We start from the raw sequence: 57671 nt of genomic DNA, 5'->3' as shown, positions 1-57671 counted from the left end.
CGCGGAAATGCCTTCGCTGGAGATGGTGTTCGTCGGGCGTCGGGCCGATGCGGAACGCGCAGGCAGATGGACCTTGCCGGAGATCCTTGCGCACGATGTGCTGACCTTCCAGCGCAGCTCGCAGCCGCACGTTGCGCTGCTCGAGCTGATCCGGCGCGCGGGCCTCGAGGGCGGGCGCATCCATACGATTTCGTCGATCTCGGCGCTGGTGCGCATGGTGGAGGGCGGTTTCGGCTTCGCGACGCTGCCGTTGGCGACAATGCCGACCGTCGCCAGGGGGGCTGATGTCGCGGTGCTGGATGCCGAGCCCCGGCTCGAGCCCTTGCCGATCCACGCGTCTTTCTGGGCCTACCCGTCGGCGCCGCAAATGGAGGCCGCGGTACAGGAGGCGATCGCGTTCGTGCGGCGGTTTCCGGTCGACGGCGTGGAGGCGTCCGACGCGCCCGGGGAGGTTCGGAAAAAGCGCGCAGACCATCGAAAAAATCGATGAACTCACAAAGAAATTTTGCGTTTGTGTAGCCTCCGAGCGCCACCGATACTTTCCTTACGACGCGATCACAGCGTCGGCTAAAGGACGAGGAGACATTCGGTGGAAAACAATCGAGACGGCGCGTTCGCGTCCGCTGCGGAGCTTACGACCGGGATCGCGGCGCGCAAGGCGATCCGTGCGGGGCAGTGGACTTCGCATACCAGCGGCCTCGCGCCGGGCCATGTGCAGGGCAACGTGGTGATCCTGCGCGCGGCCGATGCCGACGACTTCCTGCGCTTCTGCCTGCGCAATCCCAAGCCCTGTCCGCTGCTGGCGGTGTCCGAACCGGGCGAACCGCTGCTGCCCACACTTGGTGCGGACGTCGATATCCGCTTCGACGTGCCGCGCTACCGCGTGTGGCGCAAGGGCGAACTCGTCGCCGAGCCGACGGCGATCGACGGGCTGTGGCAGCCGGATTTCGTGACCTTCGTGATTGGCTGCTCGTTTTCCTTTGAGCAGGCGCTGCTCGACGCGGGCATCCCGCTGCGCCATGTGGCCAACGGCCGCAATGTCGCGATGTACCGTACGAATATCGCGACCACGCCGGCGGGCAGGTTCCACGGCCCGCTGGTCGTGTCGATGCGGCCGATGACGGCGGCCAACGCTATTCGCGCGATCCAGGTCACGTCGCGCCTGCCCAACGTGCATGGCGCGCCGGTGCATTTCGGCGATCCGGCCGAGATCGGCATCGCGGATCTCGCGAAGCCGGATTTCGGCGACCCGGTGGAGATCCTGCCGGGCGAAGTGCCCGTCTATTGGGCCTGCGGCGTCACGCCCCAGGCCGCGGTGATGGAGGCCAGGCCCGAGCTGTGCATCACGCACGCGCCGGGATCGATGCTGGTCACCGACCTGCTCAATCACCAGCTCGCCTTTTCCTGAACAGAGCCTGTTTTCGTCGCACCCCGGCACAGACCGGGGGGACGTGTGTCGAACACCAAGAGGAGACTCACCATGTGGCTTCGTGAAACCACCCAGAACGAACGCAAGACCCTGACCGCGGCGTTTGCCGGGTATGGCGTCGATGCGTTCGATTACATGATCTATACGTTCCTGATCCCGACGTTGATGGCGGCGTGGGCAATGAGCAAGGTCGAGGCCGGCTACATCGCAACCGGCGCGTTGGTCACCTCCGCGATCGGCGGCTGGGCGGCCGGTGTGCTCGCCGACAAGTATGGGCGCGTGCGCGTGCTGCAGTGGACCGTCATCTGGTTCACGCTATTCACCTTCCTGTCGGGCTTCACGAACTCGTTCGAGCAGCTGTTCTTCACGCGGGCGATGCAGGGCTTCGGCTTTGGCGGCGAATGGTCGGTCGGTGCGGTGCTGATTGCCGAGATGGTCCAGGCGAAGAACCGCGGCAAGGCGGTCGGCCTCGTGCAGAGCAGCTGGGCGGTGGGCTGGGGTGCGGCGGCGATCGCCTTCTGGGCGGTGTATGCGATGCTGCCTGCCGAGCAGGCATGGCGCGTGCTGTTCTGGATGGGCATCCTGCCGGCGGTGCTGATCTTCTACATCCGCCGCAACATCCACGACCCGGAAGTCTTCCACATCGCCCGTGCGAAGGTGAAGGCCGAAGGCGGCGGCAACTTCCTGCAGATCTTCTCGCCGCGCCTCTTGCCGACGACGATCTTCGCCAGCCTGCTGTCGACCGGCATGATGGGAGCCTACTACGCGGTCACGACCTGGCTGCCGACCTTCCTCAAGCTCGAGCGCGGGCTGTCCGTGCTGGGCACGAGCGGCTACCTGCTGGTGCTGATCGTCGGCTCCTTCGTGGGCTACCTGACGAGTGCCTGGCTGTCGGACCACCTCGGCCGCCGCCGCTGCTTCATGCTCTTCGCGACCTGCGCCGGCGCCTTGGTCTATAGCTACACGCTGCTGCCGATCACGGACACGGTGATGCTCTTCCTCGGCTTCCCGCTCGGCTTCTTCCTGTCGGGCATATTCTCCGGGATGGGCGCCTTCCTTGCGGAGCTCTTCCCGAACGAGCTGCGCGGCTCCGGCCAGGGCTTCTGCTACAACTTCGGCCGCGCGGTCGGCGCGACCTTCCCGGCGCTGGTCGGTTACCTCAGCACCAGCATGCCGCTCGGCGAAGTGATCGGCATGCTCGCGGCCGGCGGATACCTGCTCGTGATCCTCGCCTGCCTGCCGCTGCCGGAAACGCGCGGTCGGGACCTCGTCCTGCAGAACTGAGCAAGCCGTTCTTTAGGCCGCAAGGCTGCCAGCGCCGTCCTGCACGGCACGACGCGGGCAGCCACGCATCCAAGTTATTGGGCGCTCGCCCTCCCCAGCGGAATAATCCCGCCATGACTACTGACCTTGCACACCCGCCGGCGCGTCTGCTGAGCGTAGGCGACGCCGCCTGGACCGTCGAGTTCGGCAATGGCATCGACCCCGCCATCCACGGCCGCGTGCTTGGCTTCTCGAGCCTGCTCGACACGCTGTCGAACGACGGTCGCCTCGAAGGCGTCGTCGAATGGGTGCCGACCTTCCGTTCGGTGACCGTGCATTTCGACCCGCTGCGCGCCGACGCGATGACGCTGCACGATCTGCTCGCGGAGCTTGCCGACAAGAGCGGCAGCCTCTCCGCGGCCGGTTGCTGCTGGCACATTCCGGTCTGCTTCGACGCGAGCTGCGCGCCGGACCTCGACGAGGTCGCTGCCGCCAAAGGGATGGGGCGCGAGGACGTCGTGCGCCTGATGACCGAGACGGTCTTCACCGTCTACATGCTGGGCTTCCTGCCTGGCTTTCCCTACCTCGGCGGCTTGCCCGAAGCGCTCGACATGCCGCGGCTCGCAACGCCGCGCAAGGTCGTGCCGTCGCGCTCGATCGCGATCGCCGGCCGTATGTGCGCAGCCTACCCGTGGCAGAGCCCGGGCGGATGGCGGCTCCTCGGGCGCACCCCGGTGCGCCTCTTCGATCCGGCCAACGCGCGTCGGCCGGCCTTGCTCACGCCGGGCGACCAGGTCGTGTGGCAAGCGATCGACACGGACACCTACGAAGCGCTCGACCAGGAATGCGCGGCCGGCCGCTTCGATCTGTCCTCGCTGCTGAAGGAAGGAGAGGCGACATGAGCGCGGTCGTCGAGGTGGTCGATGCGGGCCTCGCCGTCAGCGTGCAGGACCGCGGCCGCACGGGCTTTCGCAACATCGGCGTGCCGGTGTCCGGGGCTCTCGATGTGGTGCTGATGGCCGCGGCCAACGCGCTCGCCGGCAACCCGTCGGAAGCGGCGGTGCTCGAAGTGGGGTTGAGCGGGCCGTCGCTGAAGGCCTTGTCCGGCACCGTGCGCATCGGCCTCGCCGGCGAGATGGGGGCTCAGGTCGTGAATACGCGCGGCCAGGTGCTCAAGGTGGCGCCGTGGCAGACGGCGACGCTGTTTCCGGGCGACGTCATCCGCGTCGGCGGGGTTTCGCACGGTGTCGGCTATGTCGCGCTCTCGGGCGGCGTGCAGGTGCCCGCGCAACTCGGCAGCCGTTCGACCTATCTGCGCGCGGCGATCGGCGGCGTGCAGGGCAGGGCGCCGAAGGCCGGCGACCGCCTGCAGTGCGAGGCGGTGCGCGGCGACCCCTGGCTCGAATTCCGTGCGCAGGCGCCGTGGCATCACGAGACGGGGCCGATCCGCGTGATCCTCGGGCCGCAGGAAGATCACTTCACGCCGCAGGCGCTGGAGACCTTCCTGACGCGGCCCTATGCGGTGACGCGTGACATGGACCGCATGGGCCTGCGTCTCGAAGGCGATACGCTCGCGCACAATGAGCAGGGCGCCGAGATCGTGTCGGATGGCGTCGCGCCGGGCACGATACAGGTGCCGGCGAACGGCCAGCCGATCGTGCTGATGGCCGACTGCCAGACATCGGGCGGTTATCCGAAGATCGCGACCGTGATCCGTGCCGACCTGCCGCGTCTCGCGCATCTGCGGCCCGGTGACGAGTTGCGCTTCGTCGCGGTCAGCCATGCCGAGGCTGCGGCAGCATTGCGCGAGCAAGTGCAGCGCCTTGCCGACTGGGTCGGCGCGATCCAGAACTTCCGCCCGCCCGGCGTCATCGACGAGGCGGCGCTGTACGGCGCGAACCTCATCTGCGGCGTCGTGCGCGGCGACGAATGGGCCCTGCACGGCGTCGATTTCACCCATTACTGCGGAGCACAGCATGTCTGAGCGCATCAACCTCAACGCCGACCTCGGCGAAAGTTTCGGCGCCTGGCGCATGGGCGACGACGCGGCGATGCTGGAGGTCGTGAAGTCGGCCAACGTCGCCTGCGGTTTCCACGCCGGCGATCCGCTCGTGATGCGGCAGACGGTGGCGACCGCGAAGCGCTGCGGCGTGAGCCTCGGCGCGCATCCGGGCTTCCCCGACCTGCAGGGCTTCGGCCGCCGGCGCATGGAACTGCCGGCCGCGGAACTCGAAGCGATGCTGATCTACCAGATCGGTGCGCTTGCCGGTATCGCGCGCGCCGAAGGGACGGCGGTGACCCATGTCAAGCCGCACGGCGCACTGAACAACATGGCCTGTGCGGACGCAAGGCTGGCGGCGACCGTCGCGCGCGCGATCCATACGCTCGATCCGGATCTGATCCTGCTCGCGCCGGCGCTGTCGCAGCTCGCGGTCGCGGGGCGCGAGGCGGGCCTGCGCGTGGTCGAGGAGATCTTCGCCGACCGCGCCTATCTGGACGACGGCAATCTCGTGCCGCGCTCGCAGCTGGGCGCGATGATCCACGGCGCCGAGGCCTGCCTGCGCCATGTGCTCGACATGCTCGAAGCCGGCGCGCTGATCTCGATCAACGGCCAGCACCTGCCCGTGAAGGCGCAGAGCATCTGCGTGCATGGCGACGACGCCGAGGCAGTGGCGACTGCGCGGGCACTGCGCGAAGGGCTGCAGCGCGCCGGCTACGAGCTGGTTGCGATCCCGCTGCTCGCCTGATCAAGCGAGCGCGAGCAGGCGCGTGACGCCATCGGCAAGGTCGTCGGCGACGAGCGTCGGACGCACGTCCGGGGCGTCGTCGTCGCCGGGACGGAACTTGCCGGTGCGCACGAGGATGGCCGGAATGCCGGCCGCAAGCGCCGCGCCGACGTCGTCGTGCAGGTCGTCGCCGATCACCACTGCGTCGGCCGGTGCGACGCCCAGTTCGGCGAGCGCGGTGTGGAAGAAGCTCGCCGCGGGCTTGCCGACGATCTCGGCCGTGACGCCGCTGCTGAACTCCAGGCCGGTCACGAAGGCGCCCATGTCCAGCGACAGGCCGTCCTCTTCCATGAAGTAGCGATTCTTCGCCATCGCGATGAAGGCGCCGCCGGCCATCAGCAGGCGGAACGCAGCATTGAGTTGCGCGTAGTCGAGATGGGGGCCCATGTCGCCCATCACGACCGCATCGGGGGCCTCCGCGCTCGGGCCGATTTCGGCCGCGAGATCCGGATGGACGAGGTACAGCGGCTTCAGGCCGCGTTCTCGCACGAGCTGCTGTGCCGCGTGCGGAGCGGTCTGGAGCTCGTCTTCGGCGATCGTGAAGCCCATCCGCTGCAGCTTTGCGACCAGCGTGCGGCGTGGCGTGCGCGTCGTGTTGGTGAGAAAACGCAGCGGCAGCCCTGCAGCGCGCAGGCGGGCGAGGGCGTCCACCGCGCCGGAGATGGCCTGCTCGCCGACGTGCAACACGCCGGCGAGGTCCACCAGCACGGCGCCGGGGCGCCGGGCGAGGCGGGGAACGGGATTCGTGGCCATGTGGGGCTACTCGAAAACGGGACGGGCGTTTCCGTTATAGGCGGCGTGATGCGGCGCAGCAAGGCGCCGCCTGCGGCTCCGCGGGATCAGATGTCGGCCTCGACCGTATCGCCCTTTTCCTCCATCCACGCGCGCCGGCCCGAGGCTTCGCCCTTGCCCATCAGCAGCGTGAACATGCGCAGCGTGTCGTCGAGCGCGTCGGCGCGCACCTGCACCGGCAGCACGCGCCGCGTCGCGGGGTCCATCGTCGTCTCGCGCAGCTGGTCGGGGTTCATCTCGCCGAGGCCCTTGAAGCGGCCGATTTCGATCGATTCGGGCTTGAAGCCTTCCTTCTCGACGCGGTCGCGGATCGCCGCCAGTTCGCCGTCGTCGAGCGCGTAGAGGCGGCGCGCCGGGCGCTTCTTGCCCTGCGCGGGGACATCGACGCGGTACAGCGGCGGCTGGGCGACGTAGATGTGGCCGCGCGTGATGAGTTCCGGGAAGTGGCGGAAGAACAGCGTCAGCAGCAGGGTCTGGATGTGTGCGCCGTCGACGTCCGCATCCGACATGATGACGACCTTGCCGTAGCGCAGGCCCGACAGATCCGGACTGCTGTGCGCGGCATGCGCATCGACGCCGAGCGCGACCGCGATGTCGTGGATCTCGGCGTTCGCGAGCAGCCGGTCGGGGTCGATTTCCCACGAGTTCTGCACCTTGCCGCGCAGCGGCAGGATCGCCTGCGTCTCCTTGTTGCGCGCCATCTTCGCCGAGCCGCCGGCGGAGTCGCCCTCGACGAGGAAGAGCTCGTTGTCGGCGATGTCCTCCGATTCGCAGTCCGAGAGCTTGCCCGGCAGTACCGCGACGCCCGAGGTCTTCTTCTTCTCGACCTTCTGCGCGCTCTTCTGCCGTGCGAGCGCCTGCTTGATCGACAACTCCGCGATCGCCTTGCCGGCCTCGACGTGGTTGTTGAGCCAGATCTCGAAGGGGTCGCGGATCATCGACGAGACGAGCTTCACCGCCTCGCGCGAGTTGAGCTTCTCCTTCACTTGGCCCTGGAACTGCGGATCCAGCAGGCGCGCCGACAGCACGAAGCTCATGCGGCCGGCGACGTCTTCCTGCTGCAGCTTCACGCCGCGCGGCAGCAGCGCATGGTGCTCGATGAAGCTCTTCACCGCGTCGAACACGCCCGCGCGCAGGCCGCTTTCGTGCGTGCCGCCGGCCACCGTCGGGATCAGGTTCACGAAGGACTCGGACGGAACCGACTGTTCGAACCAGCCGATCACCCAGGCCGCGCCTTCGCCGGGCGCGAAGGTCGCGTCGTCCTTGTCGGCGTACTTTTCGGCGGTGTAGAGCGGCGCCACCGGCTCGAGGTCGCCCGCCTGCTCGCGCAGATAGCCGGCCAAGCCGTCGGGGTAGGACCAGGTCTTGGTCAGCGCCGGCCCGCTCGCCTGCTCGATGTCGAGCCGCACCGACACCCCCGACAGCAGCACCGCCTTGGAGCGCAGCAGGCGCTCGATCTCGTTCTGCGGCACGCGCGGATTCTCGAAATACTTGCCGTCCGGCCACACGCGCACGCGCGTGCCGGTCTGGCGGCCGCAGTCGCCGACGACCGAGATCGCGCCGATGTTCTCGCCGCCCTCGGCGAAGTCGATGCGGTGGATCTTGCCTTCGCGCTTTACTTCGACTTCGACGCGCGTGGACAGCGCGTTCGTCACCGCGACACCGACGCCGTGCAGGCCGCCCGAGAACGCATACGCGCCGTTGCCGTCGCGCTTGTCGAACTTGCCGCCCGCGTGCAGGCGCGTGTAGGCGAGCACGACGACCGGGACGCCTTCCTCGGGATGCAGGCCGACCGGGATGCCGCGGCCGTCGTCCGCGACGCTCACCGAGCCGTCGAGGTGCAGCGTCACGTGGATCTTCTTCGCGAAGCCGCCGAGCGCCTCGTCGGCCGCGTTGTCGATGACTTCCTGGATGATGTGTGCCGGCGAGTCCGTGCGGGTGTACATCCCGGGGCGCTCGCGCACCGGTTCGAGTCCCTTGAGGACGCGGAAGGACGATTCGTCGTATTGCTTGCCTGTCATGGTGTCTGGGCTGTGTCGCGGGCCGGCGGAGGCCGGCAGGCGTGCAAGGATACCTGCTGGGCGGCAATCTGGCACGGCGGTGATGCGATTCCGCGCGATCGCCGCGGCCGCTAAGATGAGGCTTTGCGGTCGTCGGGGGCGCGGGGCATGCAGCATTGCTTTACCTACGGTTCGCTGATGTGCGAGGACATCATGGCCGCGGTGAGTGGCACGCGCTGCAGCTTCGTTGCAGCCTCGCTGGACGGGTATCGGCGACAGCCGGTGCGCGGCCAGGCCTATCCGGGGATGGTGTCGGCGGCGCGGGTCTGCGTGCAGGGGGTGTTGTATCTGGATCTGCCGGCATCCGCGTGGCCGCGGCTGGACCGTTTCGAGGGCGAGGAGTACGAGCGCCGGCGGGTCGTCGTGCGGCTTCAGGACGGGCGGGTGGAGACGGCGTGGACCTACGTCTTCCGGCCGGAGTACGCGGGGCGGCTCGTGGACGGGGAATGGGATTTCGAGCGTTTCCTGCGTGCCGGCAAGGCAAGCTTCACCGCGCAATATGTCGGCTTCGACGACCGGGCGGACGACAAGTCGGCGTGAGGTGCCCCAGGCACGGCGCGAGACGGGCGCCGCGCGCTATCGCTCCTTCTGCTGCTCGTTCCTGCCGCGGTAGCCGCGTTCCTCTTCCTGCGGTGGCTGTTTGCGTCCCTGCTGCTCCGCGCGGCCTCCCCGGTCCTGAGGGGGGCGCTCGTTCATGCGCGGACCACCCGTCTGGCGATCACGCATCTCCCTTTCCCGCATCCGCTCTTCGCGCCCGGGGTCCATCCGGCGCGGTTCCATCTGTCGGGGCTCCCGTTGCCGGGGCTCCATCTGCATTGGCTCGGCCCGCCGCTGAACCGGGCTGCCCTGCCGGGATTCCGCGTCGGGCGCCGAACGCCGCCGATCCTGCTCCATCGTGCGAGGGGGGCGCTCGCGGCGCACGGTTTCGCGGTCGTCGCGATCGGGCCCGCGCGTTCTCGGGGGCGTCTGCTGGGGCAGGAGCTCGCGCGCTGCCGCGTCGCGCGGCCGATAGCGGTAATGCTGGCCGCTCAGGTCCCGCTGTTCGCGGATGTCGCGCGGATAACGGTCGCCCGAGTACCGTTTCTGATAGATCGGGAGCGGCGCCGGCGGCGGTGCGGCGCGGCGGTCCCAGCGGTCCCAGCCCCGCCGGTGTTCGGCCCAGTCGTCGCCCCAGTGCTCGTGCCAGCGCGGCGGAGCCTCGCGGCGCCAGCTGCGGAAATAGATCGGCGGATCGCGGTAGTAGCGCACCGGAATCCGCAGGATGAACACGGGCACGGCCATTGGCGCGACAAGCGTCCACGGACCGTTGTACCAGGAGCTGACGTACCAGTCTTCATCGTAGAACACCCAGTACAGGCCGTCGTAAAAGAAGAAATTCCCGGCCACCCGCGGCGCGTAATACACCGGATAGCCGGGCACCCGTGCGAGTTGTGGATATACGGGCAGGTTGATGCCGATGAATACCTGGACCGAGGCCGTCCCCGGAGTGACTCCGGCCAACAGCAGCCACAACACCATCAATAGCGTGCGCATGGTCATTTCTCCCTCGGAGCCGCCTCGCGCGAGATGCTGTCGATGTGCTTGCTGTCCTCGCGTGGATCAACCCCGGAAACGCGCGCTTCGTCCGGGCTTCGCAAAATGGGATGAAAGCGTGAATGACAAATTTCCCGCATTATGCGGGCGGAATGAGGCAGACAGGGCGACACGCGAGCGCCAAGTGGGCGCTCCTTTACATTTATAGGCCGTCTGCCGTCTGCATGCCATCGATTTCTGTCGCCAACTCCTGCGAAATTGCAACCAAATGCTGGTATGGGCAGGTACGGCGAACGGCGGATGCCGACCGGCGATGCACGGTGGGAAATGTCGTTCGTATAGTCGGAGCGGCTGGGGGGAGGATGCCGGACAGCTCGACGCCGCTACTGGCCACGCATGAAGAAGCGGTCCAGGTCGCCCATCGTGAGCTGGGTCCAGGTCGGGCGGCCGTGGTTGCACTGGTCGGCGCGCTCGGTCGCCTCCATGTCGCGCAGCAGCGCGTTCATCTCGGGAATGGTCAGGCTGCGGTGCGCGCGCACGGCGCCGTGGCAGGCCATCGTCGCGAGCAGTTCGTTCCGGCGTGCGGTGACGACTTCCGAGGCGGGGTATTCGCGCAACTCTTCGAGAAGCTTCCGCAGCAGCTCCGCCACCGGCGCGTTCGCGAGCAGCACCGGCACCGCGCGCACGGCGAGTTCCTGCGGACCGGCGGGCGCGATCTCGAAACCCATGCCGGCGAGCACGTCGGCACAATCCTCGGCTGCGGCCATGTCCTTCGCGCTCACCGAGAATACCGCCGGGATCAGCAGGCGCTGCACGGACGGGGTGCCGTCGAGGACGGTCTTAAGCTTCTCATACAGGATGCGCTCGTGCGCCGCGTGCATGTCGACGAGCACGAGCCCCTTCGCGTTCTGCGCAAGGATGTAGATGCCGTGGAGCTGGCCGAGCGCGTAGCCGAGCGGGGCGGAGTCGTCGGCGTGCTGCGGCAGCGACGTTGCGATCGCGCCGATCGGACGGCCCGCGGCCGGGGCGAAGGCGGTCGGGCGGAAATCCTGTGGCGCCGCGCTGGCCGTTGGCGTTGGGGCTGGAGCGAGATTGGCGGCCCCTGCGGGCTCGCGCGCGGTGCCGACGAAATCGAAGTAGCTGCGGCTCGCGGAATCCATCGCCAGCCGCCCCTGCACTGGCGGCGCGTTGCCGTAGCCGCCGAAGGGGCGCGGGCGTTCGTCCGGTGCGCGCGCTGCGGGCGCGTACGCGGCGCTGGCGGTCGTCACCGCCGCCGCTTCGTCGCGCGATGCAAGGCCCGCACCGGATTCCGCGAGCGTGCGCGTCAGCGCATGGAACACGAACTGGTGGATCGCGCGCGCCTCGCGGAAGCGTACCTCGATCTTGGCCGGATGGACGTTCACGTCGACGCCCGCCGGGTCGAGTTCGAGGAACAGCACGTAGGCCGGATGGCGGTTGCCGTGCAGGATGTCCGTATAGGCTTGGCGCACCGCGTGGGTGAGCAGCTTGTCGCGCACGAAGCGGCCGTTGACGAAGAAATACTGTGCGTCCCGGCTCGCGCGCGAATACGCGGGCAGTGACGCGAACCCCGACAGGCGCAGCGGCCCCGCATCGGCATCCAGTGCGCGCGCCTGCGCGAGGAAATCGTCGCCCATCAGCGCGCCGACACGCCGTGCGTGGTCCGCGGCGGGCAGGCGATGCACGACTCGGCCGTTGTGCGCGAGCTGCAGGCCGATGTCGGGGCGCGCCAGCGCGACGCGGCGGAACATCTCGTCGCAGTGCGCGTATTCGGTCGATTCCGACTTCAGGAACTTGCGCCGCGCCGGGGTGTTGTAATACAGGTCCGCGACATCGACGACCGTGCCCGCGCCCAGCGCCGCGGGCGCCACGCTGCGGTCGGCGCCGTCGATGCGCCAAGCGTGCGCGCTGCCGTCGGCGCGGCTCGTCAGCGTCGTGCGCGCGACTGCCGCGATCGCCGCCAGCGCCTCGCCGCGAAAGCCCATCGTGCCGACGCGCTCGAGATCGTCGAGGTTCGCGATCTTGCTCGTCGCATGGCGTTCGAGCGCGAGCGCCAGCTCGTCCTTGGCGATGCCGCAGCCGTCGTCGGCGACGCGGATGCGCCGCACGCCGCCCTGTTCGAGCTGCACGTCGATCGCGCGCGAGCCCGCGTCGACCGCGTTCTCCAGCACCTCCTTGAGCACCGAGGCCGGCCGTTCGACGACCTCGCCGGCGGCGATCTGGTTGATCAGGAGGTCGGACAGCAGGTGGATCGAGGGCATGGGAGGCGGGGGAAAGGCGGCGCAACATGTAATTATACGGAGTCCGCCCCGGCCCGGTCGCCCCGCCGCGCCGGCCGGGTTTCGGGGCCGGAGCGCCGTTCCGGTATCATTGGCGAAAATCCATCCTCCGTGCGCCGGTGCCGGAGTGTCTGCGGAACATCGCGCGCCGGTCCCTGTCCGACTCCCCCGACGCGCGCGTGCGCGTCCGAACCGAAAACCAAGAACACCTTCATGAAGTCCATCGTCATCCTCATTTCCGGCCGCGGCAGCAACATGGAAGCCATCGTGAACGCGGGCATCCCGGGCGCGCGCATCGCCGCGGTGATCAGCAACCGCGCCGACGCCAAGGGGCTCCAGTTCGCTGCCGCGCACGGCATCGCGACCGCCGTCGTCGACCACAAGGCCTTCACGTCGCGCGAAGCCTTCGACGTCGCGCTCGCCGAGAGCATCGACGCGCACGGCGCCGACCTCGTCGTGCTCGCCGGCTTCATGCGCGTGCTCACCGACGCCTTCGTGCGCCGTTACGACGGGCGCCTGATGAATATCCATCCCTCGCTGCTGCCGTCTTTCCCCGGACTGCACACGCACCAGCGGGCGATCGACGCGGGCGTGCGGGCGCATGGGGCGACGGTGCATTTCGTGACCCCGGAGCTCGATTGCGGACCGGTCGTGATCCAGGCAGTCGTGCCGGTGTTGCCCGATGACGACGAGGGCCGCCTGTCGGCGCGCGTCCTCCGCCAGGAGCATCGCATCTACCCGCAGGCGGTGCGCTGGTTCGTCGAGGACCGGCTGACGATCACCGCGCAGGGCCAAGTGCGTGTGCGCGACGAAGCGATCGATGCGGCCGGGTGGACGATTCCGTCGCTGGATCGGAATCCCGGGGATGGAGCGTGCGACAGCCGACAATCCTGATCCTCGCGACGGGCGCTTCGGTGCTCGCACATGCGCTCGTGCTGAGTCTGCCGGGCTGGCCTGCGCACGTCGGCGAGGTGCCGCAGGAGCCGCCGCTCCTGCACGCGACGCTCGTGATTCCCGAGCCCAAGCCGGTCGTCGACCTCGCGCCGGTCGTGACGCCCCCGCCGTCGCCCGTCGTGCCCGAAAAGCCCAAACCGCGACCCAAGCCGAAGCCCAAACCCGCGCCCGCGGCCGAAGCGCCGCCTGTGGTGCCGCTGACGGCGCCGGCCGGAGAGGGCGGCGAGGGCGGGGAGGTCGCCCTCGCGGCGCCTGCGGATGTCGCGACGCAGCCTGCGGCGGAGGCGCCGCCGGCCGTCGATGCGGCGCCCGTCGCCGACGCAGCCGCGGAGCTGGTCGCAGCCGCCGACCTCAAGGGGTTCAACATCACCGGTTGGCCCGAGCGTGGCAGCATCCGCTTCCGTGTGCATCTGGGCGAGGGCGGTTTCGCCGTCGGCGAGGCGCAGCATGAGTGGTCGCACGACGGCAAACGCTATCGCATGTCGGTCGCCGTGCGCACGACCGGCGTCGTCGGCATGTTCCGTTCCTTCCACTACGCCCAGAGCAGCGAGGGCAGCGTCGGACGCGAAGGCCTGAAGCCCGAGCGCTTCAGCGTCGAGCAATCGCGCAAGACGCCGGCGAACGCGGTGTTCGACTGGAATGCGCGCAAGGTGACGATGAAACGCGGCGCCAAGGAGCGCGTCGCCGACGTGCGCCCGGGCGATCAGGATCTCCTCAGCCTGTGGCACCAGATCGGTATCGTCGGCGCGGTCAGCGGATCGACCGAGCTGAACGTTATCACCGGACGCGAGGCCACGCCGTCGAGTGTCGAGGTCGTCGGACCCGAAAAGCTGCCCCTGCCGATCGGGCTGCTGGATACCGTGCGCGTGCGTGCCGAGGCGCGCAACGGCAGCCTGACGATCGACATCTGGCTCGCGCGCAACTACGGCATGCTGCCGGTGCGCATCCGCGTCATCGACGACAAGGGCGAGGTGCTCGACCAGCAGGCCGTCGAGCTGCGCCTGTCGCCCCCCGGGTCGGCCGGCGACGAAGCTGCCGTGGCGGGGGCCGGCGGCGAGCGGGCGGAAGAGGACATGATCGAATTGCGGGCGGAGGACAATGCCTTCGCCCATCCATCCATCGAAAACTGAAGAACAACTATGGCAAGACATGAAGAGGCCGCCTCGCGCGGCCTGCTGATCCACGCCGCCCAGGTCCTCGGCGCGGTGCTCACCTTCGAACACCCGGCCGACGTCGTCCTGTCGCGGCACTTCCGCGAGAACCGCGAGATCGGCCATCGCGACCGCGGCTTCATCGCCGAGGCCGTGTACGGCATCGTGCGGCGCCTGCGCTGGCTGCGCCGCCTCGTCGGCGAGGATGCGCGTCCGCGCGCGCTGCTGCTGGCGTGGCTCGCGCGCGGCGAAGGTTGGCCGATGCGCAACTTCGAAGGTCTCGCGTCGGCCACCGAGCGCGACTGGATCGGCGGGATCAAGGCCAAGGAGCTTGATGAAGGTTCGCTCGGCGAACGCGCCGACATGCCCGACTGGCTCGCCGAGCGTCTGCTGGTGACGCACGACGAAGCCACGCTGCTCGAACTCGCGCACAGCCTCAACCGTCCTGCACCGCTCGATCTGCGCGTGAACGTGCTGAAGACGGACCGCGACAAGGTGCTCGAGGCATTCAAGGTCAACGGCATCGACGCCGCCCCCTGCCCGTATTCGCCGCAGGGCATCCGCCTCGCCGGCAAGCCCGCGCTGCAGAAGCACCCGCTGTTCCTCGACGGTTCCTTCGAAGTGCAGGACGAGGGTAGCCAGCTGCTCGGCTTCCTCGTGCAACCCAAGCGTGGCGAGCTGGTCGTCGATTTCTGCGCCGGCGCCGGCGGCAAGACGCTGCAACTCGGCGCGCTGATGCGCTCGACCGGCCGCCTGTATGCGTTCGACGTGTCGGAGAAGCGCCTCGCCAAGCTCAAGCCGCGCTGCGCGCGCGCCGGCCTGTCGAACGTGCATCCGGTACTGATCGCGCACGAGCGCGACGCCAAGGTGAAGCGCCTCGCCGGCAAGGCCGACCGCGTGCTGGTCGATGCACCGTGCAGCGGCCTCGGCACGCTGCGCCGCAACCCGGACCTCAAGTGGCGCCAGACGCCCGAGTCGGTCGCCGAGATGGTTGCCAAGCAGGGGGCGATCCTCGACTCGGCCGCACGTCTCGTCAGGCCGGGCGGCCGTCTCGTGTATGCGACCTGCAGCCTGCTCGCCGAGGAGAACGACGGTATCGTCGATGCCTTTCTCGCCGCGCATCCCGAGTTCCGCGAGGTCAGCGCCACCGACGTGCTCGGCAAGCAGGGCATCGCGCTCGACACCGGCGAGCGCCTGCGCCTGACGCCGCGCGTGCATGACACCGACGGCTTCTTCGCGGCCGTGCTGGAGCGCGTGGATGCGGTGGTGTGATGCACGGGGGCGGCTGCTGGCAGGCGTCGCCCTCGCGTTCGTTGCAATGGCGACGCAATTCGCCGCGGCCAGCCAGCGGCTGCCCGCGCGCGGCTCGGTCGAGGTCGCGTTTTCCCCCGCCGACCGCCCCGAGGCGCTGCTCATCGACGTCATCGACGACGCGCGCAAGACGCTGCACGTGCAGGCCTACGCCTTCACGAGCAAGCCGATCGCGCACGCGCTGATCGACGCGCACCAGCGTGGCGTGCGCGTCGAGGTGCTTGCCGACGCGAAGATGAACAAGCGCGGCAAGGGTAACGTGCTGCCCGAGTTGCTCGCGGCCGGCATCCCGGTGTCGCTCGAGACGCGCTTTGCCGCTGCCCACAACAAGGTCATGATCGCCGACGCCGAAGGGCCCGCCTGCGCGCTGGTCACCGGTTCCTTCAACTTCACCAAGTCGGCCGTCAAGCGCAACGCCGAAAACCTTCTGGTACTGCGCGACAACTGCACGCTCACGCAGATCTACCTCGACAACTGGCGCCGCCACCGCGCGGACGCAACCCGTATCACCCGTCTGCCCTGGAAACCCGGAACGTGAATGAAGAGATTCGTTTCGCCGCCATGCTCATGGATACCTGGAGCGACCTGCAGAGTCCGTCCGTCCTGTGGCAACTCGGCGCCCTGGTCGGCTGCCTCCTGCTCGCGTGGCTGATCGAACGTGCAATGCTCGAGCGCGTCGCCCGCCGGAGCGACGCCGAAACCGCCGCCCAGCGCTTCGGCCGCAGCGGCCTGCGCCGCGTGCTGTTCCCGCTGTCGGCACTCATCTTCGTGTTCGCCGCGCGTGCGGTGCTGGGCAAGTACCAGAGCGTGCACCTGCTCAATCTGGCGGTGCCCCTGCTGACCTCGTTCGCCGCAATCCGCTTCGTCGTGTTCACGGTGCGGCAGGGCATAGGCCGCTCGAGCTGGCTGGGCAGCTTCGAGCGCGTCTTCGCATCGCTCGCGTGGGCGGTGGTCGCGCTGCATATCCTCGGCTGGCTGCCGGAAGTGATCGATGCGCTCGAGAGCGTGTCCTTCAAGATCGGCAGCCAGAAGCTCTCGCTATGGACCCTGCTGCAGGGCGTGGGCATGGTGATGTTCACGCTGCTCATCGCGCTGTGGGCGGCGGGCGCGCTGGAGCGCCGGCTGAGCGGCGCCGCGGGCCTCGACGACAGCATGCGCCTCGTGCTGATGCGGGTCGCGAAGGCGCTCCTGATCGTCGTCGCAGTGTTGATCGCGCTGCCCATGGTCGGTATCGACCTCACCACGCTGTCGGTGTTCGGCGGGGCGCTGGGTGTGGGCCTGGGCTTCGGCCTGCAGAAGATCGCCGCGAACTATGTCTCGGGCTTCATCATCCTGCTCGACCATTCGCTGCGCATCGGCAACCTGATCTCGGTCGGCGCCGAGCGTGGCGTCGTCACGCAGATCAACACCCGCTACACGGTGCTGCGCGCGGCGAGCGGCATCGAATCGCTGGTCCCCAACGAGACCCTGATCGGCTCGGTCGTGCAGAACGAAACCTACAGCGACACGCGCATCGTCGTGCCGATCAACATCCAGGTGAGCTATGCCACGGATCTGGAGCGCGCGATGCAGATCCTCGTCGAGGCGGCGAAGACGCATGAACGCGTGATCGCCGAGCCGGAGCCCAAGGCCTTCGTCGTTGCCTTCGGCGAGAGTGGCGTCGACCTGCGCCTCGCGGTATGGATCGCCGATCCGCAGGAAGGCACGCTCGGCGTGATCTCCCACATCAACCTGGAAGTGTGGAAGCGCTTCCGTGCCGAGGGTATCGAGATCCCCTATCCGCAGCGCGAAGTGCGCGTGGTGCGCGGCGAAGCCGCGCTGGCGCAGGCGGTCGCCGCGGCCGCGGCCGAGGACTGATCCTGCCGCCGTGTCAGAGGCCGGCGTCGTCGCGTACGGCGTCGGCCCAGCAGTTCGGCGTCTCGTACAGGCGTACGCGCTCGAGGCGCAGGTGGTTGCCGTAGCTGTCGTGGTAGCGCGGGTCGAGGATGCGGAAGGCCTCGCGCGCGAGGTTTTCCGCGGTCGGCACGCAGTCGAGCACGACCGTCTTGTGGCCCGGCATGGAGGCGAGGAACTGCATGACCTGCGCATCGCCGCGGAACACCAGGAAGGCGTGGTCCCAGACATCCACCACATGCGCCTTGGCGATCGTCTTCACCTCGCCGAAGTCCATCACCATGCCATTGACCGGTTGGCCGGCGGCTTCGATGATACCCCCGGTGAGGGTGATCTCGATCGCGTAACGGTGGCCGTGCAGGTGGCGGCACTGGCTGGCGTGGTCCGGAATCCGGTGTCCTGCGTCGAATTCCAGGCGGCGGGTGATGCGCATGATTGACCTCGGGAGTGCAGGGCGCGGATTATAGCACCCGACCCTGATCGCCCATTCCGGGCGCCCCTTGCTCACTTCGACCGCGATGCGCGGCACCTTCATCGATGGCATCCAGCGACCGGCAACTCACGATCCGCAACCACGACCGCGATCTCGCGGGGCTCACCTACGTCTATCCGGTGCTGTCGCGCCGCGCCGGAGGCGTGTCCGTCGGCATCAACCTGAATCCCAACAACGCCTGCAACTGGCATTGCGCCTACTGCCAGGTGCCGGACCTCGTGCGCGGCAGCGCGCCCCGCATCGACCTCGCGCTACTCGAGGCCGAGCTCGGGGGCTTCCTCGATGCGCTCGTGCATGGCGACTACCTCGAGCGGCACGTCCCTGAAGGCCTGCGCCAGGTCCGCGACATCGCCTTCTCCGGCAACGGCGAGCCGACCAGCGCCGCCGAATTCGCGGATGCGGTGGAGATCGCGGTGCGCCTGCGGGCGCGCTTCGGATTCGGCTCCGAGGTGCCGCTGCGCCTCATCACCAACGGCAGCCTGATGGGGCAGGCGACCGTGCGCGAGGGCGTGCGTCGGCTGGGCGAAGCGGGCGGGGAAGTATGGTTCAAGGTCGATGCGGGTACGCGGGCCGGCATGCGCCGCATCAACGGCGTCGGCCCGGACCCCGACGCGGTCGCGCGCCGCCTGCAGGCGAGCGCCGAGCGCTGCACCACCTGGGTGCAGACCTGCATGTTCCGCTGGGACGGGCAGGCGCCGTCCGATGCGGACATCGCCGCCTATCTGGCCGTGCTGGAAAAGGCCGGCGTCGAACGCCTTGCCGGGGTGCTGCTCTACGGTATCGCGCGACCCTCGCTGCAGCCCGAGGCCCCGCGCCTGTCGCCGCTCACCGAGGCCGAGCTCGAGGCGATCGCCGAGCGCATAAGAAAAACGGGGCTGACGGTTCGCGTCAGCCCCTGATGACCATGTGTTACTCCGACCGGGTTAGCGCGACGTCCGCTCCTTGCGCTTGGCACGGGCTTCCTTCTTCAGCGTCTTGAACAGATCCGGGTTCGAAGCCTTCAGGAACTCGGCCACTTCGACGTCTTCCTTCTTGACCTTGTTGATGTCGATCTGTTCGATGTGAACGAGGCGGAGCAGTGCCTGCACGGGACGCGGAATGTTGCGGCCGCTCTCGTAACGCGACCCCCCACTTTGGGTAACGCCGATCTTCGACCAGAACTGCGACTGGTTCAGACCGAGCTTGCGGCGGATCTCGCGAACATCAATGGTTTCAGTGCTTTTCATCTCTTTGGCCTCTGTTGTGAAGTCGGTTGTGCTATGAAGATCAGCTGCGCCCTAGGGCGATCATACGACTTAAGTCATATGGTAACCAAAGTATAGATTACTATTCCGGACAAATACAACGGGAAAATCAAAAGTCCTAGGGTTAACCGCAATCCATAAGTGCCCAGATTGGGCTTGACGGCACCAACGACACGGAACTGCAAAGTCCCCCGGCTTTCGCTAAAATCACGTGTTTTATGCACCGCTATTTGGATACGACGATGGCACTGATAGTTCAGAAGTACGGCGGCACCTCCGTTGGCAATCCGGAACGCATCAAGAACGTCGCCCGAAAGGTCGCCAAGTTCCAGGCGGCCGGCAATCAGGTCGTGGTGGTGGTGTCCGCGATGAGCGGCGAAACCAACCGCCTGATCGCGCTCGCCAAGGAGGTCGCAGGTGCGCCCGATCCGCGCGAGCTGGACGTGGTCGTGTCGACCGGCGAGCAGGTCACCATCGGCCTGCTGTGCATGGCGCTGCAGGACATCGGCGTCAAGGCGAAGAGCTACACCGGCGGCCAGGTGCGCATCCTCACCGACAGCGCGCATACGAAGGCGCGCATCCTGAATATCGACGAGGCGCCGATCAAGAAGGACCTCGACGAGGGCAACGTCGTCGTCGTCGCCGGTTTCCAGGGTGTGGACGAGCACGGTGCCATCACCACGCTGGGACGTGGCGGCTCCGACACCACCGGCGTCGCGCTCGCGGCCGCGCTGAAGGCGGACGAGTGCCAGATCTACACCGACGTGGACGGCGTCTACACCACCGACCCGCGCGTCGTGCCGGAAGCGCGCAAGCTCGACACGATCACCTTCGAGGAGATGCTCGAGCTCGCCAGTCTCGGCTCCAAGGTGCTGCAGATCCGCTCGGTCGAATTCGCCGGCAAGTACAAGGTCAAGTTGCGCGTCCTGTCCAGCTTCCAGGAGGAAGGCGAGGGCACGCTCATCACAGTTGAGGAAGAACAGAACATGGAACAGCCCGTCATCTCCGGTATCGCCTTCAACCGCGACGAAGCCAAGCTCACGGTGCTCGGCGTCCCCGACAAGCCGGGTATCGCCTACCAGATCCTCGGGCCGGTCGCCGATGCCAACATCGAAGTCGACATGATCATCCAGAACGTGAGCAAGGACGGCACGACCGACTTCTCGTTCACCGTCGCTCGCGGCGAGCTCGACAAGGCCGTGAAGGTGCTCGAAGCCGTCAAGGAGCATATCGGCGCCCGCACGATCGTCACCGACCGGACCATGGCCAAGGTCTCCATCGTCGGCGTCGGCATGCGCTCGCACGCCGGCGTCGCCTCGCAGATGTTCCGCACGCTGGCCGAAGAGGGCATCAACATCCAGATGATCTCGACGTCGGAAATCAAGATCTCGGTCGCGATCGAGGAGAAGTACCTCGAGCTCGCCGTGCGCGTGCTGCACAAGGCATTCGGCCTCGATGTGGCTGCATAATTAAGTTTGACCGATGGGCCCTGGGTCGCTATGATGTCGGGCTCAAAGGTTGGAGAGTTGGCCGAGAGGTCGAAGGCACTCCCCTGCTAAGGGAGCATACGGGCTAAAACTCGTATCGAGGGTTCGAATCCCTCACTCTCCGCCAGCCTTATAAATCAGTGGGTTAGCGAAATGTTGGCGACGACATTCTATCCCATCTGACCCCTGAAAAACCCACCTCGACCCACTCTTTGGTGGGTTTTTGGTGGGTTTTTTCTTTGCCCTGGTGGGCGGCGCCGTGAATACCGACCAAGTTCTCCAGCACCTGCAGGCGCAGTATCCGGGGCAGTTCGTCCTCTACGCTCCCGACCTGGCGAAGATTCTTGGCAAGTCGGAGAAGGCGCTCGCGCACCTCATTACCCGCGGTCAGCTTCCCTTTCATGTGAAGTCCCTGGGGGGGCGCAAATGCGTCGATATCTACCAGGTCGCCCAGTGGCTTGCAGCCGACGCAGGGGCCGAGGACACTCCCGAACCGAACAAGCCGGGCTCTACCCCTCGTAAGCCCCGTCCGAAAAGTGCGAGCGGTGCAGGGCAGCCAGGGAAGAAGGCGGGAAAGTCGACCATCGGTGCGCGACTGATGGAGATGCGCTACTCGGCAGCCATGGCCGTCAGTCGCTGGGCAGGCGCTGGTCCGGGCGATGACGAAGTTCGCTTCTGCCACGAGCTTGCTGATGCCCTGTTGAATTTGCCTGGCCGCACGGCTGCGACCCTGTCCGCCAACTGCACGCGGTGGCGACCGCACGGGCATCTGTCGATGCGCGAGGAGTTGAAGACCTCGCTTGACGGTGCAGATGGGGTGCGCCAGTTCATTCAGCTCTGCAAAGAGGAGGCAAGGGGCTGCACCGCAGCCACCTTGGCCGTCCGGCGAGGGCGCAATCTGATGTACCGAGCCCATTACCTGCCAGACACAGGGTGGACGGTACTGGTCGATGAGGTGAAGTAGCTTCGCCGTGACGGGCGGAAGCGTGCCGTTATCGTGACATGTGGTCGAGACGCTACGCTCAGTACATTGTAGTGGCGTGTAGAGACATTTCCGAATGTGGCGGCCAAGGGCGGTCGACCCGCCGCGGGTGCGCCGTGCTTGCGGCCTCCTGTTCCAGCCTTGCATCGACCCGCCGTGCCCACGTGGTACCGCCAATGGCGGTGCCAATCCCCACGAAGATTGCAGTACCCAGGGCTGCGGCCCGCGGGCGCTTCGGCCTCGTGGTCGGCCGTCCTTCGTTGCGCACTTGGCCCGCGCTCATCGGGGGAAGTCTGCCGCCGTAGGCATCCAGAGCTACGGTCGCGCGCTCATCGGCATTGAGGTTCCCCTCGAAGAGTTCTTTGTCCGGGTAAGCGGCGCAGATGCCGCGGATGAAGAGGGCGCCGCACGACATTCCCCCTTTTGGTGCTGCGCTATGCTGCTAGGGTTGAACGGTTCAACTGGACTTGGTAGATTCCTCATGTCTCAAGGGCAAACCGCGCGGAAGTGCGGGACGCAAAGCCATCGGGCCTTACCCCATTTGGGCAGGCAGCCGGGTTGCACGGATGGGGCTCATCCTTCCTGCACCCTTTTTTCGGAGGAAGTATGAGCAAACAGAAACGTCGTCAGTCGCGCACCGGCATCAAGTCCTACGCAAGTCCCACTCCTCCCGTATCGGTCGACAACGACTTCGACGAGGAAGAACTCGACGAAGGAGCGTTTCGTGTGCTCGGGCGCGTAACTCGGGCCGTCACCTACTCGGTCCTCTCGAACGATTACGCAGACATGACCATGCGCGAACTCTATGCGCTGACGTCGCTTGCTCATGCGGAGTATGTCGATTGTTCGTATTGTGACCCAGAGGGAAACCCCGTCGAGATGTTCGATACGGCGGATATCTTCATCATGATGCCCGGCGTCTCGCAGGGGTTCTTTCAGTATTCAGAAATCCTTTCGACCCTTGAGAGCCTCGAGCAGCGTGGGCTTGTGGAACTTGAGCGCCATGACGTGGCACCGCGAATGGAGCGGATGCTGGGACGCGACTATTCTGTGAGAGCCTCGCTCACCACCGAAGGTCTGAGACTCGTTCATTCGATGTGCGGCAACCTTAACAAGGCGGCCTCAATGTTCGACGAAGACGTCGTTCGCCAAGGACTGGACCAATATCACCCTCTCTGATTTTCCTGGAAGCAAGGACCTGCCGGCACACGGACGGAGAGGCGCTTACCTAGTGAGGCATTGATTACGGCCTCGCGAGCGCCCTCCGGGGAACGGGGGGAGTTCCGGGGGCTTCACTGCACCGTCCGCACCCGGTCTATAAAGCTCGTTACCTCTGGTCCTTGCTGCCGGCTGCGCCTCGATGGCCGTTTGGAAGGCATGCAGAGGTCGACAGGCAGGCGAACCCGACTCCTGCATAATTCGACCTATGGCTAATACATACCTCGACGTCCCTTTCAAGGCAAAGGACGAAGCCAAGGCTCTTGGCGCTCGTTGGGACCCCGACGCTCGCAAGTGGTATGTGCCGGACGGGAGGGACCTCGCCCCCTTTGATGCCTGGCTCTCAGCCGGGAAGATGGCAGCGGCCGCCGTTTCTGCAAACACAAAGGACATCGTTCCAGTCACGCAAATGGCCCTGCAGGATGTCGTAGTGGCCAGGAAGGGAGTCCCCCTCTCTCAGCTCTTGGGTGGTGTTGCTCAGGCGGTTGCTCACGTGTTCAAGTCGGGCGTCTGGACCATTGTTGAAGTGGTTGAAGCCAGAACGAAGAACGGTCACATCTACTTGGAGCTTTCCGAACGGACGCTCGACGGAGTTGTGCTGGCGACTGCTCGAGGGAGCATCTGGGCGAATACGGCCAGCAAAATTCTGCCTGAGTTCGAGCGGACTACGGGCGCGAGCATCGCCCCGGGCATGAAACTTCTCGTCCGGGCGAAGCCGGCCTTCAAGACCTTGTATGGATTCAGTCTTGAGATTGATGCGATTGACCCCGAGTACACATTGGGGGACCTTGAGGCGCGAAAGCGAGAAATTCGCACCAGGCTGACGCAGGAAGGAATCTACGGCTCCAACAAGAAGCTGCCCTTCCCGTGGGATTTCAATGTGGTGCTAGTGATAGCTCCGCAGGGGGCAGCCGGGCTGGGGGACTTCCAGGCAGAGGCCATGCGGCTCGAACGATTCGGCATCTGCCATTTCGTCTATGCCCACAGCCGCTTTCAAGGGGAGGGTGCCGCCCACGAGATTCGTCTGTCCTTGGGGGAGGCACTGGGACGGTGGAGCGAAGCCGACGGGCAGCCGGATGCGGTCGTTATCATCCGCGGCGGCGGTGCGGTCACGGACCTCGCCTGGCTGAACGATTACGAGTTGGCCAAGACGCTTTGCACGCTGAACATTCCTGTACTCACCGGAATCGGCCATGAGCGTGACAGCACGGTCCTGGATGAAGTGGCGAACACCCGGTTTGATACGCCGAGCAAGGTCATTGCCGGCATCGAACAGACCATCCGCAAGCGAGTTGATGAGGCCCAGACTGACCTTGAGTTCCTCGTCGGCCACGTTCGGCACCACCTTCACGTGACCAAGGGGCAGCTTGAGAAGAGTGTTTCGGGCATCCAGGCCGGTGCGCTGCGGCAGGTGGCCACAGCGAAGGAAACCACGTCATCGCTCATCAACGAGCTGCGCCTCGATGCCACGAATACGGTTCACGATGCCAAACGGGGAACGCACGCACTATTGACCGAAGTTCGTCACGACGCGCATCAACTCCTGTCGGAGGCCCGGCGTGAGGTGCCCACCCTGTTTGCTGAAATCAGGGCGGAGGCTGGCAACGTCGTCGGGACGGCGCGTACGGTGACGACCGCGAGAATGGAGTCCGTTCGCGACCGGGCTGTGGTCGACATCCGCCGCAGTCGTGAGTCGATTCAGCTCGGGCTACGGGAGGTGACGACGTTTGCGAGGCGGGTCACTGCCGATGCACGGACCGCGTCCGTCGCGCTGTTTCGTGAGGTGGCCGGGCAGGGGCCTGAGAAGACACTCGCCCGAGGTTTTGTTATTGCCCGGGACCGGCAAGGAAAGCCAGTTACTTCGGTTTCGGGGGCGCCGTCAGGGACGGACCTGGAAATCGAGTTCAGGGATGGTCGCGTGGCGACCCGTGTGAAATGAGGATGTAGGAATGGCTGAAACAACCTTCAAGCAGGCCTATGGGGTGCTGCAGAACCACGCGGAGAGCCTCCGCAACCAGCAGGAGCCGAACATCGATGACCTGCTGACCATCGTGACTGAGTCGGTCCAAGCCTACAACGTCTGCAAGGCGCGCATTGACGCTGTCGAGAAAGCGCTTGAGCAAGCCCTAAATGGAGCGGGGGTTGGAAGCCGCAGCGTTGAAGATGAGCCGCCGCCGTTGGCTTCGTCTTCGAAGACGCAGCCTTTTGATGACATGGACGTTCCCTTCTAGCATCTCTGAACTGAAGGACTCCTTGGTTCCGCGGGGGCGGCTGGCATACGGGGCCTGTTCTTCGGCGCATGAGATGTGGCCAATAATGCGTACGGCGTCGAAGAGTTAAACGCTCGCGGATAGATTGCCCGCGGCCACCCGCTCGCCTGGAGCCGTCATGAGCCTGAACTTGAAGATTCCCTTCGCAGAGAAAGACCACGCCTGGAAGCTCGGAGCATCGCTGGGATGCAAGCCGCAGTCCGTCAGGCGACGATTATTACGCGTCGGCAGGGTAGGATGATATGCAGTTAGGAAGACAAGGGGCTGTCTTTGCCGCCAGCTTCGCCTTCAAGACATTCAAGCGTATTGACCCTTCTGGAGGGAGTTGAAACATGTCGGGAGTTCTATCGCCGTAGACAGGGCGGTCGAGTAAAGTCATGTCTGCTCGGAGACCCCGTTCCCTGCGCGGAATTCGTTGGTGTGCCGGTGGCTCGGGGCTATGGAAGGCATCTGCAGTTAGCATAGGCGGTAGCCAGCCTAAACGGCATACGACATCATGTTAAAGTGGTTTTTTTTGGGAACGTTGCCGAGCTATTCTCAAAGTATCGGGGCGGCGCTGACTCGACGTTGAGAGCTTGGGAGGCCTCGCTTTTCGCGGAGCTTGGCAAAAGTTGTCCAATACTGCTTCCGGGGAAAAGGATGAACGAGCTTCTGCATGCATCAGGAGGGGAGATTTCACGCTGGCTGGAGGGAAAACTTCCAGCGCTCGGGCGGAACTGGTGGGCTGAAAACGTCGTCAATCGATTGACGTTTCAACAGCAGAGGCTCGTTGAGGAAAAGCGCATTCAGACACTCTCGGGTTTTGACCTGGCTGCGGTCTTAAGGGTGCTAGACCAGAACTGGAGCGAGCTCGCTGGTGCGGAGCCTCTTCCCCGGGAGGCCCGGAACTGGGTCAAGGAACTTCAGAGCGTTCGAAACAGATGGGCTCATGCTCCCGCAGGCGGTTTGAACCCCGGCGACGCCTTTCGAGACGCCGACACCCTCGACCGACTATTGAGGGTGGTCGGCGCAGATGAAATCCTTCTTGGCCGTGTCGATGCCTATAAAAATGCATTGCTGACACGGATGGCGCAGCCATCAGCGGAAGGGCCGACTGAGCCAGTGGGCCCTTCAACAGCTCCGCCTACGGCATCGGCCCGTCCAATTCAGCCGGCATCCGAGCCTGCTCCTGTCCCGCCTGCATGGAAGTTTGCTGTTGGTCAGCTCCTTTGCTTACGCTCAAATCCGAGCACAGTCTTCGCCGTGCTCGAGGTGCTGACGGGGGGCGGTGCAGAGACACGGTACCGCGTCTTCGAAAACGGTGCGCGACAGGTCTACTACGAAAGCCAACTTCAGGCGCTCGACGAACCGGTGAACGGTCGCAAGCATCTGACCGCTACCGAACTCTCGGCAATGCTGAGTGCCGTGCAGCTATCGTCGCCTTCAGCTTCCGCTCTCTACTCTCTAAACTCTGGCCGAGTTCGATTTGTTCCCTACCAGTACCGACCTGTCTTCAAGCTCATCCGTGCTGACCGCCCCCGATTGCTAATTGCCGACGAGGTTGGCGTGGGGAAGACCATTGAGGCGGGCCTAATCATCAAGGAATTGCAGGCGCGTAGCGACATCAAGTCGGTACTCATCATCTGCCCCAAGGCGCTCGTCGCGGAGCGAAAGTGGGAGCTCGAGATGAAGCGCTTCGACGAGCACTTCGTGCCGCTCAATGGTTCGTTGCTTCGCCACTGTGTAAAGGAAACGCACCTCAGTGGCGAGTGGCCCGTTCAATACGAGAAGGTCATCGTTCCGACGTCACTCTTCGACAATGACCTGCTGTTCGGCAAGCCCGGGAAGGGCAAGGCTCGCGACCTAGGTCTCCTGGAATTGGACCCGCCCCCGAAGTTCGACTTAGTCATCGTCGATGAGGCGCATCACATCCGCAACGCAGAGACGTTTCTGCATCAGGCTGTACGTTATTTCGCCGATAACGCTGACGCTGTGGTCTTCCTCTCGGCTACACCAGTTCAGCTCGGGCGGGAGGACCTCTACACGCTGCTCAATGTCCTCCGCCCGGACGTCATCATTGACCCAGCCAGCTTCTCGCAGATGGCGGAGCCCAACCAGTTCGTCAACGCCGGCATCCAAGCATGCCGGCGCAGTGGAGCGGGATGGGCAGAAGAAGTCAGAGAACACCTCCGCGATGTAGCCGGTACGACGTGGGGCCGAGAGGTACTAGCCGCAAACCCCGGTTTCCAGCACATCTACGACGGGCTTGCGGAAGGGGCAGACGACGGTGCGGCCCGAATCAAGACCATCCAGGCACTTGAAGACATCTACACGTTTAGCTCGCTCATCAACCGGACTCGTCGACGTGACATCGGCGAGTTCACGACACGCAAGGCCGAGACTGTCCCCACGGACTTCACACCCAGTCAAAAGGCCCTCCACGACGACCTCCTAGGGGTCATCGCCCGAATCCTGGCTCGGCTGCATGGCAACCAGAACGTCAAATTCATGATGACGACGGTCAGCCGTCAGGCTGCGAGCAGCTTGTACGGCCTCGCTCCGACACTTGAGGACATCCTGCAGGGCAAACTTGCCCGACTTGAGGCCGAAGACGATGGCGACGACGTCGATGAGCGTTCGTTCGAGTTTGTCGACCAGATTCGAGGTGACATCCAGTCTTTGCTGGACCGCGCCAAGCGTTTGGACGCGACGGACCCGAAAGCCCAAGCTTTCATGAAGGTGGTTCAGGAAAAGCTGGCAATGCCACGCAACAAGCTCTTGGTCTTCAGCACCTTCAGGCACACGCTGCACTACCTAGTTGGGAAGCTAACCGCTGCCCACATTCGCTTTGGCCTGGTGCACGGCGGCGTTTCCGACGAAGAGCGTGCAGCACTTCGTCGTCGCTTCTCTCTGTCCAAGGACGACCCCGAGGCTCTCGATGTGTTGTTGTCCTCTGAGGTCGGTTGCGAGGGGTTAGACTTTCAGTTCTGTGATTGCCTCATTAATTTCGACCTGCCCTGGAATCCAATGCGTATCGAGCAACGCATTGGCCGTATCGACCGCTATGGCCAACAGAGTGAGGCTATCGCCATCGTCAACTTGATTACGCCGGGGACCATTGACGCGGAAATCTACAACCGTTGCCTTTCGCGCATTGGGGTCTTCCAGCACGCGATTGGTGGAAACGAGGAAATTCTGGGCGACATCACTCGAGAGCTGCATAGCATCGCCGAAAGCTTCAGCCTCAGCGAAGAGGAACGAGCAGAGCGGCTGCAGCAACTTTCGGATAACAAAATTCGGCAAATCAGGGAGGAGCAACGCCTCGAAGAGCATCAAGGGGAACTCTTTGGCCTGAACTTGGCTGCAGCGAGTTGGGAGCAGCGACTGGCCAGGTCACGAAGCCACTGGCTCGAACCGCAAGCCCTCGCACTTGCGGTTTCGGCTTACCTGAGGCGGCGTTTGGACAAGGAACACGACTACGTATTGGGGGAGAAGCCGCTAAAGTCCCTACGATTAAGTCAAGAGGCCCGGGCTACGTTGCTTGAGGACTTCCGCAAGCTGCCTCGCTCAAGTGACCCCATGTACCGGGCGTGGGAGAAATGGCTAAAGGGCACTGCGCCGACGCTATCGGTTACGTTCGAACAAGAGTGTGCAGTGGAGAACGCCGGCGCTGTGTTGCTGTCGCTTGGGCATCCACTGCTCCGCCAAGCAGCGGTGTGTCTGCAAGAAGGTGAAACCGTCACGGTGAGCCTTAGCGCGGTGCATGCGACGCTTCCAGTGGGGACGCACGCCTTTGCGCTGTATCGCTGGGCCAAGCAGGGGGCCAAGCGCGATGAAGAGCTAGTCCCCGTGACTGACGATGTCGCTGTGGCTGACTCGCTCCTTGAACTTCTGCAAGCAGCCACCGACGCTCCACTACTCGAGCTGCCTTCCCAGCAGGTCTGGGACCAATTGGACGCCATTCATCATCGGCGATGGCGCGCCGAGTCAACTCAGCATGCTGAGGATAACCGGCAACTAGTAGGTGTGCGAATGCAAAGCCTCACAGCGAGCTTTGCGGCTCGCAGAGCCCTCGTCGAGTCGCAGATTGGGCGTGCGACCAACGACAAAATTCGCGTGATGAAGCAGGCGGAGCTCGAACGAGCAAAGGTTGATTTCGATGCTAGGATGGCTGCGCTGCGTCGCTCCGCCGAGAGCGGAGACATCCGTGCAGCTCCGGCTGTGTTCGGTATCCTAGAAGTACGGAGGCCGGCATGAGCGTCATCCACATAATCGCCGCGCAACGCCAGAAACTGCTCGACGGCCTTGATGCTAACGAGGGCGACATTAACTTACGCATCTTCGAGGACTTCTACCCCGACGAAGCGCACTTCATCTATGAATTGCTTCAGAACGCCGAGGATGCGGGTGCGACTGAAGTTGCTTTTGAATTGTTTCCGCACTCATGTGCCTTCGAGCACAACGGAACGCGTCATTTTGATGAGCGGGACATCCGAGGCATTACGGGCATCTTCAACAGCAGCAAGGCGCATGACCCCGACAAGATTGGAAAGTTCGGAGTGGGCTTCAAATCCGTATTCGTCTACACGGACACGCCAATTGTTTACTCGCAGGATTTTAGCTTCAAGATTCTGAAACTTGTTTTGCCGCAGGAAGTGCCGCAGAAGCCTGAGCTTGGCGGAAATACAAGATTTGAGTTCCCGTTTAACAACCCTAAGAAGAACGCCAAGGATGCCTACGCTGAAGTCAAGGCTGGGCTCGAACAGCTGTCGGAAACGACGCTACTTTTCCTCAACAACCTCCGGTATATCCGCTGGACGGTAGGAGGCCAAAAGGGCGAGGTCCTCCGTGAACAGCACTCCGAGTCTCACGTAGAAGTGCTAAGGTTATTGGATAGTAAGGAGGTTTTTAGCTCCCACTGGTTGCGCTTTAGCGCCCCTGTAGAGCATTTGCACCGGTTCACGGCGCCAGTTGAAGACGTGGAAAGGCAGCGTGTTGCGGTGGCCTATGAGCTTTCCTTCATTGGTGACACCAAGTCCTTCGACGCTAAGAGACCCCTGGCTAAGCAGTTTAAAATTTCGCCAGCTGTCAGGGGCAAAGTGGCCGTGTTCTTTCCCGCCGACAAAGAGACATCCGGTCTGCGCTTTCACTTGCACGCCCCGTTCGTTCCGGAACTGAGTCGTGCAAGCATAAAGAACTCACCAGAAAACGTACCTCTTTTTGAGCAACTGGCGGCAGTTGCCGCGAAGTCACTTCATGAAATAAAGCTGCTCGGCTTGTTAACTGGCGAGTTTCTCGCGGTACTCCCAAATAACTCTGATGTGCTGCCCGAGCGATACAAAATCATCCGTAGTGAAGTTATTGCTGAGATGAAGACTCGCGCACTGGTTCCGACCAATCTCGGAGGCCACGCAGCGGGTCATAGCCTCATCCAAGCGCGTGCTGCAATGAAGGCGCTTCTGAGTGACGAGGACCTCGCCTTTGTTACTGGACGGATGGACTCGCCAACGTGGGCAATCGGCGCTACGCAGAAAAACAGTCTGCAGGACCGCTTTCTCGACAGTCTTGAGCTTCCCTACTGGGATGCGGACAGCCTCCGCGACTTTTTTGAGGCCCGTGCTAGAAAGGATTCCCGGGGGTTTTTTGATATCGATATCGACCCTAAGGTCATCGAGTGGCTCTCGAGCAAGCCATTGGAGTGGCACCAAGCGCTGTATGCAACGCTGGGCAAGTTCTGTGAGGACGAGAGTGATTATGGTGAACTTGACGAAACGTGCATCGTTCGCATGGCCAACGGAACCTATAGGGTGCCGCGTGGAGCGTACTTCCAAACGGGACCACTGAGCCTCCAAGACCCTCTCCCACGCGTAGACGAGGAGGTCTTGACCTGTGGAACACGAAAGACTCAGCAGGCGGAGGCCAGAAAGTTTTTGATGAACATCGGGGTCAAAGTCCCCGGTGAATGGGAGGAAATCGGACTCTTATTGCGTACTCGATACGGGTCTCCGGGGGGGGCGCCGAGCGAAAAAATCTATCTCGAAGACCTGAAGCGTTTGATAGAGTTTATCGAGAAAAACCCTCAAGCGCGTACTTTGATAGGCGCAGCTTGCTTCTTTCGAATTGACAGCCCGGAGTTTGGTTGGGGAAAGGCCAGTGACGTCTACCTCGATTCTCCCTATCTGCCCACGGGACTGGCTCATTTTTATGCGTCAGCAAAAAAACAATCAGAGTGTCGGTGGCCGCTTGACCCTTGGTACCTGAGCTGCGGGATACCTGCGGAAAAAATTGCTCGCTTCGCAGCTTTGTGCGGTTGTGAGAGTGAATTTAAGGGTCTCTTCGTTCAATGCCAATGTAACGGCAACCCCAAAAAGTCTTACCTGTACCAAGCGCCTGGCCAGCGCGCCGGTAACTACATTGACAGGGATTACGCCATCACGGCACAAGCCCTGCGAATGCTCCAGTCCAAGCAAATTGCTGCTTCGCTCCTGGTGTGGTCAGCCATGCGCCGCGCTGGAGCGTCAGTGTTGCGTGCTCGGTTTCAATGGAATGACCGTGGTGGCTCACATTTCGCTGACTCCCAGTTGATTTGTACGCTCAAAGACCTTGAATGGGTGCCTTTATCGGACGGCAGCTTTGTAAGACCGCGAGAGGCAACGCAACGACTACTGCATAAGGGCTTTGCGGTGGACACGGGGGATACGTGGCTGGAGAGGGTGGAGTTCGGAGCAGAAGAGCGGAGGCGGGCTACCGAGACCACCGCCCGTGCTAAACAACGCGCAGAGTTTGGATTCTCAACGGAGGAGGCGCTTCAGCGTGCTCTGGCATTTGCACGGCTACCGGAGGCAGAGCAGGAACGGTTCTTGGCAAATGCTCATAAGCCCGAGGAGGACGAATTCGAGCTGCCCGAGCGAAGCGTACGGAATGCTGAACAAAGAGCAGAACGTGTTTCTGAACAGGCGAAGCAGACTCCCGACAAAACGTCTGTGGTCATACAGAGGTCAGTGCAATTGGGCACTGAAGCCGCTAAGACGGAGGCCAAAATTTACCTAGCTGACCAGTACACCAATACCAATGGCCAGATGATTTGTCAGGTTTGCAAGGGGGCGCTTCCCTTCAAGCTTCCAAATGGGAGTTATTATTTCGAAGCCGTCGAGCTTATCCCAAATTTGCCTAAGAGATTTCGCGAGACGTACCTATCTCTCTGCCCTAATCACGCAGCTGCATACCAATATGCAAATGCCCAACGTGATTCACTGCAAGAACTTGTCTTGACGGCAAACGATAGCGAGATTGAGATTGTCCTCGGAGGGGTCGAGGCGACTATTTATTTTACTCAGATGCATCTCGCGGACGCGAAGGCCTGCCTAGAGGCAGAGGAGGAGGACGTTCTGTAATTCGTTTTTGTATTTGCGCGTCAAGAATTCTCGGTGTGCCAGTTTTGCCCCTGTCGAGTTGTATGAGCCGATGCTCGTCAGCGCCAAACCTGGAGTTCAATTGCGCCGACAGCTGTGTGGCCTCCTCGCGACTGAACAAGACAACCCGGCTACGGATTAGCCGCGCAGCAGAAGGCAAGCCGGTTGTGGGAGTCTACCTATCGGCATCAACGCGCAACAACCGCTCCTGCCCGACCTGAAACCGTCGGAAGCGCTATGCCCCCTCGTCGCCTGGAACTCAGGCAAAGCACGTGGTGTACGTGTCGTCGATGGGCGTGTAGGCGTTGGTCGTAACCCACGCTTTGCCTCCACCACTCAACGCACTCGTGTAGGCCCAGGCTCCTACTTGCCGGGTCACCAACGTGTCCGTTTGAAATCCCGCCGCCGAACCAATCTCGGCGAGTGCGTCGGCCTTGTCGTGAAGTCTTGCCAACCAGCGCTCAAGATGGGGGAGGGCTGCCAGGGTGTCGGACTTGCTCCGGTTACATGACGGATGCGCCAAGACGAAGTTGTGTGCCAAGTCTCGGGGGTATAGCGAGAATGGGATGTAATGGTCCACGTCCGCGGTCGTGACCATATTCCCGCAGTAGAAGCACCGAGCTTCATCGAGCTTGCGCAGGCCGGCGGCCATCACTTGCAATGACTGCCTGGAGGACGAAAACAGGAAGTCCTCCAAGTCGTCCGTAGCGCCGAGGATGTTCAGATTTCGACTGTTTTGCTTGATGTGGTCAATCCAGTGTGAACGGGCCAACTGCTGCACGAGCGGGTAAAAACGGCGCAGGCAGTACGCTACGCTTGGCTTCAAGCGAATCTTCCCCGCTCCGGTACGTTCGTACAGGAACTCGTCCGTGCCCCCTCCGAAGTTCTGCAGGTAGTTGAGCGGTTGTGCAGAGACCGTGTTGGTGACAGCGCTCACGAGTTCTCGGAAGCCTGGCAGTCTGGCCGCGGCTTGAGGCGAAGCCACGGCAGTGTTCGCCCGAAAGGTACTGACTGCGGAGACCACCGCCGCTTGAGCGCCGTTGTTCTGTACCAGCACGCCAGGAGCGCTGGTCGCGTGTCCCGAGCTGTATGGCAGACAGTGTTGCCAGTAGAGGCCGATGAAGTGCTCTCCAATCTGCCGATTTGTCAGAACCAGTTCGCTTCCGTCATCGGCACCGAGTTCGACGGACAGGTCCGCCAAGGTGATGAGCAGGGCAAACTTGTACGTCGCAGTGAAGTCTCCCTCCGCGAAGAGGCGCTGCAGCTTCGTCAGAAACAGCAGCTGAGCCTCTGGCGATGGCGGGGGCAGAACGCTTGGCACGCTACCGCTCCGACCAGTAATCAGCCTTCGCAGGTATGACCCAGCGAACGCCTCCCCGAGGGTCATCCGCGTCGCCCAAGTACCGCGGAATCAAGTGGAGGTGGAGGTGCGGGACAGTCTGGCCCGCCGCCGCGCCGTCATTGATGCCGATGTTGTAGCCGTTCGGATGATGCTCCGCATCGATGGAGGCCTTTGCCTGGTCCAGGAGTTCCAGAAGCGCCGCTCGCTCGGCGGTGTTAGCGTCGAAGAACGAGCCGATGTGTCGTTTCGGGATGATGAGGCTATGCCCAGGTGAGATGGGGAAGCCGTCGTAAATCCAGAGTCCGTACTCGTTCTGAGCGACGACACGTAACGCTGGGAGCGTGCAAAAGGGGCAGGGGCGCGATTCCATACCAAAATCATAGCGACTTCGACCAGATGTGGGTATCTGAGGCATGATGCTTGGCTGGAGCGGGCAAAGCATAGCGGCAGGGTAATGGTGAAATTGATTCGGGAAAGAACAAGAGGATGACCGCACAGCCGAAGGAATGGGCGCCCTCCGCCCCGGGAAAGCTCTTTACTCGCACAGTTGACTGGTCGTTCAGGCTATCCACGGATAGCTATCACCTTCGCGTAGGCGGAACGGCTTTGCAAGGCAGCGTGGCTGACCTCGAGCGACTGCGGCTGTCGTCAGGCATGTTCTGGGCAACGCTGGCCCTTTCTCTGCCCGGGCGTGCGCCCATTTCATTGGACGGCATTCCGAACGCTGCCGGCAGGGAGTTGGCGGCGGCAGTAACGCAAGCTGTACGAAGAGTTCGAGTCGCCGAGCTGCTGCGGAACTTCGACCAGGCTCTGCGGCCTGTCTTGCAGTGGGCGAGTAGTGCGCGGGGCGCCTGCAAGGCGCAACTGACAGCCAGAGGTTGGCTCACCCGCGAGTTCAAGGAGGCCCAATCAAACCTAAAGCCCAGTGAGCTGACGCACCTTCTCGCCGAACCCGAAGTCGTCAGGCACCTCGAGGCCCAAGGGCCGGAGCTGAGGGACGCGGTCGCCCTTTGGCGTCGAAGCTTCAGCGACGTCGCCGACGGCATCAACGAACGGCATCTGACTCGAGAGCTTCAAGAGTGCAAGGCATTCTTCGAACAGGTCGAAAAGTCCCCACTGACCGACGAGCAGGCCAAGGCGGTCGTGTGTTTTGATAACCGGGTGCTCCTGGTGGCATCGGCGGGTTCCGGAAAGACGTCGACCATGGTGGCCAAGGCTGGCTACGCGTTGAAGAAGGGATACTTCAAAGCGGAGGAGATACTCCTCCTGGCCTTCAACAAAGATGCGGCTGCGGAGCTGCGAGAGAGACTCATGCTGCGCCTCGTGCCGCAATGGCTGCCCGCGGACAAGGTCGGAGCGAAGACCTTTCACGCCTTCGGTCTTGATGTCATCGGAGCAGCGACCGGGAAGCGTCCTACCGTGGCCCCCTGGTTGGAGAGCGGGCGAGACCTGGAGGTGCTGCTCGAGCTTGTCGACAGTTTGAAGGACACCGACCCCACGTTCCGGACCAACTGGGACTTGTTCCGCGTGGTCTTCGGCCAGGACTTGCCGAAATTCGGCAAGGAGCACGAATCTCCGGACTCGTGGGACCGAGACCGAAAAGTGGATGGTTTCTGGACGTTGAACGGCGAGGTCGTCAAAAGCCGCGGCGAACAGTTCATCGCGAACTGGCTCTTCTACAACGGCGTTCAGTACCAATACGAGGCCCCTTACCAGGTGGACACGGCGGATGCCCAGTATCGACAGTACCAGCCGGATTTCTATCTGCCCGAAATTGATGCCTACCTCGAGCACTGGGCACTCGACCAGAACGGCGAGCCGCCCCCCGACTTCAAGGGATACAAGGAGGGGATGGCGTGGAAGCGGAAGGTCCACGCGGACAACGGGACGACGCTGCTCGAGACGACGATGGCCGACCTCTGGAGTGGCAAGGCCTTCAGGTACCTGGCAGAAGAGCTGACACGGCGCGGCATCGTGCTCGACCCGAACCCGGACCGTCCAGCGAGAGGCAGGAGGCCAATAGAAAGTCCCCGGCTCGCGCGAACCTTCAGGGCGTTCCTGACTCATGCCAAGAGTAATCGTCTTTCGGTGGCGACGCTTCGCCAGCGCCTTGAAGCCGGTGCGGCGGGACACTTTCGCTTTCGACACCAGATGTTCCTCGGCCTGTTCGAAAAGGTGTGGGCGGCCTGGGAAGAGCGACTCAAGCGGGAGGGGGCGATTGATTTCGAGGACATGCTTGGATTGGCTGCCGACTGCATCGAGGCTGGACAGTGGAAGAGCCCCTACGAACTCGTGATGGTCGACGAATTCCAGGATGTCAGTCAGGCAAGAGCTCGTCTGGTGGCCAGCTTGTTGAATGCGCCGGGGCGGTGTCTGTTCGCGGTTGGCGACGACTGGCAGAGCATCAACCGGTTCGCGGGGTCAGACCTGAGCGTGATGACTGACTTCGAGGCGAAGTTTGGCAAAGCGGTGACTCTCAAGCTGGAGACAACTTTCCGGTGCCCGCAGTCCCTCTGCGACATCAGCAGCTCCTTCGTGCAGAAGAACCCGACGCAGCTGAGAAAGCGCGTGAGGTCTGCGAAACCGGACTTTGAACTGCCCGTACGGGTTATCCGGGTCAATGAGGAGCGGAAGATTCAGGCGGCGGTTGCCTCCACGATTCGAGAGCTCGCCGGGGCGCATTTGACGCCGGGGAAACCCCTCCGCATCTACGTGCTCGGCCGTTACAGAGATGACCGCCAGTGCCTGCCGGTTGGACCCACGGATGAGCGGGTACTGGTCGAGTTCGTGACCGCTCACTCATCAAAAGGCTTGGAGGCGGACCATGTCATTGTGCCGAGGATGACTTCGGAAACCTTGGGTTTCCCAAGCAGAATCGAGGATGACCCAGTGCTCCAGCTGGCGATACCCGGCGGGGATTCCTTCGAGGATGCTGAGGAGCGGCGGCTCTTCTATGTCGCAATGACGCGCGCTAGGACGACCGTGACGCTGATTACGGTGGCTCGGAAAGAATCGCCCTTTATCATTGAACTGGTGCGGGATTACGAGCTCGAGGTGCGTGACCTGGATGGCGAGGTGGGAGCCTCGAGAGTATGCCCGGAATGTGAGCAGGGCTTCATGGTTCAACGCAGTGGCCCGTACGGACCGTTCCTCGGCTGCAACCGGTTCCCCAAATGCCGTCACAAGGAAAAAATCCGCTCGCCGGCGCAATCCGGTACCCACGGCAGTCGTGCGGTCAGCAGAGCAAGCAGCGCGCCTCGCGCGTCATAGCTTGCCTTTGTTGTGGCGTTGCCCTGACAATCAGAGTCTCAAATGTCATGGGGCAAGGTATGGCGCGCAGAAAATCCGGCATTCTCGAAGTCCTGATGGAGATTGCCGCCCACCTTCCCTGGCAGGTCGGCGTCGGGCTCGCAGTTATCGCTTATTTCGTGTTGCACTACTTTGCCACCCAGGTTCCACTGCCATCGAATCCCGCGGAGCTGAAGGCTCTGGGCAAGACGATGGGCGACAGCATGGTTCATGGCCTGTGGACCACGATTGCAGGGGTATTGCAGTACGTGGTTCCGGTCGCACTACTCGTCGGGGCAGGTGTGTCTGCCAAGCGGCGCCACGGTCGCAAGGACCCTGCAGGCTCAGAAGCGCTGGCATGTCCTAAATGTGGTGGCGCGATGGTCCGGCGTACTGCTAAGTCCGGCAGCAATGCGGGCAACGAGTTCTGGGGGTGTGCGAAGTACCCGGCCTGTCGAGGCGTTCGCAACTAGGCTCGGCTCTCATTGCCTCAAAGCCCGCAACCGCGCCCTGTAGTCGAGTGCCTCGAGATGAACTGATGTCGTCAGCGGCCCGCGCAGGATGAATAGTCGCGGGGCTTGCGCGAAATCGAACACCCTGTAGAGGCAGAAGGCGTCTTCAGCCTCTTCGGAGAACTCCACCTCATTCTGACTCACGATGAACGGGGTGAGCGGGCTACCATTTGTGGTCTTGACCTCAATGAAGCGAGCCACCTCATCTGGTTCGTAGGACAGGATGTCGTAACCCGTCCCGTCACCGCAGCGGTCGGACACCCAGTCGATTCTGGCTGCCAAGTCGGGACGGGCCTCATCGTCGAGCCGTGCTTCCTCGTAGCCCAGGACCCATGACTCGCCGTTTCGACCTAGCCTGCGGTTGCGCTCATCCTGCGCTGCGTAATCGAGTCTCCTTGGCATGCGCTCCCGACGCCCCCGCTGTTGCGTCGCTTCGGGCTGTGGAGCTTTAATCAGAACCCCACGGTAGTTTCGGTTGCCCGGTTCTGTGCGGTCTTCGATAGCATCCACGACGACTCGTAGGACCTCTTGGGAACCCTGCACCTGAGCGATGACGACCTCGCGCAACAGGTCCTGCAGATTCGAGCGGGGTTTGTATCCACGGATGTACGGCAGGCCGAGCTGGTCGAGCACGGCTGAGATGTTCTGGTGCTTCATCTCGATGGAGGCTTTGCTCCGCGCTTTCAACCGCTGCCGCAGGGTCTCATTGTGCTCCGACTTGTTGTAGGGCTGCCCAGTGGCTTCCAGGCGCAGCATCTCGAAGTAGTCCGCGACGGTGGCTTCGACCTCTTCGCGGCTCCAGTCCTGCCCAACGCGAACGACCTCGAAGCCAAGGCCGGCCAGCAGGGATTCCACAGTCGCCTCGCCACCGGAAAATTCGGAGGCTTGAAGGGGGCCGTGCTCGGGGAAGGCATATCCGTACGCTGCACCCACGATGGCCTTCGAGTCATAGAGGCGTCCAGTGGCAATGTCACGGAGCATGTACTCGCGAGCCTTGCCGAAGCCGTACTTCTCGAGGAAGTAGGTTCTACCAACCCGGTCGTACTCCGCCATCGCGGCACGAATGGCGCGTGCGTCGCGTATGTCATGGATGCTCATGCCATCTCCCAGATGAGAGCTGCTAGGTTACCAGGCGTTATCGGCCCATGACAGGTGCGTGACAGACGCCGGAAAATGTCGACGAGTATCCATCCACCGGAGTGGACTGGTAGTCGCTTGGAAGGGACGACGAGTCGAAAAGTGTTTGAATCAGCGCAGCACGTCCCCCTGTTAGGTACCCTTGCTTGACAAAATAGCTATTTCAAACAATACATTAGGGTAAATACGTGCTTCCCTTCCGCTGCTGCCGTTCGCATACTCCGTGCAGAGCCAGGAAGGAGGTACGGCGATGGCGGGGATGGCAGGCATTCGGCAGCGAGATACGCGACAGTCGACCCTCTTTCTCGATTTTGACGGTGTCCTTCACCCAGACGAGGTCTATCGCATCGGAGAGCGAATCGTCCTTCGAATGGATGGGGTTAGCCTGTTCGAGTGGGCCGGTATCCTCGATGGGCTGCTGCTCCCCCATCCGGACGTTCAGATTGTGCTGTCGACGAGTTGGGTCCGCGTGCTCGGATTCGAGGTCGCGCGTGCGTCATTGCCTGAATCGCTGCAGCGGCGCGTGGTGGGTGCGACCTGGTACGAAACGGTGCCACGTGGCTGGCCGTTGCTGCCCCGTTACGAGCAAATTAGGCGAAATGTCGAGCGGCATCGGCACGTACGTTGGCTGGCCATCGACGATGACGGCGACGGATGGGCGGAAGAGCACCGCGAAAACCTGGTGCTGACCGACCCGCTGCTCGGACTCGGGGTGGCATCGGCACAGAATGAACTGCGTGAAAAGCTCGCTGCGTTGCATCGATGAGCGCGACATGCGAGGGGGCACCCAGGCAGACTTGGGATGGGCTGCTGCAGAGAAGCTCCGGAGCTATGAATTCGCGCTCGACCTTACTCCTGATTCACTTCGAGGGAGGCCTCAACCGAGGCTCGATATCGGGAACGCCTGTTTCGCTCAACCGGTCACCGCCGCAGGTGCATGTCCTCACCGGTCCAGCATAGGGAGGAACAGATGATGAAATGGCTGCAGGGGGCAAATCGTCCTGCTGCTGCTCATCGTGAGCCGGCGCTACAGAGCCAGTTGGGAAAAGGCGGCGTGGACGCTATCGGATGCGGTCGATGAGGTTGAAGCGAGTCAGCGGCGCGGCGATGCGGCCGACAATGGCGGAAAGCCCATCTTGCGGCGGATAAAGTGAGTGCCTTGCCCCGGTCCTCAAAATGGAAGCTGGGCGCCGGCAGGGTCGTAGGCCGGTATCCGCCGCTCATATTCCTCGTAGTTCAACTTTCGCTCTGCACGGCGGCCAGAACCGAATATGCAATACATTGACCCTGAATGTGCCGCGCTTGAGCGCAAACTGCTGGCCCTTGGTCGGCGGGAGCAGCGAGCGCAACTCAAGGCCCCTGGGATGCTTTCGCTTGTTGAGGCCTCGGCCCTGACTGGGTTTCCGGCGCCCATCATCGAAGAGATGTCTGCGAATGGGCAGCTCCTCACTCTGGCGCTTCCGCGCTCGAAGAACCCCGTCCGGTACCCGCAGTGGCAGTTTGAGCCAGCGGTTCTGGAGGTACTCCCTGCGGTCATTGCGGCATTCAACGCCGATGCGTGGCGAGCTTATGATTTTCTGACGTATCCGGAGCAGCTGTTGGGTGGTCGGGTGCCACTTGAGGAGCTACGAGCAGGACGTAAGGTGGAGGTGCTGCGGATTCTGGTTGCGGCTGCCAGTCTGGAGCAAGGCGCAAAATAAGGGCTCAATAGCCTGAAAGAGTTCAAATTGCGCCGCAAGTCCGTGTGCTAGAGGCCTCCCGTTCGTTTAGGCGCCCTCCGCTCGGGTGTCTGAACTCACGTCGCGTTTTCTCCAATGACGAGACGTGAACTCATTCACATTATTCGAGGAAAAGACCAAGGGGCTCGCTGTTATGAGGCGGTGTAGCACTCCGTGAATGTCGTCGTAAACCTCGCGAATAAGAGTGAGCCTTAGCCGACGCTCTCATACTGCCCGAGCTCGTTTCGGACGTCCTTGTCGTCCAGCGTGGTCAGGGCCTTCGCAAGGTTGCCGGCCATGGAGTCAACGAGTTCGGTGCCTTCTTTCGTGAGCGTGACGAGCATGCCGGGGCCAACTTGTTCGGGCTCCGGCTTCGAACTCACGAACAGGGTGTAGCGCCTTCCGGTTGTTGTTTGGATTTTGACAAGGCCCTTCGCTTCGAGCCCTCTTGCCGCCGACTGGAACTGTTCCTCGAGCCAGAAAGATTGCCCCGCGCCCGGTTGCAGGAGCATGGCGTCGTACGAGTCAACAGGATGAAAGTAGCCATCCTCAGGTCCGCTCACTCGGGCGCCTGCGTCGATATTGACGTGTGCGAGGGTTGCCAAGGCATTCAACTCACGGAGGGTGAAGTCATGTTCCGCGCCGATGATGGGGTACGTCAGTGCACGCACGACGCGGCCGACCGCTACGTGGGCCGGAGCTGCGCGCTTGGGTTTCTTCGCCATAAAGCGGTCCTCGGCAAAAAGGGCGAATCCTATCAAGGGGCAGAATTTAATCACCCTGATTTGAATCAATTTGGGCAAAAAGGTTGTGCGCACTCGCTGATTCTATTCGCGTAGAGCTCACAGTACGGAGAGCGTCCCTACGCGCGGCGGGTACTGTCTCGCGTGTCGAATCGCAGCATCGTCGCCAGTCGAGCCCCTCAAGGAGAGGCTCAACTATCGGACCGTGTTCCTGTACCACGTCTGGTTGAAGGCAACTACCGCATCGCTGCTTGCCTGCTATCCGGAAACGCCGGTAGCACCGACTACGGCGGGCAGATGGGTAAGCCACATGTGGCTGGGCCACCAGAAGGCGGCGAAAGTGAGCGGAGAAGGAATTCAATGCAGGAGTAAGACGAAAGGCATAACCAGTGCCTCGAAATCCAAGCTGCGCGCGCGTTTCATCGTGTCTGGCCATAGTTTCGCCAGTACAATCGGCATCTGCAACAATATTTTTCCGCGAACAGATATGCCGCCTTCGCGCTGAAGCAAGGCGACCGCCGGAGCAACAGGAGTGGGCTCGTATGGATGTCTTCGAGTTTCGGGAGAAACTTGTCACCGACTACGCGGCGTTTACCCGCAGCTTTACCCGCATACGCGCCGAGGACATCAAGACCTTCGTCGATGAGGCCTACAACTCCGGTCGCTATTGGCCTGCGCCGCTGGTACAGGTCAATCCCAACTTCAAGTCAGGCGGTACCGTCGAGGCACTGGTCGCCGCTGGTGCGCTGCATCCCGAGTGCGGACGCATCTTCCGCGCCGGAAAATCTGCTGCCAGCATGGGCGTATCCCTCACGCTCTTCAAGCATCAGGAAGAGGCTATCGGGTTCGCCCAGAGCGGGGAGAGCTATGTCCTGACGACCGGTACCGGCTCCGGCAAGTCACTGGCGTACTTCATCCCGGTCGTCGATGCCATCCTAAAGGCTAAGGTCGCCGACCCGACCCCTCGCACCCGGGCAATCGTCATCTATCCGATGAACGCGCTCGCCAACAGCCAGCTTGAAGAGCTTGGCAAGTTCCTGGGCGACTATGGTGACCATCCGCCCGTAACCTACGGCCGTTACACCGGTCAGGAGAGCGACGAAGCGCGTCAGCGCCTGGCGGCGAACCCGCCGGACATCCTGCTCACCAACTTCATGATGCTCGAATTGGTCATGACCCGGCAGGATGACAAGGACAAGGCGGTGATTCGCAATGCCAAAGGCCTGCGATTCTTGGTGCTGGATGAACTGCACACATACCGCGGCCGGCAAGGCGCTGACGTTGCGCTGCTCGTGCGTCGAGTGCGCGAGGCGCTCTCCGAAAAACTCCAGTGCATCGGCACCTCGGCGACGATGGCCACCGAAGGGACCGAGCAGGCCAAGAACGAAAAGGTCGCAGAGGTGGCCCGCCGCCTTTTCGGCGCCCGCATCACGGCCGCCGGTGTCATCACTGAAACGCTGCAGCGGGTCACGCCCGAGCAAGTGCTCGTCGACCACATTCGGCCACAACTGGCCGAAGCAATTCGTGCTGGCGTGCCTGAATCCACCAGTTATACGGCGCTCGCTCAGCACCCGCTTGCTGTCTGGGTCGAACTGACGCTGGGCCTGACCCGTGACGAGGGCAAGTGGCGGCGGGCACGTCCCGTCACCCTGGATGCCGCTGCCGAACAGTTGGCGTTCGATGCTGGTGTCGATATCGACCTAGCCCTGAAGGTGTTGGCGGACTTTCTCCTGCTTGCCTATCGCACCACCGACAAGCCGACCTCTGAGGGCGGGCGTAGCCTCTTTGCTTTCAAGCTCCACCAGTTCATCTCCGGGGGCAGCAAGGTATACGGCACCCTCGAACCCGCAGGCCGACGTTACCTCACCTTGGAAGGCAGCCAGTTCGTTCCCGGTGACCGCGCCCGCCGGCTCTACGCACTACACTTCTGCCGCGAGTGCGGGCAGGAATACGTCCCGGTCTGGGACGAGAACAATTCGAGCGGCCGCGTGTTTAACCCGCGCAATATCGAGGAGCGCAGCCACGAGGACGAAGACGTCAAGAACGGCTATTTCATGCCGGACACCACTGGCGTCTGGAACGACACGCTCGACCGCTATCCTGAGACCTGGCTGGAACCCAAGAAAGACGGTGACCTGAAGCTGCGCTCGAACTACAAGAAGCGTCAGCCACATCATGTCCGAGTCGATGCAGAAGGGCGCCACACCAGCGACGGCACAACCGGCTGGTATATTCCAGGCAACTTTGCCTTCTGCCTGCGTTGTGGTGTGGTGCATCCGACTGCGGGCAAGGAGTCGCTGCGGCTCACGGGCCTGTCGGGCGAGGGGCGGAGCTCGGCGACAACCATGCTCACCCTGTCGGCACTGCGCTACCTCTACGAGGAAGACGAGCAGCTTAAGGAAGAGGCCAAGAAGGTGCTGGGCTTCACCGACAACCGGCAGGATGCCGCGCTTCAGGTCGGCCACTTCAATGACTTCCTGCAGGTGCTGCTGCAGCGGGCTGCTCTTTTTTCTGCCGTCCAGAAAGCAGGCGGGAGCTTGACCGAGGGCGAGGTTGCCGAGGCTGTCTTCAAGGGGCTCGGCTTCGACCGTGACGACCCAGGTGTGCGTGCTGAGTACATGCAGGAGCCCGACATCAAGGGCAATGCCCGGCGTCAGGTACAGGACGTCATGCGTGCCATCCTTGGCTATCGAGTCTATTTCGACCTGCGTCGTGGTTGGCGCTTCAACAACCCCAACCTCGAACAGCTGGGGCTGGTCCATATCGAGTATCAGGACCTCGACGACCTGGCGGCTGATGCGGTCGAATGGTCGGAGGCGCCCGTTGCATTGCAGGCAGCGTCATCCGATGTCCGCAAGCGGCTTTTGGTCATGCTCTTCGATGCCATGCGCCAAGGCCTGTGCCTCGCCTCGCGTTATCTCGACCGTAGCGAGCTCGACCGCCTCAAGACCGCCAGCTACGCCAACCTGCGCGAACCCTGGGGATTCTCCGAGGACGAGAACCCCATCTCCTCGAACTGGTTCATCGTCGGTGCCAAGCCCCGGGACGAAGACCGGCGGAATGTCGAGTACCTTGTGTCGGGCAGTGCCCGCTCCAAGCTCGGTCGGGAGCTCAAGCGCCCCAGCAACTGGCGCGAAGCGGACGAGAGCGATAACCCGCACGTCAGCAAGCTCAAGGACGAGCAGTGCGAGGAAGTCATCAAGGCGCTCCTCAAGGCGGCAAAGTCCTATGGGCTGGTCGTGTCGGAGGAAACCGAGTTCGGTATCACCGGATATCAGCTCAACGGCACGGGTCTCCTGTGGACGCTTGGTGAGGGCAAGAGCAAGAAGAGCGCGGACGACAACGCCTTTTTCCGCAGCCTGTACGGCAATATCGCCGGTATGCTCGCCGACCCGATACACCGGCTATTTGACTTCGAAGCGCGTGAGCACACTGCCCAGGTCGAACAGAACGAACGGCTGGAGCGTGAAGCTCGTTTCCGCTTCACTCAGAAGGACCGCGACGACTGGCAGGCCTCGAATGGCAAGCCGCTCGAATGGCTGCCGGTGCTGTTCTGCTCGCCGACCATGGAGCTGGGTGTCGACATCTCGTCGCTCAATACCGTGTATATGCGCAACGTTCCGCCCACCCCGGCCAACTACGCCCAGCGCAGTGGCCGGGCCGGGCGCGCCGGGCAGCCTGCGTTGGTCATCACCTATTGTGCCGCACAGTCGCCGCACGACCAGTATTTCTTCCGTGACCCGGTGCGCATGGTCCATGGGCAGGTCAACCCGCCCACGCTCGACCTTGCCAACCGCGAACTTATCCAGAGTCACCTCCATGCCATCTGGCTTGCCGAAACCGGCAAGAAGCTCGACAACAGCGTGCGCGGTCTTCTCGACATGAACGACCCCGCTGCGCCGCTGACCGACGACTATCGGCAGCAGATGGATGCGGATGCCCCGCAGAAGCGGGCGCACGAGCGCGGGCTTCGCGTCTTGGACATGCTCCAGGGCGAACTCACCCAGGAGAAGGCGCCCTGGCATACGCCGACCTTTGCCGACGAGGTGTTCCGCCGCGCCTTCCAGTCCTTTGACAATGCGCTTAATCGTTGGCGCGACCTCTTTGCCGCCACCAAGCGGCAGATGGAAATCAACCAGAAGGTCATGAACAACCCGGCTGCCAGCGAACGCGACCGGCGAGACGCGAAGCAGCGCCATGACGAAGCCTTCCGTCAGCAGAGCCTGTTGCTGCAGGAGTCGGGCTCGGCCAATTCGGACTTCTACACCTATCGATATCTCGCCAGTCAGGGCTTCCTGCCCGGCTACAACTTCCCGCGTCTGCCTCTGATGGCCTACATTCCGGCGCGCAAGGGCAAGATTGGTCGGGAGAATTTCCTCTCGCGTCCACGCTTCCTCGCTCTGTCCGAGTTCGGTCCCTACAGCCTCATTTATCACGAGGGCAGCCAGTATCGCGTCGTGCGCGCCATGCTCTCTGTGGGAGCCGAAGACCAGGTTTCAGTCGGTGCGAAGCTCAGTACCGAAGTGGCCCGCATCTGCCCCGCCTGCGGCTACGGCCACTTCCGCAATCAGCGCGATGCCGACCGTTGCGTGTCGTGCAATGCCCCGCTTGCCGACTCTGTGGCGGTGCAGAACCTCTACCGTATCGAAAACGTTTCGACCAAACGCGCCGAGCGCATCACCGCCAACGAGGAGGAGCGCACTCGTCAGGGCTACGAGATGCAGACCACCATCCAATTTGGCGAGCAGGATGCACGCTTGCAGGTGATGCACGCAGTCATGAAGGAAGGCGACACGCCGGTGCTGGAGCTCCTGTACGGTCCTGCAGCGACCGTCTGGCGCATGAACCTTGGCTGGCGACGCCGCAAGGAGAAGAGCCTCCTCGGCTTCATGATTAACCCGGTGACGGGGCACTGGGTTGGCGGAGCGGAAGAAGCCGGCGAGCCCGACCCGGACACCCCGCCCGACAAGACCCCGCCGCAGCGCATCGTTCCCTACGTGGAAGACCGCCGCAACGTGCTCATCGTGCGCCCGCTCGAAGAGCTCGATATCAAGACCATGGCGACGCTGCAATATGCGTTGAAGCGCGGCATCGAGGCGGTCTATCAGCTCGAAGAAAGCGAGCTGATGGCCGAACCCTTGCCCAAGGCCGACCTGCGCCGCTCCATCCTGTTCTATGAGTCTGCCGAAGGCGGGGCAGGTGTCCTGACCCGTCTGGCGACCGAGCCCGATGCGTTGGCGAGGGTCGCAGGCGAAGCTCTCGCCATCATGCACTTTCATCGACCCGTGTCGGGCATTTGGGGCCGCGCGCATCTGGAAGAAGAGCTTGGCTCCGACGGCAAGCCCATCTGCGAGGCGGGCTGCTACCGCTGCCTGCTCTCCTACTACAACCAGCCTGACCACCTGAATATCGACAGGCAGGACGCAGACAACGAAGGCAAGGTCTTGGATATCCTGTGCCAGCTATCACGCGCCAGGGGAGAGTCGGGGAGTTTCGGGCGCACAGCAGAGCAACAGCGCGGCGAACTCGAACGCGTTTCCGGAAGCACCCTGGAACAAGCCTGGCTGGCCTATGTGCGCGAGCATGGTTATCGGCTACCGGACAAGGGGCAATACACCATCGAGCGCTGTCATACGTCCGCCGACTTCTTCTATGAGGACTGGAAGGCGGCTGTCTTCATCGATGGGCCGCATCACGACGCAGAGTCACAGGCCGGGCGGGACGCGACCATCAACGCGTGCCTGGAGGCAGGTGGCTACTACGTCGTGCGTTTTCCCAAAGACGTCCACCTCTGGGCTGAGGTCTTCAAAGCAAACGCAGGCCTATTCGGAAGTCCTCACTAAATTTGAGATACATCGTCGATGAAGCTTAAAGAAATTCTGGACTACGTGTCTCCGGGGCAAACCTTTAAATTGCATTCCGTCACGGTGATGGGGCCTTACCCGACTGCAGATTTTATTTTGAGCATCAACGACCTCAAGCCGAAGGAGCTTGTGCTCTATGCCGACGATGGAGTACCTGATGACGTATTGCAGGATATTTCCAGTGCGTTTCCGGCTCGCGGCCGTACAAGGCTTAAGCTTCAACGAGTAGCGCCGGAAAAAGGTAATGGTTTGGTGCATGCAAAGGTCTATCTGTTTGAATGGAAGAATGGGGACGCAAATAACTCGACGCAGACAAAGCGTTGTGTTCTGGTTGGTTCAGCAAATGCCTCAATGCAGGGCTTCAGTCTTCATGCGGAGACCTTTCTCGCTACGCGAGTTTTTACTCAGTCAGACCTGTCAGGAGTTCTCCATTACTTTGACGACCTTCGCTCAAAAGGAGCAGTTCCAGCCGCGTGCTTCGACTTGAATGGCTCCGGTGCTTTATGGCTTCCAGCGGTGAAAGTAGTTCCTAAATCTACGGTGGACTCGTTTGACGCGTGGCTCCGAAGAGGGATTCTTTGCCATAGGTACGAGGGCGACCAATCCTTCGGAAAGCTTTCGGTACGCCTCAAGAAGCCACTTCCAGTTGGAGTTGAGGCTGAAGCATTCGTAAAGAGCGAGTTTTCTAGGGAGTCCGAGTCGACCAAGCTTGTCCGCCCATACGTCCAGCTTGAGGTCGATATCGTAGATAGCGCACCGCCATGGCGGGCCCAATATTTTGTTGAGACGTATTTTGGGTTTTGGGCGAGCGATGACTGCTACGAGAACCTTAAGCGAGAGAACATAATTTTCGGCAAAGGTCAGAGGAAGCGAGCTCTAGTTTTGGAAGAAATATCTCAGTCCGGTCCAGAAGTTCAAGAGACGTGGATTAGTGAGATGCTGGAACGTGTATCTCAGGCTGCGGAGATGCTCGGCGATAGTGCCGTGGAGTATCTCGATATGAAAAATGGTCGCTTGAATGAAAGAGCTTATCGCGAATCCGCTAGAAAAAAACTGATGCGCGATATGACTTTATCCAACAACAGTATTTTTAGGCAGCGCTATCTTTCAGGTTATGATTTTCAACGAGTGCCGGCCTTGAATGAACACTTCGACGGTTTTGTTGAAAGTCTATGTAATACCTTGCTGGCCGGTGTGCGCAAGGAACGACCGAAAAGCAAGCTTGTTCACGTCCTGAAGTATTTCGATGGAATTATCGATTGCGAAGATTCAGAAGCTCTACGTGAGTGGCTTCGTGATGCCTGGTTCGATGTTCGTGAATTGATTGTTCCATATTACAAAGCAGTCAGCAAAAATGTCTCTTGAGGTTCAATTTCAACCCGGCTCCCTCGTCTCTGCCCGTGGCCGCGAGTGGATAGTCCTGCCGCAGTCCTCGGACGACACGCTGCACCTTCGTCCGCTCGGTGCGACCGACGACGACGCCACGCTCATCTACCTGCCTATCGAGCCGGGTCCGGTAGGTCCGGCAACGTTCCCTTGGCCCACAGCCGAGCAGGCGTCCAACTTTGCCGCTGGCCAGTTGCTGCGCGATGCACTGCAGCTCAAATTGCGCACCGGCGCTGGTCCGTTCCGCAGCTTCGGCAATATCGCCGTCGAGCCGCGCGCATACCAGCTCGTTCCCTTGCTGATGGCGCTCAAACAGGAGGTTGTCCGGCTGCTGATTGCAGATGACGTTGGTATCGGCAAGACCATCGAAGCGGCGCTCATCGTCCGTGAGCTTCTCGACCGCGGCGAAATCAATCGCATGGCCGTGCTGTGTCCGCCTCACCTGTGCGAGCAATGGCAACGCGAGTTGAAGGAGCGCTTCCACATCAATGCGGTAGTGGTGCGTAACACCACCGCTAACCGGTTGGAGCGCGGCTTGCCTGCCAACCAGTCCGTGTTCGAGGCCTATCCCTTTACCGTGGTCAGTCTGGACTACATCAAGTCAGACCGCCGCCGTGACGAATTTCAGCGCGCCTGCCCGGAGTGCGTCATCGTCGATGAGGCTCACACCTGCACCTTCAGTGGCCAGGGCAAACAGAAGCGCTACACCCTACTCAAGGGGTTGGCGGAGGATGCCTCGCGCCATATGGTCCTGCTCACCGCTACCCCGCACTCGGGTGATGAGGAGGCCTTCTACAACCTGCTCGGTTTGCTCCACCCCGAATTCCGTGAGCTGAAAGACGTCCCTTCGGATAGTCGCAAGCCACTGCGCGAACAACTCGCCAATCATTTCGTGCAGCGCCGCCGCCCTGACATCGATGAATGGCAGGACCGCAATGTCTTCCCCGAACGGCTCTCTGCCGAAATCACCTACAAGCTCACCGGTGAGTGGGGCCGGCTCTTCGATGAGGTGCTCGACTATGCACGCGACCTGGTCGAGCGTGCCGAAGGCAAGGGGCTCTTGCAGCAACGCATGAGCTGGTGGGCCGCGCTCGCCCTGCTGCGTTGTATCTCCTCATCGCCAGCCGCAGCGGTCAATGCCCTGCGAACGCGCCTTCAAGGAACCGCGCCGACTGACGAGACGGATGCTGCCGAAGTCGAGCTCACCCTGGAAGAGGCGGAAGAGCAGGGCCGCGAGCGGGTTCTCGATGGCGTGGAAGACGACCTCTCCACCCAGGACATCGAACCGGGAGCCCGTACCGAAGACGGTGCTCGACTTTCCGTGTTGATTGACCGTGCCGAGGGGCTGGCCGGTCCGACGAAGGACCCCAAACTCAGGAAGCTCATCGACCACCTGAAAGAACTCACTGAGGCTGGTTTTCAGCCGGTGGTGTTCTGCCGCTACATTGCCACTGCCCACTACGTCGCCGAGAACCTGCGCACTGCGTTCCGCAACCATCAGGTCACACCGGTTACAGGCCAGTTCGCGCCCGCTGAGCGGGAGGTCGCAGTGGAGGCCATGGGCGAGGCCGAACAGCGCATCCTGGTCGCGACCGACTGCCTGTCCGAAGGCATCAACCTCCAGAACCTCTTCACGGCGGTGGTGCACTACGACTTGTCGTGGAACCCCACGCGCCACGAGCAGCGTGAAGGTCGTGTCGACCGCTTCGGCCAGAAGGCGCGAGAAGTGCGCACCACCATGCTCTATGGCCAGGACAACCCGGTCGACGGCGCCGTGCTGCAGGTCATCCTGCGCAAGGCCGAGAGCATCCGCAAGGAACTCGGGGTGCTGGTGCCCATGCCTGACGACGAAGGCAAGCTCACCCAGGCCCTGGTCGGTGCGGTGCTGCTGCGCAAGGGCGCGACCACCGCCCGCATGCCACAGCTCGGTCTCGATTTCGGCGACCCAGAGCAGTCCATTGACACCGCGTGGACCTCGGCCCGCGAAAAGGCTGCGAAGAACCGCACCCTGTTCGCCCAGCGCCGCCTGAAGCCCGAAGACGTGCTGCCCGAGTGGCAGAAGACGCTGGCCGTGCTCGGTGGCGAAGCCGACGTCGAGCGCTTCGTGAAACGTGCGGCCCAGCAGCTCGGTGCCCCGCTGGAGGAAACGACCAAGGGCGGCGGGAATCACTGGAAACTCCACGCCTCAAGTCTGCCGTCAGCTGTGCGCGAGCGCCTGGAAGGCGAGGGTCTGGCCGGCACGCTGCGCATCGACTTCCATCAGCCGCCTGCGCCGGGCACGCAGTTCATCCATCGCACCCACCCGCTCGTATCGGTACTGGCGGATTTCCTGCTGGAAACTGCGCTGGACGACGCGTCGGTCGAGGCCGACACGGCGCTCGACGCTGTGGCCCGGGCAGGAGCCATCTTCACCGGCGCCGTCGAGACCCGTACCACTGTCCTGCTGGTCCGCCTGCGCCACCAGCTCACTGTCAGCTATCGGGGTCAGTCTCGCCTGCTGCTATGCGAGGAGACCCTCACGGTTGGGTTGGCTGCTGGCAACGAATCCACGCCGTTGGAAGAAGCCACCGCTCGCGTGCTGATGACGGCCGAACCAGCGCGCAACATGCCGCCGCTGCTGCGCGACCAGCACATCCAGCGCGCGCTGATGCAGCTACCCGAGCTTCAGCCCGCACTGGAATCACTCGCCCGTGCTCGCGCCCAGCAACTGCTGGAAGACCACCGCCGCGTGCGGGTGGCGTCGGATGCTCGTGGTGAATATCGCGTCACGCCCAGCCTGCCGGTGGACATCATGGGTGTCTTCGTTCTAATCCCGGCTTGACGCTAGCGAACAGGAATCACAACAACATGGCTCGCCGTCACAACCGCGAACTCGCCTTTGCCGCTTTGTCCATCGAAGGGGCGCTGCTCGCGCCGGACTTTCTCAACAAGGTCGCGCATCTCGGTGCCGCCGAGCAGTCGGAAAGCGACTACGACATCCCCCGCGGTCTGAAGCTACGCGACGAAATCGGCCGCTATTGGAAGATTGCCCAGAACCTTTGGCAGGACTTCTCCGCCAAGCGGGAGCGTTCCGACGTCGACAGCCATGCGGTGACGGTGCGCGATTTCCTCGAACCCTTCTGCCGTCAGGTGTTGGGCTTTGCCGACTCGCGTGCGGTGGGGCAGCTTACCCTCGACGAGCGCATCTTCCCGATTGGCTTCGCTGCGTGTGAGGGCAAGGTACCGCTGGTCTTCGCCGCCCACGACCAGGGGCTGGACAAGCCCAGCACTCGACACGGCGACGGCGTGCGTCGCCGCTCGCCCTTCCTGCTCGCACAGGAATACCTCAACGCCAGCGGCAACTGCCTCTGGGCAGTGGTCAGCAACGGGCTCAAGCTGCGCATCCTGCGCGACAACCCCAGCCTTACCCGACCGGCCTACATCGAGGCCGACCTGGAAGCCATCTTCAACGAGGGCCTCTACCCGGACTTCACTGCGCTTTGGCTGCTCGCCCACGCCAGCCGCTTCGGTAAGGTCGGCATCGAACCGGCCGACTGCGCGCTGGAGCGCTGGCGCAACACCGCTCAGGAAGACGGCATCCGCGCCCGCGACCGACTGAGGGTGGGTGTAACTGAAGCGCTGCGCGCGCTCGGCACCGGCTTTCTCGCCCACAAGGACAACGCCGAACTGCGCCGCCGCATCGAAGCGGGCGAACTCAGCACTCAGGCCTACTTCGAGCAGTTGCTGCGCCTCATCTACCGCTTCATTTTCCTGGCCACGATTGAAGACCGCGAACTCATCTTCGCACCGGACGCCACGCCGGAAGCCCGCCAGCGCTATCTGGCCGGCTACAGCCTCACCCGCTTGCGTCAGCTCGCCGCCCGCCGCCGCAGCTACGACCGTCACGCCGACCTGTGGCAGGTGCTCACCATCACCTTCGTCGGCCTTGGCCGGGGGCAGCCCGCCCTCGGCCTGCCGGCCCTTGGCGGTCTGTTCGATGCCGCTCAGTGCCCGGACCTCGACGCCACCCGCCTGGAAAACCAGGCCCTGCTGTCTGCGCTCTTTGGCCTCTGCTTCTTCCGCGATGGCGCGGCGCTCTCCCGGGTGAACTACCGCGATATGGATTCCGAAGAGCTCGGCAGCGTGTATGAGAGCCTGTTGGAACTTGTGCCCCAGGTTGCAGTCTTCGGTGGCGCGCGCAAATTCGGCTTCATTGGCGACGAGGAGGAGGGCAGTACCAAGGGCAATGCCCGCAAGCTCACCGGCTCCTACTACACCCCGGACAGCTTGGTGCAGGAACTCATCAAGAGCGCCCTGGAGCCGGTCATCGCCCGCACCATGACCGACAACCCGCAGGAACCGGTCAAGGCACTACTTGCGCTCACCGTGTGCGACCCGGCCTGTGGCTCCGGTCACTTCCTGCTCGCCGCAGCCCGCCGCATCGCCGACGAGGTGGCCCTGCTCCGCGCCCCGGAAGGCACCCCCACCGAGGACGACTTCCGCCATGCGCTGCGCGACGTGGTGGTGCACTGCATTTACGGCGTGGATAAGAACCCGATGGCGGTGGAACTTGCCCGCACCGCCCTGTGGCTGGAGGCCTACACCCCCGACCGGCCACTCACCTTTCTCGACGCCCACCTGCGCTGCGGTGATGCGCTGCTCGGCGTGCTGGACGAGGCTGTCTTGCAGGACGGCATCCCGGACAAGGCCTTCAATGCGCTTTCCGGTGATGACATTGAGGTGGTGAAGCGCATCAAGAAGGCCAACCGCGAAGCGCTCAAGGCCATCGTCAAGGCGAAGGAGAAATCCCGCCAGATGCTGAGCTTGGACTTGGGAGAAGGGGTAGATGCTGCTTCTTTCGAGGCACTGCCGGACGACACCCTGGAGGCATTGGACGTCAAGCGTGCTGCTCATGCTGCGCTGGAAGCGAACATTGCAGCCTCGAAGGCCCGGCTGGCGGCGGATATTTTTGTGGCCGCCTTCGTGCTGCCCAAGACTATGGAGTCCGAGGCTCGTGTGCCGACCAGCCAGGACCTGTGGCTGGTGTTGAACGGCGGTAGCCCGCGCCCGGGCATTGCGGACTCGGCGCACGATGCGGCTTTGTCCGCGCAGGCCTTACATTGGTGGCAGGCGTTTCCGCAGGTGAAGGCCAAGGGCGGCTTCGATGTGCTGCTCGGAAATCCGCCATGGGAGCGCATCAAGTTGCAGGAGGAAGAATTCTTCGCCACCCGCAGCCCGCTGGTCGCCGAGGCCCAGCACAAGGCCGAGCGGGGGCAGCGTATCGGGCTGCTGGCCCAGGGCATGTTGCTGCACACCCTGTACCCGGAGGTGGAGGCCGCTCAGGGGCTGGTGCCACCCAACGGGGCAGAGCAGGCCTTGTACGCGGAGTTCCTAGCAGCGCGACGCAATGCCGAGGCCGCCAGCCTGTTTGCTCACGATGCTGGTCGTTATCCGCTCACCGGCGTGGGCGACGTGAATACGTATGCGCTGTTTGCCGAGACTTTCGCACAACTCATGGGCGAGGAGGGCAGGGCTGGGTTTATCGTACCCACAGGCATTGCCACTGACGATAGTACAAAAGCGTTCTTTGCTGGCATGACTCAACAGGGCCGCTTGCATTCACTCTACGATTTTCGAACTGGCCCCGGTCTCTTCGCTGACATCGGACACCAGCGGTTCAAGTTTTGTCTGATGACTCTGGGGCAAGCAGAGCAAACAGATTTTCTATTTTTCGCACTGAGCGTCGGTGAACTCACTGACGAAAGAAAACACTTCACCCTGACGCCCGAAGAATTCCGCCTCATCAACCCCAACACCCTGACCTGCCCAGTGTTCCGCAGCGAGCGGGATGCGGTGCTGACCAAGAAGCTCTACCGGGCCGCGCCGGTGCTCATCGCCGAAGGCCCGCCCGAGGTCAATCCCTGGGAAATCCGCTTCATGCGACAACTGGACATGGCCAACGACAGCGGCTTGTTCCACGACACCCCGGCCCCCAGCCGCCTGCCGTTGTACGAAGCCAAGATGATTCACCAGTTCGACCACCGCTGGGCCACCTATTCGGCGGACGGCAGTGGCGACGTCTCCGCCGCCCAGAAGCAGGACCCGGCCTTCAGCGTCACCCCGCGCTACTGGGTCGAAGCCGTCGAAGTCGAGGCCCGGCTGCGCGACAAGGGCCGGGAGCGGGGCTGGTTGATGGGGTGGCGGGACATCTGCCGCTCGACCGATGAGCGGACGGTGATTGCGTCGGTGGTGCCCTTGGCCGGCATCGGCAACCAGATGCCGCTGATGCTCTTCGACGCCCGTAAAGACTGGCGTCCGGCGGCTGCTCTCTTGGCGAATCTGTGTGCGCTGGTGTTCGATTTCGTGGCGCGTCACAAGACCGGTGGGACCCACATGAACTACTTCATTTACAAGCAGCTGCCGGTTCTCCCCCCCGACCGCTACACCGACCTCAACCTCGCCTTCATCGTCCCCCGCGTCCTCGAACTCACCTATACCGCCGACGACCTCAAACCCTGGGCCGCAGACCTCGGCTACGACGGCCCACGTTTTCCGTGGAATCCGGAGCGCCGCGCCCAACTGCGTGCCGAACTCGACGCCTGCTATGCCCGCCTCTACGGTCTGACCCGTGACGAACTTCGCTACATTCTCGACCCCGCTGACGTGATGGGTGAGGACTACCCCAGCGAGACCTTCCGCGTGCTCAAGAACAACGAGATGCGTGATTTCGGCGAGTACCGAACGCGTAGGTTGGTGCTGGAGGCGTGGGACGAGATGGAATGCAGATGACTGGCGCGCCGAACCCCAAGCCTGCAGCAAAGGTCGCTGCTGCACCTGCTGTGCCAAAGGTAGGGGTGGGGCCTACCTACCTCCATCACATGAAGCAGGCAGAGTCCCTGACGTTGGCGGCCGGCGATAAGTGCGAGGTCTGGGAGCTCGATGTCCCCGACGATGCGCCATGCCTGAGTGAGTGGGCCCGCCGGTTTCGTGAAACCTACTGTCCCGACATTGACCTCGACATCCTGCGCGAGGGCACAGGTAAGTCGCGCGCAGAGTATCTGCTGGAACTCGTCTTCCCGGACGAGAGTGTCGCGCCAGGACCCGCCGTTCGTGCCGGAGACTTTGCTGAGCTGCTGGTCTCGGACTTCGTGGAGTTCGTGCTTGGCTACTGGGTGCCACGCGGCAAGTACGCCGAGAAAGGGAGTCGCGATGAATCCGTTAAGGGAGTCGACATCGTCGGCTTCAAGTGCCCCAACGCGGCGCAACCCAGCCACGCTGACGAGATGCTGACCTTCGAAGTGAAAGCCCAACTCAGCGGCGGAAAGTACAGCGGCCGACTGCAGGTCGCGGTCAACGACTCAGGCAAAGACTATCTGCGCGCCGCTGAGACATTAGCTGCGATGAAACGGCGCATGCACCTTGCCGGTCAGCAAGATTCAATGTTGGTGGTGCAGCGCTTTCAGAATGCCGCTGACCGTCCGTACCGGCTTCTCTCCGGTGCGGCCGCTATTCTTTCCGACGCTGCGTTCGATACCGAAGGCATCAAGGCCACCTCTGCGGCCGAGCACAACAACAAAGGGCGCCTGAAGCTCATCGCTGTCAAGGGCAAAGGCCTGATGACGCTGGCTCACGCTCTCTATCAGCGAGCTGCGGGTGAAGCCTGAGTCCACCAGCCGTCGGTACTTCGGCATTACTCGGTCAAAAGGGAAGATGTACGAGCTGGGGCTGCCGGAAGAGTCCCACATCGCGGTGCCAGAGGGGGTCGAACCCGCTGCATTGTTCCCGTTGTCCATTGGGACACTGGTGGATGCATCGGCAGCGCTGAATGATGTGGCCGACGTTCAGTCTGGACTGGCCGAGGACCTACGGGATGACATAGGCTTCGCAGCGAGCTTCTTCGACGCCTACCTGGGTTCCCGGTTCGATACGACGGTGACGCGGGAGGTCACGCTGCTTGCATCGGCCAGCTACTTCCTAGGACAGCGTCCTGGTAGCAGCTTGGTGCTTGCACGGCGCCTTTCGGTCGAGGGTGGTAGCGCCATCGAGCGATTGGCCATCTGGGTGCTGCGAGCCGACTGGCGCCAGCCGCCAAACCTGGATGGGCATTGGCTAACAGGGGTGCTCCATGAGATTGCCTTCCGCTTGACTAACCACTTCAACGACGGAGCCCCGACTCAGGCGGTCGTCGAGATGCTGAGCGAGCTTCGTCGCTTAACTTATGCCAGTGGCACATCCCGGGAAGTGGTTCTTGCGGAGGTGGCGTCGGCCATAGTCAGGCTTCGCTTGGCGGGCTCTGCCTGGAGCCTGTTGCCTGGGTTCAGTGGGCTGGACAGCGGCGCTTGGGCTGAAGCAATTCGTCGCCCCGGATTCCCGAAGGAGCTCTGGCCATCCCAGAAATTGCTTGGAAAAGCGGGGCTCTTCTCCGGGCGGTCCGGTGTGGTCCAAATGCCCACGAGCGCAGGCAAGACGCGCTCCGTCGAAGTCATTCTCCGAAGCGCATTCCTGGCTGACCGGACGCGCGTCGCTGTGCTCGTCGCGCCGTTCCGCGCCTTGTGTCACGAGATTGCCACTTCGCTGCGCCAAGCGTTCAAGGGCGAAGACGTCAAGGTCAATGAGCTTTCTGATGCTCTGCAACTGGACTTCGTCGACCAGTTGGCCGAGTTGTTTGGCCAGGACGCTCCCGCAACGCGCCACCTGATGGTGTTAACGCCGGAGAAGCTGCTGTATGTGCTCAGACAGGAACCGAGCTTGGTTACGCACATCGGCATGGTGGTCTACGACGAAGGGCACCAGTTCGACACCGGACCACGGGGCATTACCTATGAACTTCTGCTGACCGAAATCAAGGGGCTGCTTCAGGCATCGGCGCAGACGGTTCTTATCTCCGCTGTCATCAAGAACGCCGTGGCGGTCGGCACCTGGCTCATCGGTACTGAGCCAAATGTCGTCGATGGTACCGGACTGTTGTCGACAGCGCGGTCGGTCGCGTTCGCGACCTGGAGTGAGCGACTTGGGCAGTTGTGACCCTGTCCCCGTTTGATGGACGCCATGAAGGGTACTGGGCAGCAAGTTATCCACGGGCGCGCGCCTGCGGCGCCTCATACGCAGGCAGAGCGCGCGGCGGTGGATAACTTGCGGTGCCAATCGG

General features: G+C 62.9%; 40 protein-coding genes, 1 tRNA gene and 1 riboswitch (1 of these 42 running past the window's edge). Of the genes, 31 read left to right on the top strand and 10 right to left on the bottom strand.

Annotated features, from left to right (window positions below; genetic code table 11):
* From GPA27_RS16555 to GPA27_RS16530, 6 genes are all read left to right on the top strand, one after another.
* Positions 1-490: the 3' portion of a LysR family transcriptional regulator gene (locus GPA27_RS16555; RefSeq protein ID WP_169141664.1), read on the top strand. The gene continues 467 nt to the left of window position 1, outside the view; only the last 490 of its 957 coding nucleotides appear in the window; the start codon falls outside the window, past its left edge; its stop codon occupies positions 488-490.
* A 99-nt stretch (positions 491-589) separates the two neighbouring features.
* Complete coding sequence (locus tag GPA27_RS16550; protein WP_169141663.1) at positions 590-1408, top strand: putative hydro-lyase; 819 nt, start codon at positions 590-592, stop codon at positions 1406-1408.
* 72 nt (positions 1409-1480) lie between these two features.
* Positions 1481-2713 (top strand): MFS transporter, encoded by a 1233-nt coding sequence (locus GPA27_RS16545; RefSeq protein WP_169141662.1) that lies wholly within the window; start codon positions 1481-1483, stop codon positions 2711-2713.
* A gap of 113 nt (positions 2714-2826) precedes the next feature.
* On the top strand, positions 2827-3594 hold the full coding sequence (pxpB, locus tag GPA27_RS16540) for a 5-oxoprolinase subunit PxpB (protein WP_169141661.1): 768 nt from the start codon (positions 2827-2829) through the stop codon (positions 3592-3594).
* Complete coding sequence (locus tag GPA27_RS16535; RefSeq protein WP_169141660.1) at positions 3591-4676, top strand: 5-oxoprolinase subunit C family protein; 1086 nt, start codon at positions 3591-3593, stop codon at positions 4674-4676. The genes pxpB and GPA27_RS16535 overlap by 4 nt, the downstream gene beginning before the upstream one ends.
* Complete coding sequence (locus GPA27_RS16530; protein ID WP_169141659.1) at positions 4669-5439, top strand: LamB/YcsF family protein; 771 nt, start codon at positions 4669-4671, stop codon at positions 5437-5439. The genes GPA27_RS16535 and GPA27_RS16530 overlap by 8 nt, the downstream gene beginning before the upstream one ends.
* Here the strand turns inward: GPA27_RS16530 and GPA27_RS16525 are convergent, their stop codons facing one another.
* Both GPA27_RS16525 and GPA27_RS16520 read right to left on the bottom strand, forming a co-directional pair.
* The gene (locus GPA27_RS16525; protein ID WP_169141658.1) at positions 5440-6231 is read right to left on the bottom strand and encodes a TIGR01458 family HAD-type hydrolase; all 792 of its coding nucleotides are present in this window, start codon (positions 6229-6231) and stop codon (positions 5440-5442) included.
* 86 nt (positions 6232-6317) lie between these two features.
* Positions 6318-8291, bottom strand: coding sequence for a DNA topoisomerase IV subunit B (locus tag GPA27_RS16520; RefSeq protein WP_169141657.1), 1974 nt, complete (start codon positions 8289-8291; stop codon positions 6318-6320).
* Between the two features lie 147 nt (positions 8292-8438).
* Between GPA27_RS16520 and GPA27_RS16515 the strand changes: the two genes are divergently transcribed.
* On the top strand, positions 8439-8870 hold the full coding sequence (locus tag GPA27_RS16515) for a gamma-glutamylcyclotransferase family protein (protein ID WP_169141656.1): 432 nt from the start codon (positions 8439-8441) through the stop codon (positions 8868-8870).
* A 36-nt stretch (positions 8871-8906) separates the two neighbouring features.
* Here the strand turns inward: GPA27_RS16515 and GPA27_RS16510 are convergent, their stop codons facing one another.
* Together GPA27_RS16510 and mutL are read right to left on the bottom strand one after the other, a co-directional pair.
* Positions 8907-9869 (bottom strand): hypothetical protein, encoded by a 963-nt coding sequence (locus GPA27_RS16510; protein ID WP_246261176.1) that lies wholly within the window; start codon positions 9867-9869, stop codon positions 8907-8909.
* Positions 9870-10246: 377 nt separating this feature from the next.
* The gene (gene mutL, locus GPA27_RS16505) at positions 10247-12142 is read right to left on the bottom strand and encodes a DNA mismatch repair endonuclease MutL (RefSeq protein ID WP_169141655.1); all 1896 of its coding nucleotides are present in this window, start codon (positions 12140-12142) and stop codon (positions 10247-10249) included.
* 231 nt (positions 12143-12373) lie between these two features.
* Between mutL and purN the strand changes: the two genes are divergently transcribed.
* The 5 genes from purN to GPA27_RS16480 are packed head-to-tail and all read left to right on the top strand — an operon-like array spanning position 12374 to position 17433.
* Complete coding sequence (gene purN / locus GPA27_RS16500) at positions 12374-13054, top strand: phosphoribosylglycinamide formyltransferase (RefSeq protein WP_169141654.1); 681 nt, start codon at positions 12374-12376, stop codon at positions 13052-13054.
* Positions 13033-14244, top strand: a complete 1212-nt coding sequence (locus GPA27_RS16495) for a DUF3108 domain-containing protein (protein WP_169141653.1) — start codon at positions 13033-13035, stop codon at positions 14242-14244. Before purN ends, GPA27_RS16495 begins: the two co-directional genes overlap by 22 nt.
* Positions 14245-14253: 9 nt before the next feature.
* Entirely contained in the window at positions 14254-15537 is a 1284-nt protein-coding gene (locus GPA27_RS16490; protein ID WP_169141652.1) for an RsmB/NOP family class I SAM-dependent RNA methyltransferase, read from the top strand.
* Positions 15524-16114 (top strand): phospholipase D family nuclease, encoded by a 591-nt coding sequence (locus GPA27_RS16485; protein ID WP_211165048.1) that lies wholly within the window; start codon positions 15524-15526, stop codon positions 16112-16114. Before GPA27_RS16490 ends, GPA27_RS16485 begins: the two co-directional genes overlap by 14 nt.
* Positions 16111-17433: a mechanosensitive ion channel family protein gene (locus tag GPA27_RS16480; protein WP_256223003.1), complete on the top strand. Its 1323-nt coding sequence runs from the start codon at positions 16111-16113 to the stop codon at positions 17431-17433. The genes GPA27_RS16485 and GPA27_RS16480 overlap by 4 nt, the downstream gene beginning before the upstream one ends.
* Before the next feature lie 13 nt (positions 17434-17446).
* Here the strand turns inward: GPA27_RS16480 and queD are convergent, their stop codons facing one another.
* Positions 17447-17902: a 6-carboxytetrahydropterin synthase QueD gene (gene queD / locus GPA27_RS16475; RefSeq protein ID WP_169141651.1), complete on the bottom strand. Its 456-nt coding sequence runs from the start codon at positions 17900-17902 to the stop codon at positions 17447-17449.
* A gap of 104 nt (positions 17903-18006) precedes the next feature.
* On the opposite strand from queD, the gene GPA27_RS16470 reads away from it, so the two are divergent.
* Positions 18007-18861 (top strand): radical SAM protein, encoded by an 855-nt coding sequence (locus GPA27_RS16470; RefSeq protein WP_169141650.1) that lies wholly within the window; start codon positions 18007-18009, stop codon positions 18859-18861.
* A gap of 24 nt (positions 18862-18885) precedes the next feature.
* On the opposite strand, the gene GPA27_RS16465 is transcribed toward GPA27_RS16470, so the two are convergent.
* Complete coding sequence (locus GPA27_RS16465; RefSeq protein WP_169126150.1) at positions 18886-19188, bottom strand: helix-turn-helix domain-containing protein; 303 nt, start codon at positions 19186-19188, stop codon at positions 18886-18888.
* A 260-nt stretch (positions 19189-19448) separates the two neighbouring features.
* On the opposite strand from GPA27_RS16465, the gene GPA27_RS16460 reads away from it, so the two are divergent.
* The 8 genes from GPA27_RS16460 (at position 19449) to GPA27_RS16425 (ending at position 32536) form a co-directional block, all read left to right on the top strand.
* Entirely contained in the window at positions 19449-20675 is a 1227-nt protein-coding gene (locus GPA27_RS16460) for an aspartate kinase (protein WP_169141649.1), read from the top strand.
* Positions 20676-20726: 51 nt separating this feature from the next.
* Positions 20727-20820: transfer RNA gene (locus GPA27_RS16455), tRNA-Ser, on the top strand.
* Between the two features lie 99 nt (positions 20821-20919).
* Positions 20920-21657, top strand: a complete 738-nt coding sequence (locus GPA27_RS16450; RefSeq protein WP_169141648.1) for a helix-turn-helix transcriptional regulator — start codon at positions 20920-20922, stop codon at positions 21655-21657.
* Positions 21658-22156: 499 nt separating this feature from the next.
* Positions 22157-22241: riboswitch (cyclic di-GMP riboswitch) on the top strand.
* 40 nt (positions 22242-22281) lie between these two features.
* Positions 22282-22854, top strand: a complete 573-nt coding sequence (locus GPA27_RS16445; protein WP_169141647.1) for a hypothetical protein — start codon at positions 22282-22284, stop codon at positions 22852-22854.
* 247 nt (positions 22855-23101) lie between these two features.
* Positions 23102-24832 carry an exodeoxyribonuclease VII large subunit gene (gene xseA / locus GPA27_RS16440; RefSeq protein ID WP_169141646.1) on the top strand — a complete coding sequence of 577 codons (1731 nt, stop codon included), beginning with the start codon at positions 23102-23104 and terminating at the stop codon, positions 24830-24832.
* A 10-nt stretch (positions 24833-24842) separates the two neighbouring features.
* Entirely contained in the window at positions 24843-25124 is a 282-nt protein-coding gene (gene xseB, locus GPA27_RS16435; RefSeq protein ID WP_169141645.1) for an exodeoxyribonuclease VII small subunit, read from the top strand.
* 678 nt (positions 25125-25802) lie between these two features.
* A complete protein-coding gene (locus GPA27_RS16430; protein WP_169141644.1) occupies positions 25803-29399 on the top strand; it encodes a DEAD/DEAH box helicase in 3597 nt (1198 codons plus the stop codon).
* Entirely contained in the window at positions 29396-32536 is a 3141-nt protein-coding gene (locus tag GPA27_RS16425; RefSeq protein ID WP_169141643.1) for a sacsin N-terminal ATP-binding-like domain-containing protein, read from the top strand. Before GPA27_RS16430 ends, GPA27_RS16425 begins: the two co-directional genes overlap by 4 nt.
* Before the next feature lie 277 nt (positions 32537-32813).
* Here the strand turns inward: GPA27_RS16425 and GPA27_RS16420 are convergent, their stop codons facing one another.
* A complete protein-coding gene (locus tag GPA27_RS16420) occupies positions 32814-33875 on the bottom strand; it encodes an HNH endonuclease (protein WP_256223002.1) in 1062 nt (353 codons plus the stop codon).
* A gap of 1 nt (position 33876) precedes the next feature.
* The gene (locus GPA27_RS16415; RefSeq protein WP_169141641.1) at positions 33877-34266 is read right to left on the bottom strand and encodes an HIT family protein; all 390 of its coding nucleotides are present in this window, start codon (positions 34264-34266) and stop codon (positions 33877-33879) included.
* Between the two features lie 116 nt (positions 34267-34382).
* On the opposite strand from GPA27_RS16415, the gene GPA27_RS16410 reads away from it, so the two are divergent.
* Positions 34383-37166 carry a UvrD-helicase domain-containing protein gene (locus tag GPA27_RS16410; RefSeq protein ID WP_169141640.1) on the top strand — a complete coding sequence of 928 codons (2784 nt, stop codon included), beginning with the start codon at positions 34383-34385 and terminating at the stop codon, positions 37164-37166.
* A 59-nt stretch (positions 37167-37225) separates the two neighbouring features.
* Positions 37226-37657: a topoisomerase DNA-binding C4 zinc finger domain-containing protein gene (locus GPA27_RS16405; RefSeq protein ID WP_169141639.1), complete on the top strand. Its 432-nt coding sequence runs from the start codon at positions 37226-37228 to the stop codon at positions 37655-37657.
* Positions 37658-37666: 9 nt separating this feature from the next.
* Here GPA27_RS16405 and GPA27_RS16400 read toward each other — a convergent pair whose 3' ends face one another.
* Positions 37667-38794, bottom strand: coding sequence for a protein NO VEIN domain-containing protein (locus GPA27_RS16400; protein WP_169141638.1), 1128 nt, complete (start codon positions 38792-38794; stop codon positions 37667-37669).
* Positions 38795-39083: 289 nt separating this feature from the next.
* Here GPA27_RS16400 and GPA27_RS16395 point away from each other — a divergent pair, with 289 nt between their 5' ends.
* Both GPA27_RS16395 and GPA27_RS16390 read left to right on the top strand, forming a co-directional pair.
* On the top strand, positions 39084-39599 hold the full coding sequence (locus GPA27_RS16395) for an HAD domain-containing protein (RefSeq protein ID WP_211165047.1): 516 nt from the start codon (positions 39084-39086) through the stop codon (positions 39597-39599).
* Between the two features lie 505 nt (positions 39600-40104).
* Entirely contained in the window at positions 40105-40533 is a 429-nt protein-coding gene (locus GPA27_RS16390) for a hypothetical protein (RefSeq protein ID WP_169141637.1), read from the top strand.
* A 230-nt stretch (positions 40534-40763) separates the two neighbouring features.
* Here the strand turns inward: GPA27_RS16390 and GPA27_RS16385 are convergent, their stop codons facing one another.
* On the bottom strand, positions 40764-41369 hold the full coding sequence (locus tag GPA27_RS16385; protein ID WP_169141636.1) for a hypothetical protein: 606 nt from the start codon (positions 41367-41369) through the stop codon (positions 40764-40766).
* Positions 41370-41836: 467 nt separating this feature from the next.
* Between GPA27_RS16385 and GPA27_RS16380 the strand changes: the two genes are divergently transcribed.
* Genes GPA27_RS16380 through GPA27_RS16355 form a run of 6 tightly spaced genes read left to right on the top strand, consistent with a single transcriptional unit; the run spans position 41837 to position 57547 of the window.
* Positions 41837-47137, top strand: a complete 5301-nt coding sequence (locus tag GPA27_RS16380) for a DEAD/DEAH box helicase (protein WP_169141635.1) — start codon at positions 41837-41839, stop codon at positions 47135-47137.
* Between the two features lie 18 nt (positions 47138-47155).
* Positions 47156-48523, top strand: a complete 1368-nt coding sequence (locus GPA27_RS16375) for a phospholipase D-like domain-containing protein (RefSeq protein ID WP_169141634.1) — start codon at positions 47156-47158, stop codon at positions 48521-48523.
* Entirely contained in the window at positions 48513-51365 is a 2853-nt protein-coding gene (locus GPA27_RS16370) for a DUF8741 domain-containing protein (RefSeq protein WP_169141633.1), read from the top strand. The genes GPA27_RS16375 and GPA27_RS16370 overlap by 11 nt, the downstream gene beginning before the upstream one ends.
* A 26-nt stretch (positions 51366-51391) precedes the next feature.
* Positions 51392-55312 (top strand): Eco57I restriction-modification methylase domain-containing protein, encoded by a 3921-nt coding sequence (locus GPA27_RS16365; RefSeq protein ID WP_169141632.1) that lies wholly within the window; start codon positions 51392-51394, stop codon positions 55310-55312.
* Positions 55303-56187, top strand: a complete 885-nt coding sequence (locus GPA27_RS16360) for a Hachiman antiphage defense system protein HamA (RefSeq protein WP_169141631.1) — start codon at positions 55303-55305, stop codon at positions 56185-56187. The genes GPA27_RS16365 and GPA27_RS16360 overlap by 10 nt, the downstream gene beginning before the upstream one ends.
* Positions 56177-57547, top strand: coding sequence for a DEAD/DEAH box helicase (locus GPA27_RS16355; protein WP_169141630.1), 1371 nt, complete (start codon positions 56177-56179; stop codon positions 57545-57547). The genes GPA27_RS16360 and GPA27_RS16355 overlap by 11 nt, the downstream gene beginning before the upstream one ends.
* The last annotated feature ends 124 nt before the right edge of the window (positions 57548-57671 follow it).

The sequence above is a fragment of the Aromatoleum toluolicum genome (assembly GCF_012911005.2).
Taxonomy (GTDB): domain Bacteria; phylum Pseudomonadota; class Gammaproteobacteria; order Burkholderiales; family Rhodocyclaceae; genus Aromatoleum; species Aromatoleum toluolicum.
The sequence above is the reverse complement of the archived record's forward strand: the minus strand, read 5'-3'. Positions and strand labels throughout refer to the sequence as shown.

Coding starts and splice junctions, on each gene's coding strand:
- GPA27_RS16465 (WP_169126150.1), bottom strand. CDS start 19,188: ATGAAAAGCACTGAAACCATTGATGTTCGCGAGATCCGCCGCAAGCTC.
- GPA27_RS16510 (WP_246261176.1), bottom strand. CDS start 9,869: ATGACCATGCGCACGCTATTGATGGTGTTGTGGCTGCTGTTGGCCGGA.
- mutL (WP_169141655.1), bottom strand. CDS start 12,142: ATGCCCTCGATCCACCTGCTGTCCGACCTCCTGATCAACCAGATCGCC.
- GPA27_RS16445 (WP_169141647.1), top strand. CDS start 22,282: ATGAGCAAACAGAAACGTCGTCAGTCGCGCACCGGCATCAAGTCCTAC.
- GPA27_RS16485 (WP_211165048.1), top strand. CDS start 15,524: ATGCGGTGGTGTGATGCACGGGGGCGGCTGCTGGCAGGCGTCGCCCTC.
- xseB (WP_169141645.1), top strand. CDS start 24,843: ATGGCTGAAACAACCTTCAAGCAGGCCTATGGGGTGCTGCAGAACCAC.
- GPA27_RS16515 (WP_169141656.1), top strand. CDS start 8,439: ATGCAGCATTGCTTTACCTACGGTTCGCTGATGTGCGAGGACATCATG.
- GPA27_RS16380 (WP_169141635.1), top strand. CDS start 41,837: ATGGATGTCTTCGAGTTTCGGGAGAAACTTGTCACCGACTACGCGGCG.
- GPA27_RS16405 (WP_169141639.1), top strand. CDS start 37,226: ATGGCGCGCAGAAAATCCGGCATTCTCGAAGTCCTGATGGAGATTGCC.
- GPA27_RS16425 (WP_169141643.1), top strand. CDS start 29,396: ATGAGCGTCATCCACATAATCGCCGCGCAACGCCAGAAACTGCTCGAC.
- GPA27_RS16535 (WP_169141660.1), top strand. CDS start 3,591: ATGAGCGCGGTCGTCGAGGTGGTCGATGCGGGCCTCGCCGTCAGCGTG.
- GPA27_RS16520 (WP_169141657.1), bottom strand. CDS start 8,291: ATGACAGGCAAGCAATACGACGAATCGTCCTTCCGCGTCCTCAAGGGA.
- GPA27_RS16390 (WP_169141637.1), top strand. CDS start 40,105: ATGCAATACATTGACCCTGAATGTGCCGCGCTTGAGCGCAAACTGCTG.
- GPA27_RS16375 (WP_169141634.1), top strand. CDS start 47,156: ATGAAGCTTAAAGAAATTCTGGACTACGTGTCTCCGGGGCAAACCTTT.
- GPA27_RS16360 (WP_169141631.1), top strand. CDS start 55,303: ATGCAGATGACTGGCGCGCCGAACCCCAAGCCTGCAGCAAAGGTCGCT.
- GPA27_RS16370 (WP_169141633.1), top strand. CDS start 48,513: ATGTCTCTTGAGGTTCAATTTCAACCCGGCTCCCTCGTCTCTGCCCGT.
- GPA27_RS16410 (WP_169141640.1), top strand. CDS start 34,383: ATGACCGCACAGCCGAAGGAATGGGCGCCCTCCGCCCCGGGAAAGCTC.
- GPA27_RS16490 (WP_169141652.1), top strand. CDS start 14,254: ATGGCAAGACATGAAGAGGCCGCCTCGCGCGGCCTGCTGATCCACGCC.
- queD (WP_169141651.1), bottom strand. CDS start 17,902: ATGCGCATCACCCGCCGCCTGGAATTCGACGCAGGACACCGGATTCCG.
- GPA27_RS16460 (WP_169141649.1), top strand. CDS start 19,449: ATGGCACTGATAGTTCAGAAGTACGGCGGCACCTCCGTTGGCAATCCG.
- GPA27_RS16430 (WP_169141644.1), top strand. CDS start 25,803: ATGAACGAGCTTCTGCATGCATCAGGAGGGGAGATTTCACGCTGGCTG.
- GPA27_RS16545 (WP_169141662.1), top strand. CDS start 1,481: ATGTGGCTTCGTGAAACCACCCAGAACGAACGCAAGACCCTGACCGCG.
- GPA27_RS16400 (WP_169141638.1), bottom strand. CDS start 38,794: ATGAGCATCCATGACATACGCGACGCACGCGCCATTCGTGCCGCGATG.
- GPA27_RS16395 (WP_211165047.1), top strand. CDS start 39,084: ATGGCGGGGATGGCAGGCATTCGGCAGCGAGATACGCGACAGTCGACC.
- GPA27_RS16525 (WP_169141658.1), bottom strand. CDS start 6,231: ATGGCCACGAATCCCGTTCCCCGCCTCGCCCGGCGCCCCGGCGCCGTG.
- GPA27_RS16365 (WP_169141632.1), top strand. CDS start 51,392: ATGGCTCGCCGTCACAACCGCGAACTCGCCTTTGCCGCTTTGTCCATC.
- GPA27_RS16415 (WP_169141641.1), bottom strand. CDS start 34,266: ATGGAATCGCGCCCCTGCCCCTTTTGCACGCTCCCAGCGTTACGTGTC.
- purN (WP_169141654.1), top strand. CDS start 12,374: ATGAAGTCCATCGTCATCCTCATTTCCGGCCGCGGCAGCAACATGGAA.
- pxpB (WP_169141661.1), top strand. CDS start 2,827: ATGACTACTGACCTTGCACACCCGCCGGCGCGTCTGCTGAGCGTAGGC.
- GPA27_RS16470 (WP_169141650.1), top strand. CDS start 18,007: ATGGCATCCAGCGACCGGCAACTCACGATCCGCAACCACGACCGCGAT.
- xseA (WP_169141646.1), top strand. CDS start 23,102: ATGGCTAATACATACCTCGACGTCCCTTTCAAGGCAAAGGACGAAGCC.
- GPA27_RS16530 (WP_169141659.1), top strand. CDS start 4,669: ATGTCTGAGCGCATCAACCTCAACGCCGACCTCGGCGAAAGTTTCGGC.